Source organism: Streptomyces sp. NPDC054794, assembly GCF_053611585.1.
On the sequence record NZ_JBSHAQ010000032.1, the window covers coordinates 57,672 to 110,897 of the forward strand.

A 53,226-nucleotide genomic window follows, 5' to 3' on the forward strand; every position below is an offset into this window, starting at 1 on the left:
CGGTGACCCCGACAGCCTTGGCGCCGGGCAGCCGGGTGCCGAGCCAGGCGGTGAGGCGGCGGGTGAGGTCCTCGGGATCGCGGGTGGTGGTGCGGGGTCGGGGTGCCGTGGCCATCTGTGCCTCCCTCAGGGTGCGACCGAGTCGAAGCCGGTGAATCCGCTCGGGTCGTGCCGGCCGAACGAGCCGTGCTCGAAGATGCCGTGGCCGACCTGCCCGTCGAGCCGAAAGCGGGCCGCGTGGTCGGTGACCCCGTAGGCGGCGAGGGGGTGAGGGGACGTCAGGTCGTAGGTACGGCGGTCGGTCCACTCCTTGCCGTGCCAGGTCCCGTGCTGCCAGTCGTCGGCGGGCGGGTAGCCGGCGCCGACCGCGAGCGGGGACGAGGCCAGGATCTCGACCTCCAGCTCCAGCGGCTTGCGCGGGTCGCCCAGGTGGACGACGGCGCGTTCGGGGTGGCGGGTGCCCGGACGATAGGTGATCTCCGTCCGGGGCCAGCCGAGTTGGCTGTCGCGCCGACCCGGGACGACCAGGGTCGCGTCGCTCAGGGTGCGGTAGCCGTCGGCGTCCTCCTGGGTGATGACCATCAGGAAGCGGTCGGCGAAGCGGACCGGGCACCAGATCCAGTGGAAGCCCTCGGGCCGGTGCTCCTCGGCGAGACGTCCGCCCTCCTCCCCCGGGACGGGCCGCACGCCCCAGCTGCGGTCGCGGGTGCCGGTCCAGCCCTCGGCCGTGACCCGGAACTCCTCGTCCCCGGCGCGGATCAGCCCCCGCGCTCGGCCCGCCTGCACGAAGCGGCGCCCCTCCAGCGTCAGCCGGTCGCCCCGGCGCTGGAGGTGATGGGGCTCCCACAGGGCCGGGAAGTCCGCGCTCCAGGTGAGGTCGTACGACAGCAGGTCGTCGTCGCACACGAGGCGCAGTCGCCGCAGTGGCTCCACGACCTCGATCCGCAGCGGACCGACGACGAGCCGCGTCCGGTCGTCGCCGAGCGCGTCCGAGGCGCGTACGGCGTGCAGGGTGTCGCCGGTGCGCAGGGTCGCGTAGGCGTCGATCACCCCGAGGTTGGGGTAGACGCCGAGCCCGAGGATGAGCAGGGCGCGTCCCTCGTGGTCGAGGAAGTGGAAGATGCAGCGGTCGTAGGCGTTGCGGTCCCCGGTGGCCACATGCTTCATGGACAGCGGGACCTGGTGCACGGGGTACTCGTCGAGCGGTACGGGGCGGTCGTCGGCCACGGCACACCTCCCTGGCGGCAGTTCGGCTGACGGTACGTCAGCCGACCTGCGGAGGCCAGACCCTGAGCGGTACGTCCGCGAACGCACGGCCGATTCCCGGGACCGGTGACCTGTCCGCCGTGGCGGGCGTTGCCCTGGTATGGCCCCTAGACAAACGGCAACCGGGCGTCGGTACCGCGTCTTCGTCCCCCGGGCGGCAGAATCGGTTCCGCCGCCACCGCAGCCGCAGGACCCGCCGATCTACCGCGATCTCCTGCGCACCTGGGAGGACGGGGGCCGCACCCTGCCGGGCCGCCACGACCCGGAGTGGGTCAGGCTGGCGGCCCCGACGGTGCTCCCGGGCCACTTCAGCGAGCCGGTGGACCGCTGAGCGTGCGCCCCGGCGCGGGTCAGCGGGTCTCGGGGCCCGCGAGGTGGCGGGCGATGACCATCCGCTGGATCTGGTTGGTGCCCTCGACGATCTGCAGGACCTTGGCCTCGCGCATGTAGCGCTCGACGGGGAAGTCCGCGGTGTAGCCGTATCCGCCGAGTATCTGCACGGCGTCGGTCGTCACCTTCATCGCCGTGTCGGTGCAGTGCAGCTTGGCCATGGCCGCCTGCTTGGCGAACGGCCGGCCCGCGTCCCGCAGCCGCGCCGCCGACAGGTACAGCGCCCGGCCCGCCTCGATCTGGGTGGCCATGTCGGCGAGCATGAATCTGAGGCCCTGGAAGTCGGAGATCGAGCGCCCGAACTGGCGCCGCCCGCCGGCATAGGCGAGCGCCTCGTCCAGCGCCGCCTGGGCCAGGCCTATCGCGCAGGCCGCGATGCCGAGTCGCCCGGAGTCGAGCGCGGACAGGGCGATGGCGAAGCCCTGGCCCTCATCGCCCATGCGCCGCTCATCGCAGACGCGTACGCCGTCCAGGTGAACCTGGGCGGTGGGCGAGCCCTTCATGCCCATCTTCTTCTCCGGCGCCGCGCCGCTGAGCCCCTCGGCGTCACCGGGCACCAGGAACGCGGTGATCCCGCGCGGCCCGTCCTCGCCCGTGCGGGCCATGACGGTGTAGAAGTCGGCGATGCCGCCGTGCGTGATCCAGGCCTTGGTGCCGGTGATGACCCAGTCGTCGCCGTCCCGCACCGCCTTCGTGCGCAGGGAGGCGGCATCCGAACCGGAGGACGGCTCGGACAGGCAGTACGCGCCGAGCAGACCGCCGCCGAGCATCGCGGGCAGGTGCTCGACCTGCTGCTGCTTGGTGCCGTAGGCGGCGAGCGCGTAGGAGGCGAGGGTGTGGACGCTGACGCCGAGGCCGACGGTCAGGCGGGCCATGGCGAGCTCTTCGAGGACCTGGAGGTAGACCTCGTACGGCTGGTCGCCGCCGCCGTACTCCGAGTCGTACGGCAGACCGAGCAGTCCTGATTCCGAGAGCAGGGTGAAGACCTCGCGCGGGAAGCGTCCGGCGTCCTCCTCCTCGGCCGCCCGCGGGGCGATCTCGCGCTGCGCGATCTCACGGACGAGCGCGATCAGGTCCCTGGCCTCGTCCGTGGGCAGATGACGCTCCACGGAGTGCGGGGCGCGGTCGGACATGGCGACGGTCTCCTCCCTGTTGGGGCACATCGGCGGACGTGCGCCGTGGGTGGGCGGCGCCGCCTGGTCTTCGTAAGTCCGGCCGATGCATGCGCTCCCGGGTCTCGGGAGCGGCTGACCAGCGGCTTGCGCTGTGAGTATGCCCGATCGGCGACCTCCAGTCACCAGTTAACGACCGCTCACTCCCAGAATTCCACCCCCGTTCCCACCCTCCCGAGATTGGTCCGAACCATTGACCAAGTGGTCTAGTCCTCCTACTCTTTAGGACCAACGCTCGACCGCGTTCATGCCAATCGGCGCACGTTCCCCTCCCCCCACGAGGAGACACCCGATGCACACTGCCCACCGCCCGCGCGCCCGGTTCCGGGCGCTCGTCTCCGCAGCCTGTTGCGCCGTCCTCGGCGCCGGACTGCTGGCCGGAGCGGGCACGGCCACCGCCACCCCCGCCGCCGCACCCGCGGCCGCACCCGCCGCCAAGGCGGCCGCCGGCTCGAAGGTCGTCGGCTATTTCACGGAATGGGGCACCTACGACCGCAAGTACTTCGTGAAGAACGTCGAGACCTCCGGTTCGGCGGCCAGGCTCACCCACATCAATTACGCCTTCGGCAACGTGACCGGCGGCAAGTGCGCGATGGGCGACTCCTACGCGGCGACCGACCGGGCCTACACCGCCGCCGAGTCCGTCGACGGGGTCGCCGACACCTGGGACCAGCCGCTGCGCGGCAACTTCAACCAGCTCCTGAAGCTGAAGAAGAAGCACCCGGGCCTGAAGATCCTGTGGTCGTTCGGCGGCTGGACCTGGTCCAGCGGCTTCGGCGAGGCCGCGCGGAACCCGGCCGCCTTCGCCCAGTCCTGCTACGACCTGGTGAAGAACTCCAAGTGGGCGGGTGTCTTCGACGGCATCGACATCGACTGGGAGTACCCCAACGCCTGCGGCAACAGCTGCGACACCAGCGGCCGCGCGGCCTTCAGGAACCTGATGGCGGCGCTGCGGGCGAAGTTCGGCGGCGGCGCGCTGGTCACCGCGGCGATCACGGCCGACGCCACCAGCGGCGGCAAGATCGACGCGGCGGACTACGCGGGGGCCGCACAGTACGTCAACTGGTACAACCCGATGACGTACGACTACTTCGGCGCCTGGGACGCGGCGGGCCCGACCGCCCCTCACTCGCCGCTGAACTCCTACTCAGGCATCCCGAAAGCCGGCTTCCACACCTCCGCGACCGTCGCGAAACTGAAGGGCCTCGGCATACCGGCCTCGAAGCTGCTGCTCGGCATCGGCTTCTACGGACGCGGCTGGACCGGCGTCACCCAGGCGGCTCCCGGCGGCACGGCGACCGGCCCGGCCGCGGGAACGTACGAGCAGGGCATCGACGACTACAAGGTGCTCAAGGCCAAGTGCCCGGCGACCGGCACGGTGGGCGGCACGGCCTACGCCAAGTGCGGGAACAACTGGTGGAGTTACGACACCCCCGCGACCATCGCGACGAAGACGACGTACAAGAACCAGCAGGGTCTGGGCGGCACGTTCTTCTGGGAGCTGAGCGGGGACACCGCGAACGGTGAGCTGATCAAGGCGATCAAGTAGGGACGTCCCGGCAGGCCCGGACACGGGCGCCGGTGACTCGGGGGGCGGGGGCGGCGGCCTCCGCCCCCTGGTGTCAGGCGTCGCGGCGGGCCGGCTGCGGGGCCGGGTAGGCCGGGTCCAGCTCCTCGATGGCGCGCAGCACTCCACCGAGCGCCTTCACCAGGAGTTCGCGCATGGTCTCGCGGGACAGTTCGGAGTGGTCGATCCAGTCCAGGGTGGCGCCCTCGACGCTGCACACCCAGGAGAGCAGGCCCATGCGGGCCAGCGGCGCGATGTCGCTGCGGCCGTAGGCACCCTCGGCGATGGTCGCGACGATCGCCTCGCGCACGCCGTCCCGGATGGCGTGCACCTCGGCGTCGAAGCCGACACCGCCGCTGACGATGGTGCGGTAGGCGGCCTGGTGGTGCTCGGCGAAGCGCAGGTAGCTGTCGACGGTGCGGTGGACGCGGTCCACGGCGGGCAGTTCGAGGCCGCTCGCGGCGAAGGTGACCAGGTCGGTGACGGAGTCCTGGATGATCGCCAGGTAGTAGCCGCGCTTGGACTGGAAGTAGTAGTAGATCAGCCCCTTGGCGACATGCGCCTGCCGGGCGATGTCGTCCATGGAGAGCGCGTCGTAGGACGTGTCGGCGAACAACTTTCGCCCGATGGCGATGAGTTCGGCGCGACGCGCCACGGAGCGCTCGGTACCGCGCGCCCGGGGGCGGACGACGGCGGGCTGTTGACTAATATTCAATTTCGACCCTGGTCTCAACGGGCGGCCGGACACCCGCAGTATGTCAGGTCGGTTATGCGTCAGGTCACAGCAGTCCGAGCCGGGTGACGAGCATGGCGACCACCATGACCAGGACCCATCCCATGGCGTGCTCGAAGATCTTCGGACCGTCGTCCTTGGGGCCGCCGGTGCGGGCGCGGGTGGCGGTGGCTGAGTGTGCCGTCATGCTGTCTCACTGAGGTCGGACGTTACGGGGCGAAATGCCCCATCGATCCCTCCACCTTGCCACCCGCGACGCCCTTTGCGGCGGAGACGTTGGTCACAGGGTCAGCGCACGCCCACCGCCGCGAGCGCCTTGCGCTGGCGCGGGCTCGGATGCGCCGGGAAGTAGAGGTAGCAGACGCCGCCCGTACCCGAGACCACCTTGCCACTGGCGTTGTACCGCTTGGTCCGCAGCCAGATGTTCTCCCACTCCCGCCGCAGATAGATGCGCCGCACCGCCTCGTCGCTCGGCGAGGCCGGGTCGTTGGCGATCACGTCGCCGTCCGCGGTGAAGCCGACCACCGTCATCAGATGGCCGGAGGTGCCGTAACCGGCGCCGGTCAGCTCGGTCTTGAGGAAGGACTGGGACGTTATGGCCGGGATCCCGGCCGCGATCAGCGTCTCCAGGTCGGTGAGCGAGCCCAGTCGCGTTATCACGCCCTGCAGGCCGTGGAAGGTGGCCGCGTAGGCGGCGTTGAACGGCCAGTTCCCGCAGCCCGCGTACTGGTAGTCGTAGGTGTACCGGGCGGCGTGGCACACCTGCGGGTCGGCGAAGGACGGATCGACCCAGGCGAGCTGCTCCGGGGTGAGCCGGCCGCCCCAGTACTCGATGATCATTTGCGAGGAGGTGGGGCTGCACCAGGCCTCGCCGCCGTTGTCGTACTGCGGGTACTGGCCCTTGTGGATCTCCTGCGAGTAGCGCGGGACGCCCAGTTCCTGGGCGAGGCCGGGGGTGGAGGCCGCGACGGTGAAGCGGTCGGGGATGTCGGAGCCCATGGCGCCGAGCCGCCAGACCGTGGGGGTGATCCTGGTGCCGGGCCTGCGGTAGAGGGTCAGCCGCAGCCGGTACGACACCAGGCGCAGCCCCGTGGCCGGGTCGTCGATGGCGAAGGTGTCCGTCCAGATGGTGCTCTTGCCGTCGGTCTGGTCGTCCACCGAGGTCCGCTTGATGTCCTGGTCGCCGGCCGCCCAGCGGCCCATCACGTACCAGGGAGTCTCCGTGCCGTCGGAGTACGTGCCGTTCAGCTCGACCTGGATCCAGGTGCCGGCCGGGGTGTGCGCGTTCCAGGAGGCGATGACCTCGGTGGCGGGGACGGTGAGCCGGTGGACCGGGGAGGTCCAGGTGGCGTACTCCCAGGGGGCGGTGGTGCCGGTGTGCGGGTCGGTGTAGTCGGTGGTGCCGGCCGGGACGGCGATCACCACACCGGGGCGCGCGCCGGAGACGGCCCGCACGCCCTGGGCGCCACCGCAGCGCCAGTCCGCGTACGTGGTCCAGGCACGGTTGTCGACCGGGCGGGCGGTGCCCAAGTCGCGGGCGCCGCGATCGGGCGGGGCCGCGGTCGCGGCGGCCGGGGCCGTGCCCGAGGCCACCGCGGCGGCGACGGCCGCGGCCAGGACGGTTCTGCGGGACGGCTGTTCGGCTCTGCTCATGGGTGGAAGACCCCCAGGTGTCCGAGTGGTCCAATGCAGGTGTGCGCCAACTATGGACGCAAGCGGCATGCCCCTGCCAGCACTTCGACCCATGCCACGCCACGAATATTGGTCTTGTCCTCTGGTACCGCCCGGGAGGCGCGCCGCGGGCCCCCGCCGTACCCCTGGAGGGCAGGACGGGGGCCCACGGCGAGTGGGTCAGATGAGGTCCATCGCGGCGACCTCGTCCGGGCGGCCGTAGCTGACCGGTCCCTGGAAGCGCCGACGGGCGGTGGCGAACCACCACACCGTGGCCACGGCCAGGACGGCGGCCAGGGCGATCGGCGCGTAGTTGAAGGAGTCGACGGTGATCGGTGAGGCCTGCGGCAGCATGAACAGGATGCTGCTGAGCAGGATCCAGGTCACCGCCAGCCAGCCGATCGGCTTGCTCCAGCGGCCCAGGTGCCAGGGCCCGGGCTGGAACTCGTCGCCCAGCCGCAGCCGAAGGAAGATCGGCACGGCATAGGCCAGGAAGAGCCCGACGACGTTGACGCTGACGATGGCGGTGAACGCGGTGTGCGACCACCAGCCCGGCACCACGAGGGCCAGCGAGCAGGCCACGGCCAGCCATACGGCCTTGACGGGCGTGCGGGTGCGCGGCGAGACCGAGTGCCACAGGCGGGAGCCGGGCATGGCGCCGTCCCGGGAGAAGGCGAAGATCTGGCGGGTGTTGCTGGTGAGGTTGGCCAGGCCGCAGAAGAGCATGGCGCCGATGACGATCAGCAGCAGCGCCTTGGCCCAGCCCATGCCGAGCCCGTCGATGAGAATCTGGACGGGCGGTGCGGAGGAGCCCGCGACCTTGTCGTAGTCGCTAATGCTGTAGACCAGTGCCAGCATCAGGATCAGGCCGGTGATCGCCGAATAGCCGATCGCCCGGGTGATCCCCTTGGGCGCGTTGAGCGTCGCCCGCACCGTTTCCTCGGACATGTGGAAGCTGCCGTCGAACCCGGTGAAGGTCCAGCTCGTCACCAGCAGGCCGAGCATGCCGCCGTAAAGCCCGTTCGTGAAGCCGGTGTTGTTCACGAAATGCGTCGCGAAGGACGCCGACTGATGGTGGTCGGGCATGACGATGAGTGCGGTCACGATCACCACGAGTCCGATCAGCAGCCACCACACGGATATCCGGTTCAGTAGGGCGACGAGCTGGACGGTGTAGGTGTTGGCGAGCCCCTGCAGCACGATGATCAAGGCCGTGATCAGGACCGTCTGGTGGACGGTCGGCTCGTACGAGGTCCACTGCAGGGCGACGAAGGCCTGGATGAAGGTGGCGGCCGCGTATCCGGTCGCGGCGGTGCCACCGATCTGGCCGACGAAGTTCAGCCAGCCCGTGTACCAGGACCAGGCACCCTTGTGACGTTTGGCGAGTTTACCGGCGGAGAAATACAGCGCCCCGCTCGTCGGATAGGCCGACGCGACCTCCGCCATGGCGGCGCCGATGAACAGCACCATGACGGAAACACCGATCCAGCCGAACACGAGAATGCGGGGACCGCCCGCGTTCATGCCGAAACCGAAGGACGAGAAAATACCCGAGAGGATATTGATGATGGTGAAGGAGATCGCGAAATTGTCGAACGCCTGGAATCGGCGGGTGAGTTTCCGCGGATACCCCATCGCGTGCAGGGTCGCATCGTCGTCGAGCACGATCGGGTCTTCTCCCCCGCGGGTCCGGGCCCGTGGAGTCGATGTCCGTTCTGACACAGATCGACCTTTCTCTCAGTAGGGGACGAGCAGGGTCAGGCGGTCCCGGGCACGGGCAGACCGCAGGCACGCCGGGCCCGGGAGAGCTGCTCCGCGGGGTCACCGAAGACGCTCCAGGGCATGCGCGAGGCGTACGGCCCCATCGCCGTGAAGACCGCCCGGGCCTCGAACTCGCGCTGGGCCATGACCAGCGCGTGCGCGAGGTAAGCCAGGTCGAGCACCGGGGTGAAGCGGGAACCGGCCGCCACGGGCAACCAGTTGTGGTAGATCGCCAGGGCGGTGGAACGCCACTGGGGCTGCTCCCAGACGCGGTCGGCGAGCAGCTGCGTCGGGTTGTAGCTCTCCACGAGGGCGACCAGCGGAAGCAGCCGGAGCGGGGAGTCGCCCGGCGCCCGCTGACTGAGGAAGGCGGCCACGTCCCAGGCGGCGTTGACCGAGCCGCCGTGGCGCGTGAAGAAGAACGACAGGAAGCGGTGGTGGGCCTCGCGGTGCCAGGGGTCGAGGTTCAGGATGTGCGCGAACAGCCGCCAGGGGCCGGGCGGGGAGGTGAGCAGTCCGTTGGGGGCGGGGTCGCGCAGCCGGTGCAGCCGGGCCATGGCCAGCTTGGCGGCCCAGGGCGTGGGATCGGCCGGGGCCATGGTGGCGGCCCGGTCGCAGGCGGCCAGCGCTATGCGTTCCAGGGCCTCGGCCCGCTCGTCGCGGGCGTCGGCGGCCCGTACGGCGCGGGCGACGGCCACCCGGGCCCACATCAGCGCGGCCTCGGGGGTCGGTTCCTCGGCCAGCCAGCGTTCGACGAGGTCGGTGCCGGCCGCCTCGGAGGCCAGGACCAGGGAGCGATGGGCGCGCAGGCCGAAGTCGTCGCGCGTCTCGGCCAGGGCTTCGCGGGCGCTCAGATAACGCCCGGCGCGCACGTCGACGCATACGCTCGCGAGGACACGGTCGTCGGCCGCCGGATGCCACACATAGTGCCCCTCGAATAACTCCGCGGCCATCTTCCCCTGTCCGTCCCCGTTACGACGTATCGCAGTTGCGCACGAGGCACCTTACTCAGCACGGGCCACACCTGGAACGCCGAATTCGACATATCGGTCAGCCGTTTCGGAACATTAATGAGACGATTGGCGAACGACCCGCGAGTAGTTCAAGGTGATACGTTTCTATCGGCGAGCGGAGCCCGCCGCTCCGTCCGCCATGGGCCGCTACTAGAATGTTTCCGGAAAATAGCCCCCACCCGGCCCACACCGCACCACACCTCAGGAATCACCATTCGCGACCTCGCCTCCCTGCTGAGCGGGCTCCCGCCCTCCCTGGGCCCGGTCCGGCTGATCGGTGTCGACGGGCACGCCGGGTCCGGCAAGTCCACCTTCGCCGAGCGGCTCGCCTCCGCCCTGGGCGGGGCGCCGGTGCTGCGCCTCGACGACATCGCCGGCCACGACGAACTCTTCGAGTGGACCGGCCGGCTGCTCGGCCAGGTGATCGAGCCGCTCGGCCGCGGCGAGCCCGCCGCGTACCCGCCCTACGACTGGAGCGCCCGGCGCTTCGGCCCGCCCCGACCGCTGGAGCCCGCGCCGGTGATCCTCGTCGAGGGCGTCGGCGCCGGCCGCCGCGCACTGCGCCCGTACCTGGCGCGGCTGCTGTGGATGGAGCTGGGGCGCGAGGAGTCCTGGGCGCGCGGGCGGCTGCGGGACGGGGTGGAACAGCGGGAGTTCTGGGCCGGATGGGTCGAGGCGGAACGCCGACACTTCGCCGCGGACCCCTCCCGGCCCTACGCCGACCTTCTGGTACGGCAGTCACCACAGGGGTACGAGGTACTGCCGGGGCCCGCCGATACTGCTGGACCGGACCATCCGGTCACCCACCGTGACTGACCGTCCGCAGTGTGCTGAACTTGTGAAGACCCCTGCGAGGGAACTTGTTCGAGTGCTCCAACTCGGCTTGACCGGGGGGCCGTACAGGACTTACGTTCTCAATGTGCGGCCATTAGGAGCCGCCCATGAACGCGAAGCCCCCGGTTGTTCCCCCGTGATCGGGGGCTTCGTTCTGCCCAGGGTCCGTTTTCCGGACGCCGCGTGCGCTGATTCGCTCACCCTCGGTCACCGGACCGTCTGCGCCCCGTCTGCTCCCACCACGTCAAACGGCATGTGCGCCACCCTTCGGCGGGCGCCCGGCCCGCAGGTACGATGCCCTCGGTGCGACCTTCGGACGGCTGCTTCGCGCACCTTCAACTCCGGTCCGCGGCACAGCGGTTCGACCAAGGCAGCCGTCGGGCGCCTGCCCGGTGGTGAACCAACGGGGGCACGGTTTGTGGGGGACGTGATGGACTTCGGCACGCAGGGCCCCGATGCCCCGGCCGACCTCGCCTGGGTGCGAGGCGTGGACGCCTACACGATGGGCGCCTATCCACAGGCGGAGGAGGAGTTCCGGGCCGCGGTACGGATGGATCCCGGGATGACCGACGCCTGGCTCGGGCTGCACGCGCTGCGCGTCGACACGACGACCGCGCTGCTCAGGATGTTCCGGCACCGGGACCGCTTCGGGGAGCAGCGCGCCCGGCACCGGCGCCCGCTGAACTCCTGGTACTGGCTGGGCTGGTGGGTGCAGCCGGTGCTTGAGAGCCCGCGCGACCTGCTGCTCGCGCACGCCTCGCACTGGCTGGACGGCCGGCACGTCCCGGAGCTGGACCGGGCGCTCGCCGGGTTGCCGCCCGTGGACACCGACCCGCAGGTCCGCTTTCTGCACGCCTGCCGGGCCTACCTGGTCAAGGACTGGGAGCAGCTCGTCCGGCACACCGACCCGCTGCTCGACGACGCCCTGCTCGGCATCGAGGCGGGCCTGTTCGGCGGCATGGCACGGGTCCGACTGGAGATGTACGGGCAGGCCGAGCCCCTGCTGGCGGCGGCCCTGATGCGCTGCCGCAGCGAGCAGCCGCAGCGCAAGGAGCTGCGGTACTGGCTGGCCCGGGCGCACGAGGGCACGGGCCGGTCGGCGGCCGCCCTCCCGCTCTACCGGGCCGTGCACCGCGTCGACCCCGCCTTCATGGACACCTCGGCCCGGCTCGCCGCCATCGCCGAGGGCGACGGGTACGACGACGCGGCCGACTTCGTGGCGATCACGCTGACCGGTGCCGGCCAGGACGTCGTGGACGGGCCCGACGGATTCGACCCGCTGTTCGGCACCGAGGGCCGTGACCTGCGATTCCCCGAGGCGGATCTGCCGCCCGCCGGTCCGCTCGCGTCCGTGGCCGACCCGGCGGTGCGGGAGAAGACCGGCCTGCCGGGGCAGCCGCTGCCCTCCGGCCCCACCGACCCGGTCCTCCTTGAGGAGGCGCTCGCGGAACTGGAGCGCATGGTCGGTCTGGAACCCGTCAAACGCCAGGTCAAGGCGCTCTCCGCACAGTTGAACATGGCCCGGCTGCGGGCCGGGCAGGGGCTGCCCGTGCAGCCGCCGAAGCGCCACTTCGTCTTCTCCGGCCCCTCCGGCACCGGCAAGACCACCGTCGCCCGCATCCTCGGCCGCGTCTTCTACGCCCTCGGCCTGCTCGGCGGCGACCACCTCGTGGAGGCCCAGCGGGCCGACCTGGTCGGCGAGTACCTGGGCCAGACCGCCGTGAAGGCCAATGAACTGATCGACTCCGCGATCGGCGGGGTGCTGTTCGTGGACGAGGCGTACTCGCTGTCCAACTCGGGCTACGGCAAGGGCGACGCCTACGGCGACGAGGCCCTGCAGGTGCTGCTCAAGCGGGCCGAGGACAACCGGGACCACCTGGTGGTGATCCTGGCCGGCTACCCCGAGGGCATGGACCGGCTGCTGGCCGCCAACCCCGGGCTGTCGTCCCGCTTCACGACCCGCGTCGACTTCCCCTCGTACCGCCCCCTCGAACTCACTTCCATCGGCGAGGTGCTCGCCGCGGAGAACGGTGACGTGTGGGACGAGGAGGCCTTGGACGAGCTGCGGTCCATCGCCGGGCACGTCGTCGACCAGGGATGGATCGACGAGCTGGGCAACGGGCGGTTCCTGCGGACGCTGTACGAGAAGAGCTGCGCGTACCGGGATCTGCGGCTGTCGGCCTACCCCGGGGCGCTGTCCCGGGACGATCTGGCCACGCTGCGGCTGCCGGACCTGATGCAGGCCTACGGAGAGGTGCTGTCGGGGCGGGGACCGCAGGATCCGTCGGCCATGTGACCGACGGACCCCGCGCCCCACGGGCGGTTCAGCCCGCCAGCACGCCTTCCGGCTCCCCGCTGACCCGGGGCTCGGTGACCTTCGTCCCCGGGATGTGCCGGTGCGCCGGGTCCCGTACCTCGCCGACCAGCAGCTCCAGTACGTCCTCCAGCGCGACCAGGCCGAGCACCTTCCCGGACGCGTCGGCGACCTGGGCCAGGTGTGTCGCGGCACGGCGCATCACGGTGAGCGCGTCGTCCAGCGGCAGCTCGGCCCGCAGGGTCGTCATGGGCCGCCAGATGTGCTGCGGCACGGCCCGCTCGGACTCCTCCAGGTCGAGTACGTCCTTCACGTGCAGGTAGCCCATGAAGGCGCCGTTCTCCGCGGCGACCGGGAAGCGGGAGTAGCCGGTGCGGGCGGTGAGCCCGACGATCCGGCCCGGCGTGACCGACGGCGGCACCGTCACCAGTGACTCGCGCGGCAGCAGCACGTCCGTCACCGGGCGCGAGCCCAGTTCCAGCGCGTCCTCCAGGCGCTCCCGCTCCTCGGGGCCGAGGAGGCCCGCCTGGCCGGAGTCCTCCAGCAGGCGGTTGAGCTGCTCGCTGGTGACGACGGCCTCGACCTCGTCCTTGGGCTCGACGCGGAAGAGCCGCAGGATGCCCTGGGCGACGGTGCCGAGCGCCACCGTGATGGGCCGGCACACACGCGCGAACGCGACCAGGCCGGGGCTGAGCCACAACGCGGCCTTCTCCGGCGCCGCCATCGCGAGGTTCTTCGGGACCATCTCGCCGATGACGAGGTGGAAGAAGACCACGGCGGCGAGGGCGATGACGTACCCGAGCGGGTGAATCACGCCCTGCGGCAGGTGGATCCACTCGAACACCGGCTCCAGCAGGTGCGCCACCGTCGGTTCGGCGACCGCGCCCAGGGTCAGCGAGCAGACGGTGATGCCGAACTGGGCGGCGGCCATCATCTGGGGCAGCCGCTCCAGGCCGTACAGGACCTGGCGGGCCCGGGCGGTGCCGAGCGGTTCGATCTGGCTGCGGCGGACCGACACGAGCGCGAACTCGGCGCCGACGAAGAAGCCGTTGGCGAGCACGAGCAGTCCGGCGAAGATCAGTTGGAGGACGCTCATCGGACGGCCTCCATCGCCGGGGCCACGGGGGCGGTGCGGACCAGACGGACCCGCTCCGCGCGGTAGTGACCGACCTGGCGGACGGAAAGGCGCCAGCCGGGCAGTTCGGCCCGGTCACCGGGGGCCGGGATGCGGCCGAGCAGGTCGGCGACCAGGCCGGCGACGGTCTCGTACGGGCCCTCGGGCACGTCGAGGCCTATGCGCTGCAGGATGTCGACGCGGCAGCTGCCGTCCACGTCCCAGGCGGGTCGGCCGTCCTCCGGCGGGACGGCGGCGAGTTCGGGCATGTCCAGCCCGTCGTGCTCGTCGCGGACCTCGCCGACGAGTTCCTCGACGATGTCCTCCAGGGTGACCACGCCCGCCGTGCCGCCGTACTCGTCGACGACGACCGCGATGGGCTGCTCACTGCGCAGCCGCGCGAGGAGCGGCTGCACCGGCAGCGTCTCGGGGACCAGCAGCGCCTTGCGGGCGATACGGCCGACCGGGGTACGCAGCCGGTCGCGCGGGGGGATCGCCAGGGCGTCCTTGAGATGGACCATGCCGACGATCTCGTCGATCTTCTCGCGGTAGACCGGGAACCGGGACAGGCCGGTGGCGCGAGTGAGGTTGACCACGTCCTCGGCGGTGGCCGAGTCCTGGAGCGCGCTGACCCTCACACGCGGGGTCATGACGTGCTGCGCGGTCAGCTCGCCGAGCGACAGCGTGCGGACGAACAGGTCCGCGGTGTCCTGTTCCAGGGCACCCGCCCGGGCGGAGTGCCGCGCCAGGGAGACGAGTTCGCCGGGGGTGCGGGCGGAGGCCAGCTCCTCTGCGGGCTCGACCCCGAGCATGCTCACGAGCCGGTTGGCGACCGTGTTGAGCGCCGAGATCACCGGGCGCAGCAGCCGGGAGAAGTGGTACTGCGGGCCGGCGACGAAGCGCGCGACCTGCAGGGGCTTGGACACCGCCCAGTTCTTGGGCACGAGTTCGCCGATCACCATCTGGATCGCGGAGGCCAGCAGCATGCCGACGACCACGGCGACACCGGAGACGGCGCCCTTGGGGATGCCGATCGCGGCGAACGGGCCGTGCAGCAGCGCGGCGAGCGCGGGCTCGGCGAGCATGCCGACGACGAGGGAGGTGATGGTGATGCCGAGCTGGGTGCCGGAGAGCTGGAAGGACAGCTCCTTCAGCGCCTCGACGACCGTACGGGCCCGTCGGTCGCCCTCGGCGGCGGCCTTCTCGGCCTCGGGGCGCTCGACCGTCACCAGGCCGAACTCGGCGGCGACGAAGAAGCCGTTGGCGAGGATCAGCAGGAACGCGGCTCCGAGGAGCAGCAGGGGGGTGGTCATGATGCCGCCGCCTCCGCGCAATGTCGGTAGGGGGCGGCGCAGGTACTACAGGACGATCCGTCCATCGCCGGAGAGGGTCACTCCTCGGGTAGCAGGAGCCCCTGTGCACCGGGCGGAGCGGCAGGGGCGGAGGCGCAACGAAAACGCCTCCGCCAACAGATTAATCAAGACACGGCCCGGTGCGGCAGGGCGGACGTCCCCGAGTCAGCCCTGATCTTGCTTCGGACGTGCCGCCGTGCGGGCCTCGGTGAGCGCCCGCAGCGTGCGCGCGTCCTGTATGGCACGCCGCTTGGCGACGCCCGGCTGGATGCCGAGCGCGGGCAGGCTGGTGCCGTCGCTGAGGTCGAGGAACACCCAGGGATCGCCCGGACGGAGGTTCACCTGGAGGATCTCCGCCCAGTCAAGACGCCGCCTGCTGGCGATGTTGACGACGGTGACGCCGGATTCCTCGGCGACGACCTTCACCCGGGCGAGCAGGGCCAGCACCCAGAAGATGAGGGCGCCGGTGATGATGAAGCTGAGCCGCTCCCCCGGACCCAGTTGGTCCAGCAGCATCGCTACGCCGGATATGACCACGAAGATCGCCACCCCGGCTGTGAGAAGGATCGCACGGGTGCGTCCCGGCCGGAAGGTGACGGGGAGGTCGGGAAGGGGCGTCGGTTCCTCGGACATGGGTGTGCGGCTTCCTCGCCGTCAGAGGCGACAGGCGTGGATGGCGGTCGTCAGGATGGCCCGCGCGCCGATGGCGTACAGGTCGTCCATGATCCGCTGGGCGTCCTTGGCCGGGACCATGGCGCGGACGGCGACCCAGCCCTCGTTGTGCAGCGGCGAGATGGTCGGGCCTTCGAGGCCCGGGGTGATGGCGACGGCCGCCTCCAGGTGCTCGGCGCGGCAGTCGTAGTCCATCATCACGTAGGTCCGGGCCACCAGGACGCCCTGCAGGCGGCGCAGGAACTGCTGGACCTTGGACTCGGCAGCCTCCTCGACGCCCGCGCCGGTGCGCCGGATGACGACGGCCTCGGACTTCATGATCGGCTCGCCGAAGACCTCCAGGCCCGCGTTGCGCAGCGAGGTGCCGGTCTCGACGACGTCCGCGATGACCTCGGCGACTCCGAGCTCGATGGCGGTCTCGACGGCGCCGTCGAGGTGGACGACGGAGGCGTCGATGCCGTTGTCGGCGAGGTGCTTGGCGACGATGCCCTCGTAGGAGGTGGCGACCGTCCTGCCGTTCAGGTCCTCGACGCCGCCCGCGGTGCCGGGCTTGGTGGCGTAGCGGAAGGTGGAGCGGGCGAAGCCGAGCGGGAGGATCTCCTCGGCGCTCGCCCCGGAGTCGATGAGCAGGTCGCGTCCGGTGATGCCGATGTCGAGGCGGCCGGAGGAGACGTAGATCGCGATGTCGCGGGGGCGGAGGTAGAAGAACTCCACCTCGTTGACCGGGTCGACGATCCGCAGTTCCTTGGACTCCCGGCGCTGCCGGTAGCCGGCCTCATGCAGCATCTCCGCCGCAGGGCCTGACAGGGAACCCTTGTTGGGGACGGCGATGCGCAGCATGAGGTCGGCTTCCTTTGCGTGAGAAGGGGGTTGGAACGGCGAGGGCTTACAGGTGGGCGTAGACGTCGTCCAGGGAGATCCCGCGGGCGACCATCATCACCTGGACGTGGTACAGCAGCTGCGAGATCTCCTCGGCGGCCGCCTCCTTGCCCTCGTACTCGGCGGCCATCCAGACCTCGGCGGCCTCTTCGACGACCTTCTTGCCGATGGCATGGACGCCCTTCCCGACCAGCTCTGCGGTGCGGGACGTGGCGGGATCGCCGTGGGCGGCCTTCTGCTGGAGCTCGGTGAAGAGCTCCTCGAACGTCTTCTTGGACATGATGTCCTCACCCTACGCGCTGGGGGCGGTGCCTCAGTGCCAGGGTTCAGATACTGAGCGGAGCGTGCACGCGGTCGCCACCGCCGCCGTCACCGCCTCGTGCCCCTTGTCCTCGTTCGAGCCCTCCAGACCGGCCCGGTCCAGGGCCTGCTCCTCGGTGTCACAGGTGAGCACGCCGAAGCCGACCGGGACGCCGGTCTCGATGGAGACCTGGGTGAGGCCCTGGGTGACGCCCTGGCACACGTAGTCGAAGTGGGGGGTGCCGCCGCGGATGACGACGCCGAGGGCGACGACCGCGTCGTAGCCGCGGCCCGCGAGGACCTTGGCGGCGACCGGGAGCTCGAAGCTGCCCGGGACGCGGATCAGCGTGGGCTCGTCGATCCCCAGCTCGTGCAGGGCGCGCAGGGCGCCGTCGACCAGACCGTCCATCACCTTGTCGTGCCACTGTGCCGCGATGACGGCGACCCTGAGGTCGCTCGCGCCCCGTACGGACAGTTCCGGTGCACCCTTGCCGCTCACGTCTCTCCTTGTGTGCTGTGTTACTGGTTGCCGCAGGTGGCCGCGGACGCGGCGGAGGCCGCCACGCCCGAGGTGTCCAGCCAGGGCAGGTCGTGACCCATCCGGTCCCGCTTGGTGCGCAGGTAGCGGAGGTTGTGCTCGCCCGCCTGTACGGGCATCGGTTCCCGGCCGGTGACCTTGAGCCCGTGGCGCAGCAGGGCGTCGGTCTTGTCGGGGTTGTTGGTCATCAGGCGCACGCTGCGGACCCCGAGGTCCTGCAGGATCCGCGCGCCGGCGCCGTAGTCGCGGGCGTCGGCGGGCAGGCCGAGTTCGAGGTTGGCGTCGAGGGTGTCGTGGCCCTGTTCCTGCAGCTCGTAGGCGCGCAGCTTGGACAGCAGTCCGATGCCGCGGCCCTCGTGCCCGCGCAGGTAGACCACCACGCCCCGGCCCTCGGCCTGGATGCGCTCCAGCGAGGCGTCCAGCTGGGGGCCGCAGTCGCAGCGCGCGGAGCCGAAGACGTCGCCGGTGAGGCATTCGGAGTGGACGCGGACGAGGACGTCCTCGCCGTCGCCGATCTCGCCGTGCACCAGAGCGACATGCTCGACGCCGTCGGCGCTGGCGCGGTAGCCGTACGCCGTGAAGTCGCCGTGCCGGGTGGGGAGGTTGACCTCGGCCTCGCGCCGGACGGTGGGCTCACAGGAACGGCGGTAGGCGATCAGGTCCTCGATGGAGATGATCGTCAGGCCGTGCTTGCGGGCGAACGGGACCAGTTCGGGCAGGCGCAGCATGCGGCCGTCCTCGCCGGCGATCTCGACGATCGCGCCGGCCGGGCGCAGGCCCGCGAGGCGGGCGAGGTCGACGGCGGCCTCGGTGTGGCCGTCGCGGACCAGGACGCCGCCGGACCGGGCGCGCAGCGGGAAGATGTGGCCGGGGCGGACGAAGTCGGTGTGCTCGGCCGTGCCGCTCGCCAGCAGTTGGAGCGTGGTCGCACGGTCGGCGGCGGAGATGCCGGTGGTCACGCCGTGGGCGGCGGACGCGTCCACGGAGATGGTGAACGCGGTCTTCATGGACTCGGTGTTGTCCTCGACCATCTGCGGCAGCCGCAGCCGTTCCAGCTCCGGTCCCTCCATGGGGGCGCAGATCAGGCCGCGGCACTCGCTCATCATGAAGGCGACGATTTCGGGGGTCGCCTTCTCGGCGGCGATGACGAGGTCGCCCTCGTTCTCCCGGTCCTCGTCGTCGACGACCACGACCGGACGCCCGGCGGCGATGTCGGCGATGGCCTGCTCGACGGGGTCGAGCGTGAGGTCCTCGATGGTGTCCGTGCTGTACAGCAGGGGGGCCGCGGTCATGCCGGCGCTCCTTCCAGGACGGGCCGCGCGTCCCTGCGGGAGCGCAGCCACCAGTCGCGCATGCCCCACAGGACGAGTGCGCCGTAGATGACGTAGACGAAGCCTGAGAAGGCGTAGCCGTTGGCGAAGTTGAGCGGCACGCCGACCAGGTCGACGAGCAGCCAGGCGAACCAGAACTCGACCATGCCGCGCGCCTGGGCGTACATGGCGACGATCGTGCCGACGAAGATGTAGGCGTCCGGCCAAGGGTCCCAGGACAGGTTCGGGTATGCCTCGAAGAGCAGGGCAACCGCGACCGTGCCGACGGCGGCGCCGGCGAGCATCACCGCGCGCTCGCGCCAGGTGGCGAACCGGACGCTGATGTGGCCGTCCTCGCCCTGGCCCTTGCCGCGGCTCCACTGCCACCAGCCGTAGCCGGCGACCGCCATCACGACGACCTGCTTGCCCGCGCTGCCGGTCAGGTGGTTCACGAAGGCGGCGAAGAGGACGAGGCCGGACAGGAACTGCACCGGCCAGCTCCACAGGGAGCGCCGCCAGCCGAGGGCGAGGGCGATCAGGCCGAGGATGTTGCCGATCATGTCCGACCACTTGATGTGTTGGCCGAACAGGACGAAGGCCTCGGAGTTGAGCCAGTTCACCGGCCGGCCCCCTGACCGGACGCGAGCAGCCGCTCGACGTACTTGGCGATGATGTCGACCTCCAGGTTGACCGGGTCGCCGGGCTGCTTGAGGCCGAGCGTGGTCAGGGCGAGGGTGGTCGGGATGAGGCTCACGGTGAAGTAGTCCGGGCCGGCCTCGACGACGGTGAGGCTGATGCCGTCGACGGTGATCGAGCCCTTCTCGACGACGTAGCGGGCGAGGTCCGCGGGCAGCGAGACCTTCACGATCTCCCAGTTCTCGGAGGGCGTGCGGGCCAGCACCGCACCGGTGCCGTCGACGTGGCCCTGCACGATGTGCCCGCCCAGACGCGCGCCCACGGCGGTGGGGCGCTCCAGGTTGACGCGGGAGCCCACGGTCAGGACGCCCAGGCTGGAGCGGTCGAGGGTCTCGGCCATCACGTCGGCGGTGAACTCGTCGCCCTCGTGCTCGACGACGGTGAGACAGACCCCGTTCACGGCGATGGAGTCGCCGTGCTGCGCGCCCTCGGTCACGACGGGGCCTCGCAGTCGGAAGCGGGAGGCGTCGCCGAGATTCTCGACGGCGGTGACCTCACCCAGCTCTTCGACGATTCCGGTGAACACTTCCCGGGTCCTCCTGCCTCATGGGGCACGGACTCCGGGGCCTGTCGATGACGACAGCAGGTACGGGCGAGAACACCGGGAACGACGCCGGACGGACTCGTCCGTTCGGACGAGCCCAGAGACGGCGGCGCGCACGCATGCCCGCCCGCCGCGCACTGCCTCCCATCCGGACTTTAACCGTCGGTCCAGGAATTTCACCTGGTCAACCGGCCGCTGGAAGCGACCGGGTCGCGGACTGTAACCGCCGGTTCGGACTTTCACCGACCCCGGAGTGCGCTGCTTCTGGTACATGGCCAGTCTGCCACGCTCGATCGCGGTCCATACAGGTGAACCATGTGTGGTGCCTCACAGGGCACTTCGCTGGACTTCTCCGGGCTGCTGACGCGCCATCGGCTCCATCGGCGGGATGTTCCGCGACCATTGACCTGAATGGTCTAGTCCTTTTAGGGTTCGGGCGGGCCCGGTGGCGGTGACGACGGCCCTTGCCCGCCGCCGGGTCTCCCGGCCGTCCGGCAGGCGGCCTTCCGGCAGGCCTCTGGCAGGGTGGGCGCCATGACGACGCCGATCGCCGACGAGTTCGAGAGCCACCGCCCGCGGATGTTCGGCCTGGCCTACCGGATGCTGGGCTCCGCGGAGGAGGCCGAGGACACGGTCCAGGACGCGTTCCTGCGCTTCGCGGGCGCCGACCGCGCGGACATCGAGCACCCGGCCGCCTGGCTCGCCAGGACGGTCACCAACCTCTGCCTCAACCGGCTGACCTCGGCCCGCGCCCGCCGCGAGCGGTACGTCGGGGCCTGGCTGCCGGAACCGGTGCTCACCTCGGACGGCACGCTCGGGCCCCTGGAGTCGGCGGAGCAGCGGGACGCGGTGTCGATGGCGCTGCTGGTCCTGCTGGAGCGGCTGACCCCGACCGAGCGCGCGGTGTACGTGCTGCGGGAGGCGTTCGGGTACGGGCACCGCGAGATCGCGGACGTGCTGGACCTCGGCGAGGCCAACTGCCGCCAGCTGTACCGCCGGGCCGCGCTGCGGGTGGCCGAGCCGGAGAGCCGCTTCGAACCCGCTCCCGAGCGTCGGCGGGAGCTCGTCACCTCGTTCCTGACGGCGGCCCGGGACGGTGATCTTGCCGGCCTGGAGAAGGTGCTCGCGGCCGACGCGACCTGGTGGAGCGACGGCGGCGGCAAGGTCTCGGCGGCCCGCAGGCCGATCGAGGGCCGGGACAAGATCGTCCGCTTCCTGGCCGGCCTGGCCCGGCGCTCCGAGGGGGGCTTCGCCCTGGCGACGGCCGAGGTCAACGGCGCGAGCGCGCTGGTCGCGTGGGCCGGGGACGTCCTGGTCGCGGTGGTCTCCTTCGAGCTGCGGGACGGGCTGATCGCCGAGGCGCGGGCCGTGATGAACCCGGACAAGCTGCGCTTCGTACGACGTCAGCTGGGCCGCCCCTGAGAAATGTGCCGCGCGGTTGTCACATCCGCCGCCGCTGTTCGGTCCCAGCTGACGAAGGGCGCTCCGTCCCGGGGCGCCCCGGCGTCCGGAGGGACTGAACAGCATGACCACGATCCTGGTGACCGGCGGGACCGGAACGCTCGGGCGGCTCGTCACGGAGCGGCTGCGCACGGACGGCCACGAGGTGCGGGTGCTCAGCCGGCACAGTCGGCCGTACGCCGTCGATCTGCGGGAGGGTGGTGCCGGGCTCGACGAGACCGTCGCGGGGGTGCGGACGGTCGTGCACTGCGCGAGCTCGCCGAAGGGCGGTGACGAACGGGCGGCGGAGAACCTGATCGCCGCGGCACGCCGGGCCGGGGTGGAGCACCTGGTGTACATCTCGATCGTGGGCGTCGACCGGGTGCCGTTCGGCTACTACCGGTCCAAGCTCGCCGTGGAGAAGCTGGTGCAGGAGTCGGGCCTCGGGTGGACCGTGCTGCGGGCGACGCAGTTCCACGATCTGCTGGTGCAGTTGTTCGGGGCGCTGGCCAAGTCGCCGGTCCTGCTGCTGCCCGCCGGTGTGTCGGACCAGCCCGTCGAGGTGGCCGAAGTCGCGGACCGGCTGGCCGAGTTGGCGTCGGGCGGGCCGGCCGGGCGGGTCGCGGACATGGGCGGACCGGAGGTGCGGACGTTCGAGTCGCTGGCCCGCACGTACCTGAAGGCGACCGGCCGCCGCCGCGCGGTCCTGAACACACCGCTCTTCGGCGGGACGTACCGCGCCTTCCGCGAGGGCGGACACCTCGCACCGGAGCACGCGGTGGGCAAGGGGACCTTCGCGGAGTACCTGGAGCGCCGGTTCGGGGGCGGGGCCGATCGATGACGGGGTCGGTGTCGGGCCGGAGTTCGGGCCGCTCCCCCGCCCCGGGGGCTAGCGCGTGGGCGGTGTGAACAGGTCGTCCTGGGCCCGTTCGCGGGCGGTCAGGAGGGCGCCGCGCAGGACGGCCGTGCCGCCCAGGGTGCTCGCGCGGACCTCGGTGAGCAGCGGGGACATCCGGCGGATGCGCTCCTCGACCCGGGCGGCGAGCACCGCGCCGCCCGCCTGCCCGGCCTCGCCGCCCAGGACCACACACCCCGGGTCCAGGACGGCGACGACGGACGCCACACCGACGGCGATGCGATCGGCCAGGGCGTCCAGGAAGCGGGCGGCGGCGCCCGAGCCCACGGCGACCGCATCCCGGACCACCGCCGCAGCGGTCGGCGCGTCCACGGCCGACGGGTTCACGGCTGACGGATCCACGGTCGACGGGTCCGCCTCCGCCCCGCCCACGCGCGGCTCCGTCCCGAGCCCGTACCGTCCCGCCAGTTCCGTCACCGCCGCCGCGCCGACCAGGGAGTGGTAGCCGCCCGCGCAGTCCGTGGCCGACGGGAGGGCTGCCGTGCCCGGTACCGGGAGGAAGCCGATCTCGCCCGTGCCGCCGGAGGCCCCGCGGCGCAGGGTGCCGTCCAGGACCACGGCCGCACCCGGGCTGTGGCCGAGCCACAGGAGCACGAAGGTCTCCCGGTCCCGGGCGGCGCCCTCCCGCTGCTCGGCCAGGGCGGCGAGGTTGGTCTCGTTCTCGACGCTGACCCGGGCCTCGGGCAGACGCTCCTGGAGCGCGGCCACCAGGCGCCGGTGCCAGGCGGGCAGGCTCGCCGAGTCGCGGAGTTCGCCCGTCGCGGGGTCGATCAAGCCCGGCGCGCCGATGCCGACGGTGTGCAGCCGGTCGGCCCCGGCCTCCTTCGCCGCCCGCTCCACCAGCGCCACCGCCTGCTCCACCGCGGGCCCCGTCCCTGCGTCCCCGCCGATCGGCGCGGCGGCCTCGGCCAGCACCCGGCCGAGCAGGTCGGAGACGAGCACGGAGACGCTCTCGGTCCGCACGTCGAGCGCGGCCAGGTGCGCCCGGTCCGCGACGATGCCGTACAGCCGCGCGTTCGGGCCGCGACGCTGCTCGCCGGACTCCCCGACCACGGTGATCAGACCGGACGCCGTGAGGCGTTCGACGAGGTCGGCGACCGTCGGCCGGGACAGTCCGGTCAGCTGCTTCAGCTGCCCCGCCGTCAGCGGGCCCTCCTGCTGCAACAGCCGCAGGGCGAGCCGGTCGTTGATGGCCCGGGCGGTGCTCGGTGATGCGGGCATGACGGGCATCCTCCCAGATCGGCGCTCCCCGGACCGGCCCGTGACTCTCTATCTATCAGGCAGGGTCCCTGATAGTTTACGGCGGGCCGATGAGGCGTACTGGCGTACGACGGATCACACTCACCCGGGGAGGGGCTGGAAGATGAGTGACGTGTTCGACGAACGAGACCCGCGGCACGACGTGCGGCGCGCCCGGTACGCCGTGGCGGCCGTGTTCGCCGTGCACGGCGCCGTCACCGGCTCGTTCGCCACCCGCGTGCCGTGGATCCAGGAGCACGCCGGGCTCGGCGCGGGGCAGCTCGGCATCGCGCTGGCCCTCACGGCGTTCGGCGCCTCCTGCTCGATGCCGCTGGCCGGCCGGATCAGCCACCGCTTCGGCAGCCGTACGGCCCTGCAAGGGCTGATGGCGCTGTGGACCCTGTCCCTGGTGCTGCCGTCCTACGCGCCGAACCTGTACACCCTGTGCCTGGCGATGTTCGCCTACGGCGCGAGCGCGGGCATGGCCGACGTGGCGATGAACGCGCTGGGCGTGGAGGTCGAGCGGCTGCTCGGCCGGTCGATCATGTCGGGGCTGCACGGCATGTGGAGCGCGGGCGCCCTGATCGGCTCGGCCGCCGGCACGCTCGCCGCCCATCTCGGCTCGGACGCCCGCCTGCACTTCGCGCTGGCGGCCGCCGTCCTCACCGTGCTCGGGGTGCTGGCCGCGGGCCAGGTGCTGGACCTGCAGCCGGCCGAGGACGAGGAGCCCCCGCCGCGGTTCGCGCTGCCGCCGAGGTCGGCACTGCTGATCGGCGCGGTCGGCTTCTGCGCGGTGTTCGCCGAGGGCGCGAGCCTCGACTGGTCGGCGGTGTTCCTGCGCGACCGGCTGGACAGCTCCGCGGGGCTGGCGGCGGCGTCGACGACCGGTTTCATGCTGACCATGGCGGTGGCCCGGATCGCAGGGGACGCGGTGGTGAACCGCTTCGGCGCGGTGCGCACGGTCCGGGCGGGCGGGGTGCTGTCCGCCTTCGGCGGGCTGCTGATCGTGGTCGCCGGCCATCCGGCGGTGGCCATGACCGGGTTCGCGCTGCTGGGACTCGGTATCGCGGTGGTCGTACCGCTGTGCTTCGCGGCGGCCGGGCGCAGTGGCCCGAACCCCAGTCAGGCCATAGCGGGCGTCGCGACGATCACCTACACCTCGGGGCTGGTGGCGCCCAGCCTGATCGGCGGGGTGGCCCAGGCGACGAACCTGGTGGTGTCGTTCGGGCTGGTCACCGTGCTGGCGTTCGGGCTCGCGGTGCTGGCGGGCGTGCTGCGCACCGGCGACCCGGGCGGCCGCCGCGAGGTCAGTCGGCGGGCCGCAGCAGTTCCCGACCCGCGGCCCTGAAGGCCTCGGTCCACGGCGTGGGACGCAGGGTCGTCGCGTCCAGCCGGACCAGCACCCGGGTGCCGTGCGCGTAGGTCACCGCGCCGTCCGCCGAGCAGAACCGGAAGCCGTACGTCAGGCCGGTGGTGCCGAGCCGTTCGAGCCACAGGTGGACGGCGTAGGCGCCCGGCCGGGTCACCGGGGCCTCGTAGCCGATGCGCAGTTCCTTGACCGCGTTGCAGGCGTCGCCGGCGGCCACCCAGTCGCCCTCGAAGCGGAACCCGTGGGCGTGCCACAGGTCGGTCCAGGCGCGCTCGACCATCAGCGGGTACCGGGCGTTGTGCAGCAGGCCGAGCGCGTCGAGGTCGTCGAAGTGGACGGTGACGGGGATCAGCCGGCCGTAGGAGACGGCTGGCGCCATGGGGGCTTCGGCGGTCACGGGCAGGGCTCCTGGGCGGTGCGGTGGGGCGGCTGGGCGGCCCCTGGGGGAGGGTGGGGACGCCCCTGGGGAGGGCGGGACGACCCCATCCTAAGCGAGCGCTCAGGAACCCAGGCCGGGAAGGTCCCTGGTCAGCCCGCTATCGAGTCCAGCTGCTCGGCGGCGGGCCGCAGTGCCCACACATCACCGCCGGGCGGCGCCTGAAGCTTCGGGACGGCCTGCCGCGCCGCCGCGTCCCCGGCGTCCGCCGCCGCGTGCACGACGTCGCTCGCCGCGTACCGGTAGAACTCCAGCTCGGGATGCGGCCAGGCGGCGGCGCCGGTCGCGGCGGGCAACAGATAGTCCACCGCCTTGAACATGCTCTGCCCTTCCGGCCCCCGATACGCCCACAGGTCCACGCCGACGTGCCGGCCGATGGCCGCGAGCCGGGTGTAGGCGACCAGGTCGAAGGTCGAGTAGTGCCAGCTCCTGGTGCGCGCGAGCTCCTGCGGCTGGCTGCCGTCGCCGGCGATCTGTGGGTCGATGCGCCGGGCCCGCGCGTCCAGGACCGTGCGCCGGGCGAGGTCCTTGTCGCCGACGGCGTACGCGAGGGCGGCGAGCTGCATGTCGTAGAAGGTGCCGTGGTTGTTGCCGGCCGCGCCCTCCTGGCGGCCGAAGTCGCTGCCGCGCAACCAGCCGAGGAAGTCGGCGTTCCAGCGTGCCATGCCCGAGCGGTCGGCGGACGTCCAGCCCGGGGCGCCGGTGGCGAGGACGGCGGCGGCGTCGACGACGCTGGTGTACGACTGCGAGAAGTCGATGATGCCGATGGCCCGACCGTCGTACTTGCACGGGATGAACTGGGCGTGGTTCAGGTTCGGGTTCATCTTGGTGGCCGGGTCGAGGAACCAGGTGCGCAGGATCTGCCCGGCCTTGCGCGCGTACTGCGCCTTCCCCGTGTAGTACCAGGCGAGCGAGAGGTCGTACGTCGAGTCGAAGACCTTCTCCACGTCCTGGCGGTCGGTGCCGCTGTCGACCTCGGGATTGCGCTGCCCGTCGCGCTGGACGTACGGGCAGCCCCAGGGGTTGTCGGCGGTCGGGGCCGTGGTGGGCCACCAGTAGGGGGCCTGGCTCAGGTAGTCGTGGACGTCGCCGCCGGGGGCCGGCTTGGGCTTGTCGACGACCGTCCAGGGGCCCCGGTCCAGCCAGGTGTCGGCGCGGGCGGTCAAGTCGCGCAGGGCGCGGCGCAGTTGAGGGTCTCCCTGGTCGAGGCGGACCTTCGTCCGCTGCAGCGCCGCGCCGTCGAGGACGGCCGTCTTCGGCACCTTGGGGGCCGCCTGCGCCGAGGGGACGAGGACGGCACCGAAGGCCAGCACCGCCGCCAGCAGGACGGCCGCTCGGGATCTTCCACTCATCCAGCACTCCGATCATGAATGTGAACGCAGTTCATGAGTAGGACCGTGCGAGCGTAGAACCGCCAGGTACCCCTGACAATGGTGCGGACCATCTTCACGTACAGAGAAAGCGAAGCCCCACCATGGATCTCGGCGTGCGCTGGAAGCTGCACGGCGACGGGCGCACGCCCGCGCCCGGCGCGGTGGTACGCCCGAACGAGCGGCTCTCCTGGCCCCGCACGGTGGGACTGGGCGCCCAGCACGTGGTGGCCATGTTCGGGGCCTCCTTCGTGGCCCCCGTCCTGATGGGTCTCGACCCGAACCTCGCGATCATGATGTCGGGCGTGGCCACCGTGATCTTCCTGCTCGCGACCCGTGGCCGGGTGCCGAGCTATCTGGGCTGCTCGCTCTCCTTCGTCGGCGTGGCCGCGGTGATCCGGGCGCAGGGCGGCACCAGTGCCACCGTGACCGGCGCGGTCTTCGTGGTCGGCGTCGCGCTGTTCCTGGTGGGTCTCGCGGTGCGGCGCTTCGGGGCGCACATCATCCACGCGACGATGCCGCCGATCGTCACCGGCGCGGTGGTCATGCTGATCGGCTTCAACCTGGCTCCGGTGACCGCGTCCACGTACTGGCCGCAGGACCAGTGGACGGCCCTGCTGGTGATGCTGTTCACCGGTCTGGCGGTCGTCTGTCTGCGTGGTTTCTGGTCCCGCGTGGCGATCTTCCTGGGTCTGGTCTTCGGGTACGCCATCTCCTGGGCCTTCGACCTGATCTTCGGGAAGATCCACTCGGCGGACGCGAGCGGCAAGGTCACCGACCACTGGCGGCTCGACCTCTCCGGCGTCGGCAAGGCCGACTGGATCGGGCTGCCGTCCTTCCACGGCCCGTCCTTCCAGTGGTCGGCGATCCTCGTCGCGCTCCCGGTCGTGATCGCCCTGGTGGCCGAGAACGCCGGACACGTCAAGGCGGTCGGCGAGATGACCGGTGACCGGCTCGACGACCAGCTCGGCACGGCGATCTCGGCCGACGGCGTGGCGTCGATGGTGTCCACCGCGGTGGGCGGCCCGCCCAACACCACGTACTCCGAGAACATCGGCGTGATGGCCGCGACCCGCGTCTACTCGACCGCCGCCTACTGGGCCGCCGCCGGCTTCGCGCTGCTCTTCGGCGTCTGCCCCAAGTTCGGCGCCGTCGTCGCCGCGATCCCGGGCGGCGTCCTCGGCGGCATCACCGTCATCCTGTACGGCATGATCGGCCTGCTCGGCGCGCAGATCTGGACCAACGCCCGGGTCGACCTGCGCAACCCGCTGAACCTCGTGCCGGCCGCCGCGGGCATCATCATCGGCATCGGCAACGTCACCATGAAGTTCGGCGCCGACTTCTCGCTCAGCGGCATCGCCCTGGGCACCCTGGTCGTCATCACCGGCTACCACACCCTGCGCGCCCTGGCCCCCGCCCACCTCAAGATCCAGGAGGAACCCCTCCTGGACGAGGGGACGTCGTCGTACGACGAGGAGGCCGAGGGCGCCGGATCCTAGGCAAGCGGCAAGCGGCAGGCGGCCGTCAGCGGGCGAGTTCGTAGGCGTACGACGGGGTGAACGTGCCGGGGGCGCCCTTGCAGCCGTCCGACTCGCCCGGGAGCTTCACCCACAGGTAGGCGTCGATGCGGGCCTCGCCGGTGTGGAGGGTCGGGGCGCGGCCGATCCTGCGGCCGGCCGGGTCGCACCACTGGCCGTCGGGCGGGGCGCCGTTGCCGTTGCGGCTGGTGTCGATCACCGCGCCGAGGCCCGGCGGGCCGCCGAGCGCGTCGAGGACCTCGCGGTCGTAGGCGATCTCGTCGGACGTGGTGCGGAAGTTGGAGACGTTGCTGAAGACGCCGTCGGAGGAGTCCGGCGAGGCGGCGCCCGCCTCGCGCAGCAGGGCCGCCTGCTGGGCGGCGGGGTTCCAGCCGGAGTGGCCCGCGTCGTAGTAGACCCGCGCCCTGGGGTCGGCGGCCTTCAGGACCCGGCCCGCGCGGGCCAGCGAGGCGAACCGCGCGGCGCGATCGGCGGCCGGGAGGCAGTCCGACTGGGCTATCGAGTCCGGCTCCAGGACGACGACGACCTCCCCGGAGCCCAGCCCCTGGGCGAAGGCGTCGATCCACGCGTCGTACGCGGCGAGATCGGGCGCGCCGCCCTGCGAGGCGCCGCCGCAGTCGCGGTCCGGGATCGCGTACGCGACCAGCACCGGCACCCGGCCCTGCGCGGCCGCCCCCGAGGTCACCGCGCGCACCCGCGCGGCGATGGTGTCCGGGGTGTGGTCGGCGAACCAGACCGCCGCCGGCCGGTCGGCGATGCGGGACCCGATGAGCGCGGCGCGCGGGTCGTCGGGGTGCGAGCGGACCCAGTCGAGGACCTGGGAGTCGGGATGGCGGTACAGGAGCGTGGTCACGGGGGCGGTCCGCTGCTTCCTCTCGGTGCGGGTCGGGGCGGCGGCGGGGCTCCGCGTCCGTACCGGTGAGGGCGCCGGGGTCGCGGAGACGGACGCCTTGGTCGTCACCGGCGCGGACGGTACGGCGGGCAGCGGCACCGGGCTCGGCGAGCGCGTGACCGCCGGCCCGGCCTCGTCGAAGCCGCGTCCGCCGTCGAGGGCCGAGAGCATCCCGGTCGCGGTGCCGACGGCGACCACGACCGAGGCCGCCACGGCCATGGCATGTCGCCGCACGGCGCGCCCACGCTCGGCCCTGCGTGCTGCCAGGCGCCGGGCCCGTAAGCCTGACACGCTGCTGTTCCCCCTCCCGCCCGACGGGGGCGTTCCCCCGTTCCGGGGAAGCGTCGGGCCCGTCGGCACGCCGGTCAGCCTAGGGCTGGGACCCTTCCCCCATGGCGCAGTTGGAACACTTCTCCCCGTCTGTCGACACGGTCGTCGCCCGGATGCGCGCCCTCGACGAGGCCCTGCCCGCGGGGGACGGGGTCGCGGTGTTCAACCGCGTCTACCTGGCCGTCACCGAGGAGGTGGAACGGCGGCTGGACGCCGGGCAGTTCACGGACTCCCGGGCCGCGACCGCCCTGGACGTACGGTTCGCGCAGCGGTATCTCGCCGCTGTCGACGCGGTGGCGGACGACCGCCGTCCGCCGGCCTGCTGGCGGCCGCTGTTCCAGCTGCGCCGCCATCCCGGCGTACGTCCGCTGCAGTTCGCGCTCGCGGGCATCAACGCGCACATCGGCCACGACCTGGCGCTCGCCGTCGTGGACGCCTGCCGTACCCTGCGCTGCGAACCCGCCGAGCTGGAGGACGAGTTCGACCGCGTGGGCGAACTCCTCGTGTCGCTGGAGGAGCGCATCCGCGAGGATCTGATGCCCGGTCCCGACCTGTTGCAGATCGCCGACCCGCTCACCCATCTGCTCGGCTCGTGGAGTCTGGAGCGCGCCCGGGACGCCACCTGGTCGGCCGCGCGGGCGCTGTGGGCGCTGCGCCGGTTCGAGGACGTCGCCGAGGAGTTCACCGAGCGCCTGGACGCGGCCGTGGGGTTCGCGGGACGCATGCTTCTCACGCCACTGCCGTGCCGATCCGGCCACCGGGCGCGCCCTGCCCCGTAACTCCCTTGAGATAGCTGTACGTTGAACGACAGGCACCCGACCTCGAAGGAGCACCGGTATGGCCACCAGGCTCGGCCTGAGTCTTCCCCAGATGCGCCAGTACGCCGTCGGCAAGGACGTGCCCGACGTGGCACGCGCCGCCGAGCGGATCGGCTACGACAGTCTGTGGGTCTTCGAACGGGCGCTGTTCCCCGAGCCGGCCACGCAGGGGCTGTACGGCGTCGAGGGACTCCCCTGGCCCGACTCGTACCGCGGCGTGGCCGAGCCGCTGGTCACGTTGACCCTGGCCGCCGCGGTGACCGAGCGGGTCCGGCTGGGTTCGAGCGTGCTGGTGGCTCCGCTGCACCAACCGTTCCAACTGGCCAAGTCCCTGGCCACGCTGGACGCGGCGAGCGGCGGCCGGGTGATCGCCGGCTTCGGTACGGGCTGGTCGCTGGACGAGTACGCGGCCGCGGGCATCCGGCCGATCGCGGAGCGCGGCAAGGTGCTCGACGAGATCATGGAGGTCTGCCGCGCGGTGTGGGGCCCCGACCCGGTGCGCTACGACGGCCGCCTCACCAAGATCGAGTCGGCCGTGGTCGGACCCAAGCCCGCCCGGCCGATCCCCATCCTGCTGGCGGCGAGCAACAAGAAGGCGCTGACCCGGCTCGTCGACCACGCCGACGGCTGGCTTCCGGTGGGCATGGGCGTCGAGCAGATCGCCGCCCAGTGGGCCGCGCTGCAGGACCTGGCCGCCGAACGCGGGCGCAAGGAGCCGATCCAGTCGGTCCTGCGGGTCAACGCCACGTACTCGGCCAAGCGGTACGAGGGCGACGGCCGCCGGCCGTTCCAGGGCGACGCGGACCAGATCGTGGAGGACCTGGTCGCGCACGCGGCCATCGGTCTGGAGGAGATCCTCCTGGATCTCCAGGGCACCCCGCAGGACGCCCAGGAACTCAAGGACGTCGCCGCCGAGGTGTACGAGAAGGCGCGGGCGGCGGGAGTCTGACCCGCCGGCCGCGCCGACGTCGCACGTTCCCGATCAGTCCTCGGGCAGTTCCACCGGCGCGATCTCGTCGTAGACGTCGCCGGGCCCGGGGTTGGTCGCGTCGGTCTCGCCGCCGAAGTGGCGCATGACGCCCCAGACCGCGTTCAGCGCGGTCTGGATCGCGCCCTCGGCCCAGCCGGCCGTCCAGGAGATGTCGTCACCGGCGAGGAAGATGCCCCGCTTGTCCTCGGGCAGCCGGTCCTGCATGAAGTGCGTGAACAGGCGGCGCTGGTAGCGGTAGTGGCCGGGCAGGTTGGCCTTGAACGCGCCCATGAAGTAGGGCTCGTTCTCCCAGGAGACGGTCACCGGGTTGCCGATGATGTGCTTCCGGATGTCGACCTTCGGGTAGATCTCGCCGAGCGACTTCAGCATGACCTCCATCCGCTCGTTCGCCGACAGCGGCAGCCACTTCAGGCTGTCGTCGCACCAGGTGTAGGAGAGGCAGATGACGGCGGGCTTGTCCGGGCCGTCGTCCAGCAGGTAGGTGCCGCGGGTCATGCGGTCGGTGAGCGTCATCGACATGACGTCCCGGCCGGTCGGATTTCCCCTGTCGTCGACGGCCTTGTCCAGCCAGAACGGCCGGTCCACCGGAACGAAGAGCTTGCTGGACTCCATGTAGTGGGTCCGCTCGATGGCCGTCCAGTGGTCGATCGGGAAGAGCGAGTCGTCACAGGCGATCTTGGACAGCAGCATCCAGGACTGGGCGGTGAAGACGGCCGCCTTGAAGGTGCGGATGTCGCCGTTCGCGTCGGTCACCGTGATCTGGTTGCCCGCGGTGCGGTGCAGCCGGGTGACGGCCGGGCGGGGCTCGCCGTTCTCGTGCAGGGACTTCAGGGAGGTCCCGTGGGCCCAGTGCACGATCTTCTGCGGCTCGCGCTCCCACAGGCGCTCCGGCAGCTGCTGGGAGCCGCCGACGATGCCGCGGTGGTGGTCGTCGGCCTCGGTGTAGACGACGCGCAGGATCTCCAGGATGGAGTTCGGGAAGTCGGTGTCCCAGCCGCCGGTGCCGAAGCCGACCTGGCCGAAGATCTCGCGGTGCCGGAAGGACTTGAAGGCCTCGGAGTCGCAGAGGAAGCCGTAGAAGGTCTGGTTGTCGAGCTTCTCGACGAGCTTCGCCCAGATCTCGCGGATGCGCGGCACGTCGCGCTCGCGCATGGCGCGGTTCATGTCGGAGAAGTCGGCGCCCTCGTCCAGGCACTTGTTCCAGGCCTCGGCGACGTCACGGTAGACCTGCGGCAGATCGTCGATCGTCTCGGCGTAGTGCGACTCGCCCTTGAGGTCCACGACGGTGGACGGGGTGGCCTCGGCCAGCGGGTTCGGGAAGGGCCTGGTCTCCAGGCCCACCATGTCGATGTAGTGCTGCAGGGCGGTGGAGGACGGCGGGAAGCGCATCGCGCCCAGCTCGCAGTTGAGCGACTCGTCGCAGCCCTCGAAGCCGACGGTGCGCAGCCGGCCGCCGAGCTGGTCGGCCTCGTAGACGACGGGCTTGAGGCCCATCTTCATCAGCTCGTAGGCGGCCACGATGCCGGACAGACCGCCGCCGATGATCGCGACCTCGGCGCCGTGCTCGGTCGCGGGGATCTGGCCGAGGCCCGCCGGGTGGGCGAGGAAGTCGTCGTACGCGTACGGGAAGTCCGGGCCGAACATGGTGATCGGCGGCTGCTGCTCGTCGGCGTGCTGGACGGCGTTGGGCACCGTGGACGTCATGGGGTACGGACTCCTTGCGCGGGAAGAACTCGGGGGAAGTTCCAGGGGGAGGTTCGGGGGATCGGGAGGTTCAGACGAGCGACCCGTAGAGGCCGGGGCGGCGGTCCTGCAGATACGGGTTCGCCTCGCGGGAGGCGGCCAGGAAGGCGGGGTCGACGTCGGCGAGGACGAGCTCCTCGCCGCGGCCGGCCCGGGTGCGGGCGACTCCGTCGGGACCGGCGAGGACGGACAGGCCGACGAACTCGAACTCGCCCTCCGGACCGACCCGGTTGACGTACGCCACGTACATCTGGTTCTCCCAGGCCCGCACCGGGACGAGGGACTCGGCGACGAACTGGAACGGATGCATCTGGGCCGTCGGGACGACGAGGAGGTCGGTGCCGGCCAGCGCGTGGGCGCGGACGTTCTCCGGGAACTCGACGTCGTAGCAGATCATCAGGCCGACGGTCAGGCCGTTCAGCTCGGCCTGGACGACCGGCTGGTCGCCCGGGGTGAAGTGGTCGCGCTCGAAGCAGCCGAAGAGGTGGGTCTTGCGGTAGTTCGCGAGGCGGGTGCCGTCCGCGGAGATCAGCTGGACGGAGTTGTACACCGCGTCGCCGTCGCGCTCCGGGTAGCCGTAGGCGACGGCCAGGCCGTGCCGGGAGGCGAGCTCGGCGATCGCGTCGGCCGAGTCGCCGTCGGCGGGCTCGGCCAGGCGGCCGATGTCGTCGCCGATCGCGTACCCGGTGAGGAACATCTCCGGCGTGGAGATCAGCGCTGCGCCCGCGGCGGCGGCGCGGCCCGCGGCCTCGTCGAGGACCTTGAGGTTCTCGACGGTCGAGCCGGGGCGGCCGGAGCTCTGGAGCAGGGCGGTGCGCATGCGTGTTCCTCACCGGTACGGAGGGGTTTGGGGGCCAGTTAGAAGGTACGGTCGGCGGCCTCGGCCGGACAAGAAGGAGCCGTTGCGCGCCGGTGAGCGGTTCGTTGCGTGCACCACGGGCCGGACGGCGATTCGTTGCGCGCCCCGCGGCGGATCCCCGGTCATCCCTGAGGCGCAGGTCACAGGCGGTTCGGTCCGCCGGACGGCGGAAGCCGGGTGACGTCCACGGCGCGATGTGCCGGGGGCCGGGCGCCGGGAGAGTGATGACCGTCCAGATCATGCGTCCGACCTGTGGAAAGGACCGTCATGAACAGCCGTACGAAGATCGCCGCCATGGCGTGCGCCCTGCTGATCACCGCCGGCGCGGCGGGATCGGCCGTGGCCTCGGGCCAGGGCGGGCACGCGCAACGGGAGGCCGCGGCGCTCACCGGCACCGCGAAGCTGTACCGCTCGGCCGGGGACGACATCACGTTCTCCTTCGACGCGCACCTCGCCGCCGCGCACCACGACAACCCCCTCAAGGCCACCGGCACCTTCGAGTGGAGCCACTACCTGCACGGCAAGGGGGCGTGGGCCAGGGCCCGGGTGGACTGCCTGGTCACGGGCGGAAAGGTGGCCGTCGTGTCCGGGGTGATCACGGCCTCGGACCTGCCGGGGGCCAAGGGCAAGCGGGTCGGCATCACGGTCCACGACCTCGGCCGGCACGACCGGCTGGGCTACAGCTGGGCCTCGGTCGGCAGCCCGGTGGACACCCCGGACCTGCCCAAGTGCGTGGGGTCGGCACCGTTCGAGAGGGTGAGGCGGGGCACGGGCGACTACACGGTCGTGCCGTGGGAGCCGAAGCTCTAGGGCAGGCCCTACGGCTCCCGAAGCGGCTCACAGCTCGCGCAGCCGCTCCACGATCTCCCGCAGCAGTTGCGGGTCGGCGGACGGGCCGGTGGCCGAGGCGCGGCGGGGCTCGTCGATGCGGACGAGACCGGCCTCGGCCAGGTCGCCGAGCAGCACGCGGACGACCGTGAGCGGGAGGTCGGCGTCGGCGGCCAGCTCGACGACCGGGCGGGCGCCCCGGCGGACCAGGTCGAGGAGGGTGGCGCCGGCGTGGTCGACACCCGGCTGTACCCCGTCGGCCTCCAGGGCGGTGACCCGCGACATCAGGTCGATGGTGTGGCGGTCCGAGGGACGGGTGCGGCCCCGGGTGACGGTGTACGGGCGCACCATCGACCCGGTCTCGTCCTCGTACCAGTGGTCGTCGGACACAGCCGGGTCAGTCGGCCGTGCGGGCGGCGGCGTCCAGGTGGCGGCCGAGGCGGCGGACGAGCAGCGCCATCTCGTGGGCGAGCTGTCCGACGTCGGTCTGCACCTCGCTGAGCACGGCCAGACGGCTGCCGTCGCCCGCCGGGGTGACGAAGAGGTACGCGTCCTCCAGCATCACCATCGTCTGGCGCACCTCCCCCGCGTCGAACCGCTCCCCCGCCGAGCGGGCCAGGCTGTGGAAGCCGGAGCAGACGGCGGCGAGGTGCTCGATGTCCCGCCGGCGCATGCCGTCCGAGCAGCTCAGCGGGAGCCCGTCCGCGGTGAGCAGCACGGCGTGGCGGACGTGGTCGGTCCGGGCCACCAGGTCGTCGAGCAGCCAGCCGAGCCCGGTGCCGGGCGCGTCCGCGGGCGTGGTGCCGGCCGGGGCCGGTGCCTCGTGCTCAGGGGTCTGGTCGTCACCGCGCATCGTCGGCATCCGTCCCTTCGTCGATGTCGGTTCGCTCCTCGGCGCCGGGGCGCCGGCCCTGGGCGGGCAGTCCCTTGCGTCCCCGGTCCAGGCCGCGCTGGAAGGCGCCGAAGATCGCCCGCATCTCCTCGGCGTCGACCTCCCGCTCGGGGGTCGCGTCGCGGGGCGGCGGGTCACCGCGCAGGGGTTCGGCGAGCGAGGCCTGCCGCACCCGGGTGGGCAGCGAGGGAGCGGCCGGGCCGGGGGCGTCCTCGGCGTCGGGGTCGGTGCCCCAGCCACCGTGCTCCACGCCGGTCGGCCGGTCACCGCGCTCCACGCGCTCCGCCCGGCGGCCGAGCTCAGCGTCCTGCGCCCGGTCGGCGAGCTCCACCTCTTGCGCCCGGTCGGCGAACCCGGCGTCCTCCTCCCGGTCGGCGAGCTCCGTGCGCTCCGCCCGGCGGGCGAGCTCCACGACCTCCGCCCGGCCGCCGTGCTCGACGCCGCCCGCCCGGTCCTCGGAAGCCGTCGGGCCCTGGGTGTGCCCTCGCCCCTGAGGGGCGAGGGCGGTCGCGCCGCGGCGTGACGGCAGCGCGCGCAGCGGGGTGCCGGCCCCCGGGACCGGCGCCTGAGGCTCGTGTTCCCGTCGCTCCAGCAGGTCCTCCCGCCGCACCGGCACGTTCTCGCGCCGCTCCGGCTCGCCTTCCCGCCGCTGCGACACGTACTCCCGCGCCTCCGGCTCGCCTTCCCGCCGGCCCCGCTCGTCGTCCCGCCGCACCGGCTCCGCCAGAACCGCCGGGGGCAGCAGTACCACCGCCGTCGTCCCGCCGTACGCCGAATCGCGCAGCGTGACCTTGATGCCGTGCCGGGCGGCGAGGCGGCCGACGACGTACAGGCCGAGGCGTTCGTGGCGGGTGGGGTCGAAGCCGTCGGGGTCGGTGAGGGTGCGTTGGGCCTCTTCGAGCTGCTCGGGGTCGAGGCCGAGACCCCGGTCGTCGATCTCCAGGACGAAGCCGCCCGACACCCGGCCGGTGCGCAGGGTGACCTGGGTGTGCGGCGGCGAGAACACCGTGGCGTTCTCCAGCAGCTCGGCGAACAGGTGCACGACGTCGGCCACCGCGTCCGCGGCGACACCCACCTCGGGCATCGGCGGGACCACGACACGCGCGTAGTCCTCGATCTCGCCGACCGCCGAGGACACGACGTCGGCGACCGGCACCGGGCGGCGCCACCTACGGCCGGGCGCGGAGCCCGAGAGGATGATCAGGCTCTCGGCATGGCGGCGCATGCGGGTGGTCAGATGGTCGATCCGGAACAGCTCGCGCAGGATCTCCGGATCCTCGGTGCGCCGCTCCAGCGTGTCGACGAGCTTCAACTGGCGGTGCACGAGGGCCTGGTTGCGGCGCGCGATGTTGAGCAGCACCGCGAACAGCCCGCGGCGCAGCGTCGCCTGCTTGACGGCGGCCTCGACGGCGGCGAGGCGCGCGCTGTTGAAGGACCGGCCGACCTGCCCGATCTCGTCGGACCGGACCTCGTCGGCGGCCAGCGGCGGCGCCTCGGCGACCGCGTCCACGTCCTCGCCCGCGCTCAACCGCCGCATCACGTCCGGCAGCTGGCGGGTGCTCAGCAGGTCCGCCGAGTCCCGCAGCGTCTCCAGGCGTCGCGAGATGCGCCGGGCGCCGCGCACCGCGAGCCACAGCGACAGTGCGACGGCGGCCAGTCCGACGACGCCGACGACCGATGCCTTGGTCAGCTCCCGGTAGGCGAACGCCCGCCCGCGCGTCGCCGAGTTCTCGGCCGAGCGGGTGCACAGCTGCATGTAGCGCTTGACGGCCCGGTCGGAGGTGGTCCGCCAGGTGTCGGCGGCGACGGCCTCACCGGCACGGCCGGCGCCCGCTCGCAGCAGCGCGTCCTCGCCCCGCTCCAGCGAGCGGTGCAGGTCCCCGCGCTGGAACTCCTCGAACAGGGAGCGGGAGTCGGAGGGCAGGTCCGGCACGTACGTCCGCTCGAAGACCCGCCGGTCCTCGATCGTGGCCGTGAGGGCGTCGTACTGCCGGTCGGTCAGGGTTCCGGCGGCCCGGGCCCCGGCGACCAGGGCGTCCTCGCGGGAGACGAACTCCCGCACCCGGACCAGCTCGACGACGACCTGCGCCTCCCGGGCCAGCTGCCCGGCCTGCAGGGCGGTGAGCGTGGACTGGACGTCGAAGCCCGGTTCGACGAGCTTGCTGTACTCGTCGACGGCCCGGTCCCAGGAGATGCGCCGGGACAGCACCCGCTCGCGCAGCTTCTCCAGCCCGTCGGTGGCGTGGACCGCGCCGTCGAGGACGCTGCGCTGCCGGTCGGTGAGCCGGCTGCGGTCCCCGTCCCGGATCGCGTCGCGCATGGCGCTCACCACCCGGTCGGTGCGGCGCTGCTGGGCCAAGAGGTCGCCCGCGGCGGCCGTGTCCTGGCCGGCGCCCAGGTAGGCGGCCGAGAGCCGCCGTTCGATCTGGATCTGACCGATGGCCGTGTCGACGGGGGTGCCGAAGTCCTCGTACACCCCCTGCAGCCGGATCAGCGCACGGAGTTCGCCGGTGACCGACACCATGGCGAAGCTCCACAGCGCCATCAGGGCGACGGACGGGGCGAGCGCGAGTGCCACGATGCGGGCGCGAACGGTGGTGGGGCGGCCGACGGGCCAGCGCATAAAGTACCTGCCGGGTTACCAGTCAGTAGAGAGCCCGGCACAAGCTACGGGATCACCCGTTCGGCGGCAATGAGTTACCTGAGGTAATTTCTGGTCAGGTGGGCGAGCCGGCCGAGAACCGCCGCAGCAGCGGCGAGAGTACGAGAACGGACTTGGTCCGCTCCACGAACGGCTCGCCCGCGATGCGCTCCAGCACCCGCTCGAAGTGCCGCATGTCGGAGGCGAAGACCTGCACGACCGCGTCCGCCTCACCGGTGACGGTGGAGGCGGCCACGACCTCCTGATAGCGCTCCAGACCCCGCTGGATGGTCTCCGGGGAGGTATTGCGCCGACAGTAGATCTCGACGAACCCCTCGGTCTCCCAGCCGAGCGCCGCCGGGTCCACCCGTACGGTGAAGCCGGTGATGGCTCCGGTGGCGCGCAGCCGGTCCACGCGCCGCTTCACGGCGGGCGCGGACAGACCGACCAGTTGCCCGATGTCCGCGTAGGAGCGGCGGGCGTCCTCGGCGAGGGCGTGCACGATGCGTTCGTCGAGATCGTTCAGCACTGTGGGTTGATCACTTCTCGGATGGTGCGGGTGTTGCGAGTCGGGAACGGCGGTAGCCGTATACGAAGTAGAACACGAGCCCGACCGCCATCCAGACACCGAAGACGACCCAGGTGTCCCTCTTCAGGCTCCCCATCATCCAGATGCAGAAGAGGAAACCGAGCGCGGGCAGCACCGGCGACAGCGGCACCCGGAAGGTGCGCGGCATCTGCGGGCGGGTCCGGCGCAGCACCACGACGGCCACGTTGACCAGCGCGAAGGCGAACAGGGTGCCGATGCTGGTGGCGTCGGCGAGGTCGCCCAGCGGGACGGCGGCGGCCAGGACACCGCAGAACAGCGAGACGATCACGGTGTTGGCGCGGGGCGTGCCGCTCTTCGGGTGGACCTTGGCGAAGACCTTGGGCACCAGGCCGTCGCGAGCCATCGCGAAGAGGATGCGGGTCTGGCCGTAGAGCACGGTCAGGACGACGCTCGCGATGGCGATGACGGCGCAGAAGGCCAGCAGGGTGCCCCAGAAGCTCTGCCCGGTGACCTCCGTCATGATCTGGGCGAGCGCGGCGTGGGCGTCGGAGAACTGCCGCCACGGCTTGGCGCCGACGGCGACGGCCGCGACCAGCACGTACAGGGCCGTCACGATGACGAGGGACAGCATGATGGCGCGCGGCAGGTCCCGCTGGGCGTTCTTCGCCTCCTCGCCCGCGGTGGAGGCGGCGTCGAAGCCGATGTACGAGAAGAACAACGTGGCGCCGGCCGCGCTGACGCCCGCCATGCCGAGCGGCATGAAGTTCTCGTAGTTGCCCGACTTGAAGCCCATGAAGCCGATGGCGCAGAACAGCACGAGCGCGGCGATCTTCACGCACACCATGACGGTGTTGGCCCGCGCGGACTCCTTGGCACCACCGAGCAGGAACACCATCGCCAGCAGGACGACGATCAGGGCGGGCAGGTTGATGATGCCGCCGTCGATCTCGCCGGGCGCGGCGGACAGGGAGGCCGGGATGGTGACGCCGATCGTGCCGTCGAGCAGCTCGTTGAGGTACTCGCCCCAGCCGACGGCCACGGCGGCGACCGACACGCCGTACTCCAGGAGCAGACACCAGCCGCAGACCCAGGCGATCAGTTCGCCCATCGTTGCGTATGCGTACGAGTACGAGGAACCGGAGACCGGGATGGTGCCCGCCAGCTCGGCGTAGGACAGGGCCGAGAACAGCGCGGTGAGACCGGCGATCACGAAGGAGAGGGTGACGGCCGGGCCGGCCTTGGGCACGGCCTGGCCGAGGACGACGAAGATGCCGGTGCCGAGGGTGGCGCCGATGCTGATCATCGTCAGCTGCCAGAGCCCGAGGGACCGCCTGAGCGCGCCCCCCTCACCCTGCCCGCCCTCCGCGACCAGCCGTTCCACGGGCTTGCGGCGCATGAGGCGCGCGCCGACGCCCAGGGACGAGGGGGTGGCGTCTGTGGGGTTGTGCGGGGGTGCGCCTTGATCGAGCACGCGCGGGCTCCTTATCGCTGCCGGTCAGGGTGGCAGGGAACGACGGCGCCCCCTGCGAAGGCAGGAACCCACCGAGCGGGGTCCCCGCCACGCCACGTACAGCGCAGCACCCTATGAGCCAGGGCTTCACTGGCGTAATGCAGCAACCTTGCGCATGCCCGCAAGATCATTGCGTTCATTCGGGTCGCGTGCCCATTCGTTGCGTGCGGGCTTCGAACCGTTGCGCGGGGCCATCCGCGAGGCCCCTCAAAGCAGTTCGGCGAGGCGAGAACACCGACGGCCCCCGCTGCTCCCGGATACCGGGACAACGGGGGCCGTGAGGAAGGGTGTTGACTAGCTCCAGCTGGCGTGCAGGGGCTTGCCCTCGGCGTAGCCGGCGGCGCTCTGGATGCCGACGATGGCCTTCTCGGCGAACTCCTCCAGCGAGCCGGCACCGGCGTAGGTGCAGGAGGAACGGACACCCGCGATGATCGAGTCGATCAGGTCCTCGACGCCCGGACGGGTCGGGTCGAGGAACATGCGGGAGGTGGAGATGCCCTCCTCGAACAGGGCCTTGCGGGCGCGGTCGTAGGCCGACTCGTCGGAGGTGCGGTTGCGCACCGCGCGCGCCGACGCCATGCCGAACGACTCCTTGTAGGCGCGGCCGTCGGCGTCGTGCTGGAGGTCGCCCGGCGACTCGTACGTACCGGCGAACCACGAGCCGACCATCACGTTGGACGCGCCGGCCGCGAGGGCCATCGCCACGTCGCGCGGGTGCCGGACACCGCCATCGGCCCACACGTGCTTGCCGTACTTCTTCGCCTCGGCGGCGCACTCCAGGACCGCCGAGAACTGCGGCCGGCCGACGCCGGTCATCATGCGTGTGGTGCACATGGCGCCCGGCCCGACACCGACCTTGATGATGTCCGCGCCCGCGTCGATCAGGTCCTTGACGCCCTCGGCGGAGACGATGTTGCCGGCGGCGATCGGCACCTGCGGGTCGAGGGCGCGGACCACCTTGATCGCGGCGATCATCGACTCCTGGTGGCCGTGCGCGGTGTCGATGACGAGCGTGTCGACGCCCGCGTCGAGCAGCTGCTTGGCCTTGCCCGCCACGTCGCCGTTGATGCCGACGGCGGCGGCGATGCGCAGCCTGCCGTTGGCGTCGGTGGCCGGGGAGTACAGCGTGGCGCGCAGGGCGCCCTTGCGGGTGAGGATGCCGACGAGCCTGCCCTCGGCGTCCACGGCGGGCGCGTAGCGCCGGTTGGCCGTGTCGAGGGTGTGGAAGGCCTCGCGCGGGTCGATGTCCGCGTCGATGAGCAGCAGGTCGCGGGACATGACCTCGCCGAGCTGCGTGAAGCGGTCGACCCCGGTCAGGTCCCGGTCGGTCACGACGCCGACCGGGCGGCCGTCCTCGTCGACGACCACGCCGGCATTGTGCGCCCGCTTGGGCAGCAGGGCCAGCGCGTCGGCCACGGTCTGGTGCGGGGCCAGCACGATCGGCGTGTCGAGGACCAGGTGGCGGCTCTTCACCCAGGAGATGACGTCGGTGATGACGTCGATCGGGATGTCCTGCGGAATCACCACCAGGCCGCCGCGCCGCGCCACGGTCTCGGCCATCCGCCGGCCCGCGATCGCGGTCATGTTGGCGACGACCAGCGGGATCGTCGTGCCCGTGCCGTCCGGCGAGCTGAGGTCCACGCCCTGACGCGAGCCGACCGCGGAGCGGCTCGGCACCATGAAGACGTCGTCGTACGTCAGGTCGTACGCGGGCTGGATGTCATTGAGGAAACGCACGTGCCGCACATCCCAGTAGTTCAGAGGTGACCCCCGGACAGGTCAGCCGGGGGAAAAGCACGTACTTCATTGTCCCATGACGGTCGGAATGTGATGCCCGGTCGAAACCTCCAGGCACCTGACCTGTGCGTTTGGAGGATCCACCGAAGAGGGGGAGGTCAGCCGAGCGCGAGCGCCACGGTGAGCCGGGCCTCCTTGCGGGACGCCTCGGCGAACACGTCCTGGGCCACGTCCCACTCCTCGGGCCGGGCGCCCGCGTACTGGCGCCAGCCGGTGACGACGACGAGCAGTCCGCGCTCCGCGGCCTCCGGCGGCCATACGGAGGGGTCGGCGAGGCTGTCGGCGAGGGCGTCCCAGTTGCGCCCGAACCAGTCGGGCAGGTCGAGGGCCCGCGCGACGCGGTCCATCAGGGCCGCTTTGTCCACCGCCCCGTCGAGGTCCAGCGTCACCACACGCGGACTCGTCATCTCAGTACCACCCCGAACGACTCGTAGTGATCGAACTCGCGGGGCTCGAACAGGGGACGGCCGCGTCAGCGTGGAGCGCTGTCACGGCCGTCCTCTCGGGTCCCGCTGCCGGGCCGGTCAGGCTCCGTCCGGGTCCGCCCGGTTCAGGGCGGGCCTCGGCGTGGGCCCGGCGGTCATCAGGTAGTCCGCGGCGGACGTGTCCGTCACCAGGCTGGTGACGAGCCCGGAGCGCAGCACCGCGTCGATCGCGGACGCCTTGCGCTGCCCGCCCGCGATCGCGACGACCTCGGGGATACGGCGGAGCTGGTCGGCCTTGACCGTGATGCACCGCTCCCCCAGGTCCCGGCCGACCCGGCGGCCCTCGGAGTCGAAGAGGTGCGCGGACATCTCGGCGGCGACGCCGAGCGAGGCGTAGTGCGCCCGCTCCTCGTCGCTGAGCATGTCGTGCACCGTCGAGATCCCCGGCTCCCAGGAGCCGATGGACACACAGGCGACCGTGACCTTGTCGAAGTACTCGAAGGCCCGCGCGATCCCCGTCTGGTTGCGCAGCGCGGCCGCGGTGGCCGCGTCCGGCAACAGCATCGGCGCGTAGATGGGGTGCGCGTCGCCGCCGGACACCTGCGCGGCGCGGCGGACGGCCTCGACCGAACCGCGCTCGGCGGTCCCGGCGTCGTACACACCCGTCAGCTGCACCACCGTGCAGGGCGGCAGCCGGTCCAGGGCCGCCGCCATGTGGATCGTGGACCGACCCCAGGCCAGGCCCAGGACGTCCCCCTCGTTGACGAGTTCGCCGAGCAGGTCGGCGCCCACTTCGCCGAGGTTCTCGGGGTCGGGCGTCTCCTCGGCCTCGGCCGGGGACTCGACCACGACTGCATGCCTGAGGCCGTAGCGGGCGCGGAGCGCGTCGGAGCGCTCGGCGTCCAGCTCGGCGGGGACGCGGATCTCGATGCGCACGAGATCCCGTTCGAGGGCGGTTTCCAGGACCCGGGCCACCTTGAAGCGGCTGACGCCGAACTCCTCCGCGATCTGGATCTTGGACTTCCCCTCAAGGTAGAAGCGGCGGGCCATGGCCGCCGCCTGCACCAGCTCAGCGGGACCCATCCGCATGGCTGACCGGCCCGCCGACATACCCGACACGGCGATCTCCTCACTGCTGTTCACACTCTGGATTCGCCGTTCATCCTTGCAGATTCGGCGCGCTTGATCTGCCCTGATGGGCGCCGTTCACGTACCTGTGGCTCAGTGGTCGCATGCCCACGACGCCTTGGCGGTGGCCGTTTCCGCCTGGGCGCGCAGCGCGCGTACCGCTTCTGCCGGGTCGTTCGCCCCGTACACCGCCGAGCCGGCGACGAAGACATCCGCCCCGGCGTCCGCGCAGCGCTCGATCGTCGAGGCGGAGACTCCCCCGTCGACCTGCAGCCAGAGCTGCAGTCCGTGCTTGTCGATCAGCTCGCGGGTGCGGCGGATCTTGGGAAGCATGATGTCGAGGAACGCCTGACCGCCGAAGCCCGGCTCGACCGTCATGATCAGCAGCATGTCGAGTTCGGGGAGCAGGTCCTCGTACGGCTCGATCGGCGTCGCTGGCTTGAGCGCCATGGAGGCGCGGGCGCCCTTGGCGCGGATCTCGCGGGCCAGCCGCACGGGCGCGGCAGCCGCCTCGACATGGAAGGTGACGGACGAGGCACCCGCTTCGACATACTGGGGAGCCCAGCGATCGGCGTCCTCGATCATCAGGTGGCAGTCCAGCGGTGTGTCGGTCGCCCGCGCCAGGGACTCCACGATCGGCACGCCGAGCGTCAGGTTCGGGACGAAATGGTTGTCCATCACGTCGACATGGAGCCAGTCGGCTCCTTCGACCGCCTTCGCCTCGTCCGCGAGGCGGGCGAAGTCGGCGGACAGGATGCTGGGGTTGATCTGCACGGCCATGACCCAAGCCTGCCATGTCCGGGCACAGATGTTCGCGCTGGTCCATATCCAGGACGTTCATCGTATGTGACGACCGACGCCGTCGTGCCATGCTGAGCCACCGGCCGGGTACGCCCCAGGGGGGTCGTCATGAGGCAGCTCGACACAGGGAAACGCACCGCGATCCGGCTCGTGTGCGGGCGCCGTTCGAAGTGGCTGGTCGTGCTCCTGTGGCTGGTCGTGCTGGTGATCGCGGCGCCGTTCGGGACGAAACTGAACGACGCGCAGGACAACGACGCCCAGTCCTGGCTGCCCGGCACCGCCGAGTCCACCCAGGTCCTCGACCTCTCCGAGAAGTTCCGCCCCGAGCAGATCCCCGCGGTCGTCGTCTACGCACGCGCGCGTGGCCTCACGGAGGCGGACCGGCGGCAGATCGCCGAGGACGTCCGGCGGCTGTCGTCCCTGCGCGACCACGGCATCCGCGGCGCGGAGATCCGTGGGCCCGTCTTCGACCGGCCGACCGCGCCCCGGGCCGCCCAGATCCAGGTGCCGATCACCATGGACGCCGCGGGCTGGCAGCAGATCGGGCCCGCGGTCGACTCCGTCCGCGCCGAGGTGGGCGAGGGCGGCCACGGCCTCGCCGTGCACATCACCGGACCCGGCGGAACCTCGGCCGACTTCTCCAAGGCCTTCGAGGGCATCGACTCCACGCTGCTGTTCTCCGCGATGGCGGTCGTGGTCGTCATGCTGCTGCTCACCTATCGCAGCCCCACCCTGCTGTTCGTCCCGCTGCTCGGCGTGGTCGTGGCCCTGTTCACCGCGCAGGCGCTGATCTACCTGCTGGCCCGGCACGCGGGCCTGACCGTCAACGGCCAGAGCGCCGGCATCCTGACGGTGCTGGTCTTCGGCGCGGGCACGGACTACGCCCTGCTGCTGGTCGCCCGCTACCGGGAGGAGCTGCGCCGGCACGAGGACCGGCACGAGGCGATGGCGCTGGCCCTGCACCGGGCGGGACCCGCGGTCCTCGCCTCGGGCGCGACCGTCGTCCTGAGCATGCTGGTGCTGCTCGTCGCAGAGATGAACTCGACGCGCGGCCTCGGCCCGGTGGCGGCGATCGGCGTCACCGTCGCGCTCGGGGTCATGCTGACCCTCTTCCCGGCGCTGCTGCTGGTCTTCGGCCGGTGGATCTTCTGGCCGGCGATCCCGCACTTCGGGTCGGCGGACCCGACCGAGCGCGGGGTGTGGGCCCGGCTGGGCCGGCGCATCGCCCGCCGTCCCCGCCTGGTCTGGAGCGTCACGGCGGGGGCGCTCGTGGTGCTGTCCCTCGGACTGTTCCAGCTGCGGGCCGACGGCATCGCCAACGCCGACGCGTTCACCGGCAGGCCGGACTCGATCGTCGGCCAGGAGGTGTCCGCACGCTACTTCCCGGCCGGCACCGGCGACCCCCTGGTGATCGTCGCCGACCGGGCCCGCGGCGCACAGGTGGGCCGGGTGGTCGCCGCGGACCGGGGCGTCGTCCCGACCGGCATCGGGGTACCGGCCGGGACCGCGCCCGAGTACCGGGGCAGGGTGCTGTTCGAGGCGACGATGCGCGATCCGGCCGACAGCGCCGCCGCGAAGGCGACCGTGCGTCGCGTCCGCGCCGCGGTGCACGCCGTGCCGGACGCCGACGCGCGGGTCGGCGGCGGCACGGCGGCGCTGCTGGACATGGAGGACGCCCAGGCGCACGACAACTACCTGGTGATCCCCCTGGTCCTGGCCGTCGTCCTGCTGGTGCTGGGCCTCCTGCTGCGCGCCCTGGTGGCTCCGCTGCTGCTGATCGGGACCGTGATGCTGTCCCTGGCCTGTGCGCTCGGCCTGAGCACCCTCGCCTTCCGGCACCTGTTCGACTACGCGGGCGAGGACGTGGCCTTCCCGCTGTTCGTCTTCGTCTTCCTGGTGGCCCTCGGCATCGACTACAACATCTTCCTGACCACGCGCGTGCGCGAGGAGGCCGCCCGGGAGGGAACCGGCGCCGCAGTGGTGACCGCCCTGGCCGCGACCGGCGCCGTGATCACCTCCGCGGGCCTGGTCCTGGCGGGCACGTTCGCGGCCCTCGGCACGCTCCCCATGGTCGGCTTCGCGGAGATCGGCTTCGCGGTCGCCCTCGGGGTCCTGCTGGACACGTTCGTCGTCCGCTCGGTGCTGGTCACCTCGCTCTTCCTCGACGTGGGAAGGACGGTGTGGTGGCCCAACGGCCTGGCCCGCCGGGACGGCAGCGACCACGGCGGGGCCGCGGCGCCCTCCGGCCCGACGGTCAGCCGGTCCGCCGGATGAGCGCCAGGTACATCGCGTCGGTCCCGTGCAGATGCGGCCACAGCTGTACGTCGGGGCCCTCACCGAGGGCCGGTACGCCGGGCAACAGCGGCCGGGCGTCGAGGAGTTCGGCGTCCGGGTGCTGCTTGAGCACGTCCTCGACGACGGCCCGGGTCTCCGCGAGGTGCGGCGAGCAGGTGGCGTAGCCGACGACACCGCCGACCCGCACGGCGTCGAGGGCGCCGCGCAGCAGGGCGCGCTGGAGCGGCGCGAAGTTCTCCAGGTCCTCGGGGCGGCGGCGCCACCTGGCCTCCGGCCGCCTGCGCAGGGCGCCGAGCCCGGTGCAGGGCACGTCCATCAGCACCCGGTCGAAGGTGCCGGGCCGCCACGGCGGGCGGGTGCCGTCGGCGGCGATGACCTGGTACGGCCCCGGGTTGCCGGCCAGCGCCTTGGCCACCAGACCGGCCCGGTGCGGCTGCTTCTCGGAGGCGAGCAGGAAGGCCCCGCGCTCGGCCGCGAGGGCGCCCAGCAGCGCGGCCTTGCCGCCCGGGCCGGCGCATCCGTCGAGCCACTTCTCGTCCGGCCCCTCCAGGGGCGCGGACGCGAGCGCGAGCGCGACCAGTTGGCTGCCCTCGTCCTGCACCCCGGCCCGGCCGTCCCGCACGGCCTCGACGGCACCGGGCTCCCCGCCCTCGGTGAGCCGCACGGCGTACGGCGACCAGCGCCCCGGCACGGCGGCGTCCTCGCGCAGCAGCTCGTCGGTCGTGGACCGCCCGGGGCGGGCGACGAGAGTGACCTCCGGCCGCTCGTTGTCCGCTTCGAGCAGGTCCTCGATGCCGGCCCGCCCACCGCCGAGGGAGTCCCACAGCGCGGAGACGACCCAGCGGGGGTGCGAGTGCACGACGGCGAGGTGGTCCTCGGGGTCCTCGTCGTAGGGCGGCGCCACCTGCTCCAGCCAGCCGTCGAGATCGTGCTGCGCGACCTTCCGCAGCACGGCGTTGACGAACTTGGCGCGGCCGTCGCCGAGGACCACCCGGGCGAGTTCCACGGAGGCGGACACCGCGGCGTGCGTCGGGATGCGGGTGCCGAGCAGCTGGTGCGCGCCGAGGCTGAGCACGTCGAGCACCGGCGGGTCGACCTCCCGCAGCGGGCGGTCGACACAGGCGGCGATGACGGCGTCGTACGTCCCCTGGCGGCGCAGCGTCCCGTACACCAGCTCGGTGGCGAGGGCGGCGTCCCGGGCGTCGAACTTCTCGGGGCCCTCCTTCTCCCGTGCCCTGCGCAGCAGCGGCGGCAGGACGAGGTTGGCGTACGCGTCCCGCTCGTCCACGGCACGCAGCGCCTCGAAGGCGAGGATGCGGACGGGGTCCTTCTGCGGACGACGGTAGGGCTTGGCGGGCCTGCGCGGCCGCCGGGACTGCTCACTCACGAAAAAGGTGCTCCGGGTATGGGAGGGGTGCGAATCCCAGCGTACGTCGGCAGACCGCGACCGAACCCCGGCGGGATACGGCTCCGCCCGCCCACGGGCGCAGTGCGGTCCGGGCGCGCCCCGAGGAGCCTCAGCCGCCGAGCCTCTCGTCCCCGCCGATGCGCACCCCGCGCGCCCAGTCGGCCGCCTTCATCGGCTTCTTGCCCTGGGGCTGCACCCACAGCAGTTCCACGGCGTACGAACCGGTGCCCACGTGGACGCTGTGCTTGCCGACGACGAGCTGCCCGGGGGCGAGGTCCGTCCGCTCCGGCACCGGCGTGACGTGGATGAGCTTGAGCCGCTCGCCGCGGAAGGTCGTCCAGGCGCCGGGGGCGGGGGTGCAGCCGCGCACCACCCGGTCCACGCGCAGCGCGGGCGTGGCCCAGTCGACCTGGGCGTCCTCGACGGTGATCTTCGGCGCGAGGGAGATGCCCTCGGTCGGCTGCGGTACGGCCTTCAGCGTTCCGTCCTGGATGCCGTCCATGGTCGCGGCGAGCAGACCGGCGCCCGCGAAGGCGAGCCGGGTGAGCAGATCGCCGCTGGTGTCGGTCGGCCGGATCTCCTCGGTCACGGTCCCGTACACCGGCCCGGAGTCCAGCCCCTCCTCGATGAGGAAGGTGGCGGCACCCGTGATCTCGTCCCCCGCCATGAGGGAGTGCTGCACGGGCGCTGCGCCGCGCCAGGCGGGCAGCAGCGAGAAATGCAGATTGACCCAGCCGTGGGCGGGGATGTCGAGGGCGACCTTGGGCAGCAGGGCACCGTAGGCGACGACGGGGCAGCAGTCCGGGGCGATCTCCTTGAGACGCTCCAGGAACTCGGGGTCCCTCGGCTTGAGCGGCTTGAGCACCTCGATCCCGGCCTCCTCCGCCCGCTCGGCCACGGGAGACGCGACCAACCTGCGCCCGCGCCCGGCCGGTGCGTCGGGCCGCGTGACGACGGCGGCCACCTCGTGCCGGCCGGAGGCGATGAGAGCGTCCAGAGCGGGAACGGCGACCTCGGGGGTACCGGCGAAGACAAGCTTCATGGGTGGGTTGGGGCCTCTCGGGCGGGGTCGGACGGGCAGCTCACCAGTCTATGACCACCGCGTCGGGAGCGAACCGCCGACCGCGCGCACGCGAAGCCGCTCACTCGGGCGAACGGTACGGGTGGTGCGTGGGTGAGAGGACGGCGTACGCATATGCCCGTACGCCCCCACACCGTGACCAGCGGAGCGCAAACGCGTTGGTCAAGAAAGAGTTGACCACAAAGGGCCGCATTCGGCGGCCCAATTCCTTTTCAACGCCGGTTCGAGAGGCTTGTTCATGGCCGACCACGCAACCCACGACGCCCAGGCCCGGGCCAGCCTGCACTTGCTGGTGCGGGACATCGAGCGGGTCCGCCGCCAGGTGGACGCCTTGCGCACGCTCACCGCCCAGTTGGGCAACGTCTACCGCCCGCGCCGCTCCGGCCCGTCCACGGGCTTCGTCGTCTACGGACGTGCCCCCGCCCCGACTGTGCGTCTCGCCCAGGAGCTCCGGGACAGTGTCGAGACCCTGGTCACGGCCGCCGTGGACTTCGACCGCTCGCTCGGCTTCTCGTGGGACGCGGTGGGCTCCGCGCTCGGGGTCACCAAGCAGGCGGTGCACCGCCGTTACGGCGCCCGCCGCGCCGCGGCCCAGGCGGCCGCCGAGGCCGAGCGCGCGACCGAGCCGTCGGGCACCCGCACGCTCAGCGTGAACACCGGAATGCCCGCGGTGCCGACGGTCCCGGCGGCCCGCTCCATGCCGACCCAGCCCACCGCCGGCAGCCCGACGCTCCGCGACGAGGCCAGGACGACGGCGTTCCCCGGCCCGCGCAACGGCTGACACCCCCTCACTCTGCCCTCCTGGCCAGCGCCCAGGAGGGCATCCGCATGTGCGGCAGCGCGCAGGACCGCGGGTGAGGTCGCGTGCGGGGCCCGAACCCCACCGTCACCCGATGTCCGGCGGATCGATCCGCACGCGCACCGCCTCGCCGCTCCCCCGCGCCATCCGCGCGGCCTGCGCCGCCTTCAGCGCGGACGCGAGCGCGGCGCCGCTGCCGGGTGGTACCCGTACGAGCGCCCGGTCCCAGGGCTCCCCGGGTGGCGGCGCCCCGGTCCGCCGCGGCCGTCCGGGCAGGGTGGCCGGCACCGGTACGGGCCCCAACACCTCCGCGTCCGGCGGTAGTTCGACGGCCCCCAGGAACTCCGCCACGGCCTCGGGTGGCCCCGCCACGGACGCCATCCGCGACACCGGCGGAAATCCCAGCTCGGCCCGCTCCGCCAGCTCCCGCACGGCATGCCCGACGGGGTCCCAGCGCACCAGCGCCTGCACCGGCCGCAGCGTAGGCTCCGCGACGACGACCACGGTCCCGTGCTCCTCCTGCGGCCGCACGAGCGCCGCCGCCCCGATCCACCGGCGCAGCGCGTCCTCGCCGGCCCGCAGGTCGGGGCGGCCGAGCATGGCCCAGCCGTCCAGGAGCAGCGCGGCCGCGTAGCCGCCCTCGGCGACCGGCTCGGCGCCCGGTGTGCTCACGACCAGCGCGGGCGTCCCGGGCACCGTGTCCAGGACGTGCTCGCGCCCGGAGGTCCGTACCGGTACGGAAGGAAAGGCCCGGCCCAGTTCCTCGGCGGTCCGCCGGGCTCCGACGATCTGCGCCCGCAGCCGGAAGCCACCGCACTCCTGACAGTGCCAGGCGCCCTCCTCGCGCCCGCACCAGCCGCACCGCAGCTCCCCGGCGTCCTGCGCCTCCAAGGGCCCGGAGCAGTGCCGGCAGCGCGTGGGGGCCCGGCACTGGGCGCAGGCCAGGCGTGGCGCGTACCCCCGCCGGGGCACCTGGACGAGGACCGGCCCGTGCCGCAGGCCGTCCCGGACCGCCTGCCAGGCGAGCGAGGGCAGCCGGGCGGCCCGTGCGGCCTCGTCGCGTGCGAGGTCGCCGTCGCCCACGGTCCGGACGAGCGGCGCGGTGCGTCGCACCTGCTCCCGGCCCGCGACCAGGGGCCGCGCCCAGCCGCTCTCCACGAGCTGCGCCGCCTCCACGGTGCAGCTCCAACTCCCCAGCAGGAAGGCGCACTTGTCCAGGGCGGCGCGCAGCAGCAGGACGTCCCGGGCATGCGGCTGCGGGGCGTGCTGCTCGCTATGGCTGTCGTCCCCGTCGTCCCAGAGGGCGACGAGTCCGAGGTCGCGCACGGGCGCGAACATGGCGGCCCGCGTCCCGACGACGGCCCGTACGGAACCGCGGCTCACGGCCAGCCACTGCCGGTACCGCTTCTCGGGTCCGGCGTCGGCGGTGAGCAGCGCGTGCCGCCCCTCGCCGAGCAGCGCGGTCAGCGCGGCGTCGACCCGGGCGGCGGCCCGGCCGTCGGGTACGACGACGAGCGCGCCGCGCCCCGAGGCGAGCGTCGCGGCGACGGCCCGCGCGAGTTCCTCGCTCCACCGGGGCCCGGGCAGCGCGTTCCACACGGCGCGCGGCGCGCCGCCCGCGGCGAGCGACTCGATGAAGGCGCCCCCGTGCTCGTACCGGGCCCACGACCCGGCGTCGGGCACGGGCGGCAGCGGCAGGGGCGGCGGCGACGGCCGCTGTTCGGCACGCGCGTTGCGCGGCGGCACGGCCAGTTGCAGCACGTCGGCGAGGCTGCCCGCGTACCGGTCGGCGACGGCTCGGGCGAGGCCGAGCAGTTCCTCGCTCAGTACGGGCTCGGGGGACACCACTTGGGCCAGCGCGGCCAGCGGTCCCGAGTAGTCGGACTCGTCCCGCCGCTCGACGAGGAAGCCGTCGATGAGGCCCCCGCCCTCGCGGCGTCCTTCCCGCACCCGGTGTCGGCCGGCGCCGAACCGCACCCGCACCCGCACCCCGGGCTGTGCCTGTTCGTCCAGTTCCTCGGGGACGGCGTAGTCGAAATACCGGTCGAGATGCAGCACTCCCTTGTCGACGAGGACCCGGGCGACGGGCCGCTCCTTGGCGAGCGCGGCGCCCCGCCAGGTCCGGGGCTTGGCGCGCGGCACCTTGGCCGTGCGCACGCTCTCCCGGATGAGCGCGAGCTGTTCCGGCGGCGCACCCTCCGCGCCGCCGTCCCCCTGCCCGTTCTCGCTGCTCACGCTTGCATTCTTACCAAATGCCACTGACAACGGGCACGGAGACCGACGCACGCCCGAGATCACCCCGGCCACGGCTCGCCCTGGGGCACTTTCTTCTGCCTTTGGCCACTCGGCCACACCCGTCGCTCGGCGACCGGCGGCAGGATTCGAACCTGCGTGGGATCCACCCGGAAGAAGTATCCGCGGCCATCGCACCGGGCGGCGTCGGTGACCTCACCGTACGAACCGACGCACCCCGGCCGCCAATGAATTAGCCGCCTGAATGAGTCGCCGCGACACGCCGAGGCCCGGCCCCCCGAAGGGAGACCGGGCCTCGGCGAAAGCCGTCGGTGCCGCGCGGGACCTACAGACCCGCGGCGTCGCGCAGCGCGTCCACGCGGTCCGTGCGCTCCCACGTGAAGTCGTCGAGCTCACGGCCGAAGTGACCGTACGCGGCGGTCTGGGCGTAGATCGGGCGGAGCAGGTCGAGGTCGCGGATGATGGCGGCCGGACGCAGGTCGAAGACCTCGTCGATCGCCTTCTCGATCTTCTCCGGCTCGACCTTGTGGGTGCCGAAGGTCTCGACGAAGAGACCGACCGGCTCGGCCTTGCCGATGGCGTAGGCGACCTGGACCTCGCAGCGGGAGGCCAGGCCCGCGGCGACGACGTTCTTGGCGACCCAGCGCATCGCGTAGGCGGCGGAGCGGTCGACCTTGGACGGGTCCTTGCCGGAGAAGGCGCCGCCACCGTGGCGGGCCATGCCGCCGTAGGTGTCGATGATGATCTTGCG

General features: G+C 72.2%; 49 protein-coding genes and 1 riboswitch (1 of these 50 cut by a window edge). Of the genes, 13 read left to right on the forward strand and 36 right to left on the reverse strand.

The annotated features are described in order from the left end of the window. Both ACWGKT_RS29810 and ACWGKT_RS29815 read right to left on the reverse strand, forming a co-directional pair. Nucleotides 1-115, reverse strand: the 5' end (the start) of a protein-coding gene (locus tag ACWGKT_RS29810) for a phosphotransferase family protein (protein ID WP_453276122.1). The gene continues 980 nt to the left of window position 1, outside the view; 115 of the gene's 1,095 nt are visible here — the first part of the coding sequence; the start codon lies at nt 113-115; the stop codon falls past the left edge of the window. Between the two features lie 11 nt (nt 116-126). After that, nucleotides 127-1,227 carry a hypothetical protein gene (locus ACWGKT_RS29815; protein WP_453276123.1) on the reverse strand — a complete coding sequence of 367 codons (1,101 nt, stop codon included), beginning with the start codon at nt 1,225-1,227 and terminating at the stop codon, nt 127-129. Nucleotides 1,228-1,366: 139 nt separating this feature from the next. Here ACWGKT_RS29815 and ACWGKT_RS29820 point away from each other — a divergent pair, with 139 nt between their 5' ends. After that, complete coding sequence (locus tag ACWGKT_RS29820) at nt 1,367-1,597, forward strand: hypothetical protein (RefSeq protein ID WP_453276124.1); 231 nt, start codon at nt 1,367-1,369, stop codon at nt 1,595-1,597. Between the two features lie 19 nt (nt 1,598-1,616). Here the strand turns inward: ACWGKT_RS29820 and ACWGKT_RS29825 are convergent, their stop codons facing one another. Further along, the gene (locus tag ACWGKT_RS29825) at nt 1,617-2,789 is read right to left on the reverse strand and encodes an acyl-CoA dehydrogenase family protein (RefSeq protein WP_453276125.1); all 1,173 of its coding nucleotides are present in this window, start codon (nt 2,787-2,789) and stop codon (nt 1,617-1,619) included. A 331-nt stretch (nt 2,790-3,120) separates the two neighbouring features. Between ACWGKT_RS29825 and ACWGKT_RS29830 the strand changes: the two genes are divergently transcribed. Beyond that, the gene (locus tag ACWGKT_RS29830; RefSeq protein ID WP_356144917.1) at nt 3,121-4,377 is read left to right on the forward strand and encodes a glycoside hydrolase family 18 protein; all 1,257 of its coding nucleotides are present in this window, start codon (nt 3,121-3,123) and stop codon (nt 4,375-4,377) included. 73 nt (nt 4,378-4,450) lie between these two features. On the opposite strand, the gene ACWGKT_RS29835 is transcribed toward ACWGKT_RS29830, so the two are convergent. The 5 genes from ACWGKT_RS29835 to ACWGKT_RS29855 form a co-directional block, all read right to left on the reverse strand. Next, nucleotides 4,451-5,110, reverse strand: coding sequence for a TetR/AcrR family transcriptional regulator (locus tag ACWGKT_RS29835; protein ID WP_453276126.1), 660 nt, complete (start codon nt 5,108-5,110; stop codon nt 4,451-4,453). Between the two features lie 64 nt (nt 5,111-5,174). Continuing rightward, nucleotides 5,175-5,315, reverse strand: coding sequence for an SCO1431 family membrane protein (locus ACWGKT_RS29840; protein ID WP_453276127.1), 141 nt, complete (start codon nt 5,313-5,315; stop codon nt 5,175-5,177). Nucleotides 5,316-5,416: 101 nt separating this feature from the next. Beyond that, nucleotides 5,417-6,781 carry a peptidase C39 family protein gene (locus ACWGKT_RS29845; protein ID WP_453276128.1) on the reverse strand — a complete coding sequence of 455 codons (1,365 nt, stop codon included), beginning with the start codon at nt 6,779-6,781 and terminating at the stop codon, nt 5,417-5,419. Between the two features lie 198 nt (nt 6,782-6,979). Beyond that, on the reverse strand, nt 6,980-8,521 hold the full coding sequence (locus ACWGKT_RS29850; RefSeq protein WP_356144925.1) for an amino acid permease: 1,542 nt from the start codon (nt 8,519-8,521) through the stop codon (nt 6,980-6,982). Nucleotides 8,522-8,556: 35 nt separating this feature from the next. Further along, nucleotides 8,557-9,513 (reverse strand): hypothetical protein, encoded by a 957-nt coding sequence (locus ACWGKT_RS29855; RefSeq protein WP_235455829.1) that lies wholly within the window; start codon nt 9,511-9,513, stop codon nt 8,557-8,559. Between the two features lie 273 nt (nt 9,514-9,786). Here ACWGKT_RS29855 and ACWGKT_RS29860 point away from each other — a divergent pair, with 273 nt between their 5' ends. Beyond that, complete coding sequence (locus tag ACWGKT_RS29860) at nt 9,787-10,389, forward strand: uridine kinase family protein (protein ID WP_453276156.1); 603 nt, start codon at nt 9,787-9,789, stop codon at nt 10,387-10,389. A 448-nt stretch (nt 10,390-10,837) separates the two neighbouring features. After that, nucleotides 10,838-12,703, forward strand: a complete 1,866-nt coding sequence (locus ACWGKT_RS29865; protein WP_453276129.1) for an AAA family ATPase — start codon at nt 10,838-10,840, stop codon at nt 12,701-12,703. Nucleotides 12,704-12,731: 28 nt separating this feature from the next. Here the strand turns inward: ACWGKT_RS29865 and ACWGKT_RS29870 are convergent, their stop codons facing one another. The 9 genes from ACWGKT_RS29870 to ACWGKT_RS29910 form a co-directional block, all read right to left on the reverse strand. Further along, on the reverse strand, nt 12,732-13,817 hold the full coding sequence (locus ACWGKT_RS29870; protein WP_453276130.1) for a hemolysin family protein: 1,086 nt from the start codon (nt 13,815-13,817) through the stop codon (nt 12,732-12,734). Then, on the reverse strand, nt 13,814-15,148 hold the full coding sequence (locus tag ACWGKT_RS29875) for a hemolysin family protein (protein ID WP_453276131.1): 1,335 nt from the start codon (nt 15,146-15,148) through the stop codon (nt 13,814-13,816). The genes ACWGKT_RS29870 and ACWGKT_RS29875 overlap by 4 nt, the downstream gene beginning before the upstream one ends. A 204-nt stretch (nt 15,149-15,352) precedes the next feature. After that, nucleotides 15,353-15,820, reverse strand: a complete 468-nt coding sequence (locus ACWGKT_RS29880; RefSeq protein ID WP_453276132.1) for a PH domain-containing protein — start codon at nt 15,818-15,820, stop codon at nt 15,353-15,355. Nucleotides 15,821-15,841: 21 nt separating this feature from the next. Further along, nucleotides 15,842-16,699, reverse strand: coding sequence for an ATP phosphoribosyltransferase (gene hisG / locus ACWGKT_RS29885; RefSeq protein WP_356144935.1), 858 nt, complete (start codon nt 16,697-16,699; stop codon nt 15,842-15,844). A gap of 46 nt (nt 16,700-16,745) precedes the next feature. Beyond that, nucleotides 16,746-17,018, reverse strand: coding sequence for a phosphoribosyl-ATP diphosphatase (locus ACWGKT_RS29890; RefSeq protein ID WP_023552153.1), 273 nt, complete (start codon nt 17,016-17,018; stop codon nt 16,746-16,748). Nucleotides 17,019-17,051: 33 nt separating this feature from the next. Continuing rightward, nucleotides 17,052-17,537, reverse strand: a complete 486-nt coding sequence (gene ribH / locus ACWGKT_RS29895; protein WP_356144937.1) for a 6,7-dimethyl-8-ribityllumazine synthase — start codon at nt 17,535-17,537, stop codon at nt 17,052-17,054. Between the two features lie 20 nt (nt 17,538-17,557). Beyond that, nucleotides 17,558-18,868 carry a bifunctional 3,4-dihydroxy-2-butanone-4-phosphate synthase/GTP cyclohydrolase II gene (locus ACWGKT_RS29900; protein ID WP_356144939.1) on the reverse strand — a complete coding sequence of 437 codons (1,311 nt, stop codon included), beginning with the start codon at nt 18,866-18,868 and terminating at the stop codon, nt 17,558-17,560. After that, a complete protein-coding gene (gene pnuC / locus ACWGKT_RS29905) occupies nt 18,865-19,506 on the reverse strand; it encodes a nicotinamide riboside transporter PnuC (protein ID WP_356144941.1) in 642 nt (213 codons plus the stop codon). Before pnuC ends, ACWGKT_RS29900 begins: the two co-directional genes overlap by 4 nt. Continuing rightward, a complete protein-coding gene (locus tag ACWGKT_RS29910) occupies nt 19,503-20,108 on the reverse strand; it encodes a riboflavin synthase (RefSeq protein WP_235455841.1) in 606 nt (201 codons plus the stop codon). The genes pnuC and ACWGKT_RS29910 overlap by 4 nt, the downstream gene beginning before the upstream one ends. A 148-nt stretch (nt 20,109-20,256) precedes the next feature. Further along, nucleotides 20,257-20,387: riboswitch (FMN riboswitch) on the reverse strand. 273 nt (nt 20,388-20,660) lie between these two features. Between ACWGKT_RS29910 and ACWGKT_RS29915 the strand changes: the two genes are divergently transcribed. Both ACWGKT_RS29915 and ACWGKT_RS29920 read left to right on the forward strand, forming a co-directional pair. Next, nucleotides 20,661-21,548, forward strand: a complete 888-nt coding sequence (locus tag ACWGKT_RS29915; protein ID WP_453276133.1) for an RNA polymerase sigma-70 factor — start codon at nt 20,661-20,663, stop codon at nt 21,546-21,548. 103 nt (nt 21,549-21,651) lie between these two features. Continuing rightward, nucleotides 21,652-22,407 (forward strand): SDR family oxidoreductase, encoded by a 756-nt coding sequence (locus ACWGKT_RS29920; RefSeq protein ID WP_453276134.1) that lies wholly within the window; start codon nt 21,652-21,654, stop codon nt 22,405-22,407. A gap of 48 nt (nt 22,408-22,455) precedes the next feature. On the opposite strand, the gene ACWGKT_RS29925 is transcribed toward ACWGKT_RS29920, so the two are convergent. Continuing rightward, entirely contained in the window at nt 22,456-23,703 is a 1,248-nt protein-coding gene (locus ACWGKT_RS29925) for an ROK family transcriptional regulator (RefSeq protein WP_453276135.1), read from the reverse strand. A gap of 142 nt (nt 23,704-23,845) precedes the next feature. Between ACWGKT_RS29925 and ACWGKT_RS29930 the strand changes: the two genes are divergently transcribed. Continuing rightward, a complete protein-coding gene (locus ACWGKT_RS29930; protein WP_453276136.1) occupies nt 23,846-25,069 on the forward strand; it encodes an MFS transporter in 1,224 nt (407 codons plus the stop codon). Here the strand turns inward: ACWGKT_RS29930 and ACWGKT_RS29935 are convergent. Both ACWGKT_RS29935 and ACWGKT_RS29940 read right to left on the reverse strand, forming a co-directional pair. After that, nucleotides 25,029-25,487 (reverse strand): acyl-CoA thioesterase, encoded by a 459-nt coding sequence (locus ACWGKT_RS29935; protein ID WP_453276137.1) that lies wholly within the window; start codon nt 25,485-25,487, stop codon nt 25,029-25,031. The two genes, ACWGKT_RS29930 and ACWGKT_RS29935, sit on opposite strands and share 41 nt — an antisense overlap. 131 nt (nt 25,488-25,618) lie before the next feature. Continuing rightward, nucleotides 25,619-26,878 (reverse strand): alginate lyase family protein, encoded by a 1,260-nt coding sequence (locus tag ACWGKT_RS29940; RefSeq protein ID WP_453276138.1) that lies wholly within the window; start codon nt 26,876-26,878, stop codon nt 25,619-25,621. Between the two features lie 122 nt (nt 26,879-27,000). On the opposite strand from ACWGKT_RS29940, the gene ACWGKT_RS29945 reads away from it, so the two are divergent. Then, nucleotides 27,001-28,395: a uracil-xanthine permease family protein gene (locus ACWGKT_RS29945; protein ID WP_453276139.1), complete on the forward strand. Its 1,395-nt coding sequence runs from the start codon at nt 27,001-27,003 to the stop codon at nt 28,393-28,395. Nucleotides 28,396-28,420: 25 nt separating this feature from the next. Here the strand turns inward: ACWGKT_RS29945 and ACWGKT_RS29950 are convergent, their stop codons facing one another. After that, nucleotides 28,421-29,545, reverse strand: coding sequence for a glycoside hydrolase family 6 protein (locus ACWGKT_RS29950; protein WP_453276140.1), 1,125 nt, complete (start codon nt 29,543-29,545; stop codon nt 28,421-28,423). Nucleotides 29,546-29,718: 173 nt separating this feature from the next. Here ACWGKT_RS29950 and ACWGKT_RS29955 point away from each other — a divergent pair, with 173 nt between their 5' ends. Together ACWGKT_RS29955 and ACWGKT_RS29960 are read left to right on the forward strand one after the other, a co-directional pair. Next, nucleotides 29,719-30,435 carry a DUF5995 family protein gene (locus tag ACWGKT_RS29955; protein WP_453276141.1) on the forward strand — a complete coding sequence of 239 codons (717 nt, stop codon included), beginning with the start codon at nt 29,719-29,721 and terminating at the stop codon, nt 30,433-30,435. Between the two features lie 58 nt (nt 30,436-30,493). After that, nucleotides 30,494-31,423: an LLM class F420-dependent oxidoreductase gene (locus tag ACWGKT_RS29960; RefSeq protein ID WP_356144958.1), complete on the forward strand. Its 930-nt coding sequence runs from the start codon at nt 30,494-30,496 to the stop codon at nt 31,421-31,423. A gap of 33 nt (nt 31,424-31,456) precedes the next feature. On the opposite strand, the gene ACWGKT_RS29965 is transcribed toward ACWGKT_RS29960, so the two are convergent. Both ACWGKT_RS29965 and ACWGKT_RS29970 read right to left on the reverse strand, forming a co-directional pair. Next, nucleotides 31,457-33,169 carry a flavin monoamine oxidase family protein gene (locus ACWGKT_RS29965; protein WP_453276142.1) on the reverse strand — a complete coding sequence of 571 codons (1,713 nt, stop codon included), beginning with the start codon at nt 33,167-33,169 and terminating at the stop codon, nt 31,457-31,459. 70 nt (nt 33,170-33,239) lie between these two features. Next, complete coding sequence (locus tag ACWGKT_RS29970) at nt 33,240-34,028, reverse strand: carbon-nitrogen hydrolase family protein (protein WP_453276143.1); 789 nt, start codon at nt 34,026-34,028, stop codon at nt 33,240-33,242. Nucleotides 34,029-34,334: 306 nt separating this feature from the next. Between ACWGKT_RS29970 and ACWGKT_RS29975 the strand changes: the two genes are divergently transcribed. Next, nucleotides 34,335-34,877 (forward strand): Repetin, encoded by a 543-nt coding sequence (locus tag ACWGKT_RS29975; protein WP_453276144.1) that lies wholly within the window; start codon nt 34,335-34,337, stop codon nt 34,875-34,877. Nucleotides 34,878-34,904: 27 nt separating this feature from the next. Here the strand turns inward: ACWGKT_RS29975 and ACWGKT_RS29980 are convergent, their stop codons facing one another. From ACWGKT_RS29980 to rpe, 9 genes are all read right to left on the reverse strand, one after another. Then, nucleotides 34,905-35,285 (reverse strand): DUF742 domain-containing protein, encoded by a 381-nt coding sequence (locus ACWGKT_RS29980; protein ID WP_453276145.1) that lies wholly within the window; start codon nt 35,283-35,285, stop codon nt 34,905-34,907. Between the two features lie 7 nt (nt 35,286-35,292). After that, on the reverse strand, nt 35,293-35,748 hold the full coding sequence (locus ACWGKT_RS29985) for a roadblock/LC7 domain-containing protein (RefSeq protein ID WP_235458633.1): 456 nt from the start codon (nt 35,746-35,748) through the stop codon (nt 35,293-35,295). Beyond that, nucleotides 35,738-38,410, reverse strand: coding sequence for a nitrate- and nitrite sensing domain-containing protein (locus ACWGKT_RS29990; RefSeq protein WP_453276146.1), 2,673 nt, complete (start codon nt 38,408-38,410; stop codon nt 35,738-35,740). The genes ACWGKT_RS29985 and ACWGKT_RS29990 overlap by 11 nt, the downstream gene beginning before the upstream one ends. Nucleotides 38,411-38,504: 94 nt before the next feature. Continuing rightward, on the reverse strand, nt 38,505-38,957 hold the full coding sequence (locus tag ACWGKT_RS29995) for an Lrp/AsnC family transcriptional regulator (protein ID WP_067366089.1): 453 nt from the start codon (nt 38,955-38,957) through the stop codon (nt 38,505-38,507). Nucleotides 38,958-38,967: 10 nt separating this feature from the next. Beyond that, a complete protein-coding gene (locus ACWGKT_RS30000; RefSeq protein ID WP_453276147.1) occupies nt 38,968-40,449 on the reverse strand; it encodes an amino acid permease in 1,482 nt (493 codons plus the stop codon). 333 nt (nt 40,450-40,782) lie between these two features. Further along, nucleotides 40,783-42,225, reverse strand: coding sequence for a GuaB1 family IMP dehydrogenase-related protein (locus ACWGKT_RS30005; RefSeq protein ID WP_356144971.1), 1,443 nt, complete (start codon nt 42,223-42,225; stop codon nt 40,783-40,785). Nucleotides 42,226-42,383: 158 nt separating this feature from the next. After that, nucleotides 42,384-42,692, reverse strand: coding sequence for a barstar family protein (locus tag ACWGKT_RS30010; protein ID WP_235458618.1), 309 nt, complete (start codon nt 42,690-42,692; stop codon nt 42,384-42,386). Between the two features lie 117 nt (nt 42,693-42,809). Continuing rightward, nucleotides 42,810-43,853: a sugar-binding transcriptional regulator gene (locus ACWGKT_RS30015; RefSeq protein ID WP_453276148.1), complete on the reverse strand. Its 1,044-nt coding sequence runs from the start codon at nt 43,851-43,853 to the stop codon at nt 42,810-42,812. A gap of 78 nt (nt 43,854-43,931) precedes the next feature. Beyond that, the gene (gene rpe / locus ACWGKT_RS30020; protein ID WP_235458616.1) at nt 43,932-44,618 is read right to left on the reverse strand and encodes a ribulose-phosphate 3-epimerase; all 687 of its coding nucleotides are present in this window, start codon (nt 44,616-44,618) and stop codon (nt 43,932-43,934) included. Nucleotides 44,619-44,747: 129 nt separating this feature from the next. Here rpe and ACWGKT_RS30025 point away from each other — a divergent pair, with 129 nt between their 5' ends. Continuing rightward, complete coding sequence (locus tag ACWGKT_RS30025; protein WP_453276149.1) at nt 44,748-46,913, forward strand: MMPL family transporter; 2,166 nt, start codon at nt 44,748-44,750, stop codon at nt 46,911-46,913. Here ACWGKT_RS30025 and ACWGKT_RS30030 read toward each other — a convergent pair. Further along, nucleotides 46,894-48,321: an RsmB/NOP family class I SAM-dependent RNA methyltransferase gene (locus ACWGKT_RS30030; RefSeq protein WP_453276150.1), complete on the reverse strand. Its 1,428-nt coding sequence runs from the start codon at nt 48,319-48,321 to the stop codon at nt 46,894-46,896. The two genes, ACWGKT_RS30025 and ACWGKT_RS30030, sit on opposite strands and share 20 nt — an antisense overlap. Nucleotides 48,322-48,451: 130 nt before the next feature. Then, nucleotides 48,452-49,384, reverse strand: a complete 933-nt coding sequence (gene fmt / locus ACWGKT_RS30035; RefSeq protein WP_453276151.1) for a methionyl-tRNA formyltransferase — start codon at nt 49,382-49,384, stop codon at nt 48,452-48,454. Nucleotides 49,385-49,661: 277 nt separating this feature from the next. Between fmt and ACWGKT_RS30040 the strand changes: the two genes are divergently transcribed. Next, complete coding sequence (locus ACWGKT_RS30040) at nt 49,662-50,204, forward strand: hypothetical protein (protein WP_235458612.1); 543 nt, start codon at nt 49,662-49,664, stop codon at nt 50,202-50,204. 105 nt (nt 50,205-50,309) lie between these two features. Here the strand turns inward: ACWGKT_RS30040 and ACWGKT_RS30045 are convergent, their stop codons facing one another. Then, nucleotides 50,310-52,457 (reverse strand): primosomal protein N', encoded by a 2,148-nt coding sequence (locus ACWGKT_RS30045; protein ID WP_453276152.1) that lies wholly within the window; start codon nt 52,455-52,457, stop codon nt 50,310-50,312. A gap of 343 nt (nt 52,458-52,800) precedes the next feature. After that, the coding region (locus ACWGKT_RS30050) for a methionine adenosyltransferase domain-containing protein (protein ID WP_453276153.1) at nt 52,801-53,226 on the reverse strand (426 nt) is incomplete at its 5' end.

What these genes read in the sequence shown, in the direction of transcription:
- ACWGKT_RS29950 (WP_453276140.1), bottom strand. Translation starts at nt 29,545, where the DNA reads ATGGCCGTGGCGGCCTCGGTCGTGGTCGCCGTCGGCACCGCGACCGGG.
- ACWGKT_RS29830 (WP_356144917.1), top strand. Translation starts at nt 3,121, where the DNA reads ATGCACACTGCCCACCGCCCGCGCGCCCGGTTCCGGGCGCTCGTCTCC.
- ACWGKT_RS29875 (WP_453276131.1), bottom strand. Translation starts at nt 15,148, where the DNA reads ATGACCACCCCCCTGCTGCTCCTCGGAGCCGCGTTCCTGCTGATCCTC.
- ACWGKT_RS29890 (WP_023552153.1), bottom strand. Translation starts at nt 17,018, where the DNA reads ATGTCCAAGAAGACGTTCGAGGAGCTCTTCACCGAGCTCCAGCAGAAG.
- ACWGKT_RS29855 (WP_235455829.1), bottom strand. Translation starts at nt 9,513, where the DNA reads ATGGCCGCGGAGTTATTCGAGGGGCACTATGTGTGGCATCCGGCGGCC.
- ACWGKT_RS29970 (WP_453276143.1), bottom strand. Translation starts at nt 34,028, where the DNA reads ATGCGCACCGCCCTGCTCCAGAGCTCCGGCCGCCCCGGCTCGACCGTC.
- ACWGKT_RS29975 (WP_453276144.1), top strand. Translation starts at nt 34,335, where the DNA reads ATGAACAGCCGTACGAAGATCGCCGCCATGGCGTGCGCCCTGCTGATC.
- ACWGKT_RS29840 (WP_453276127.1), bottom strand. Translation starts at nt 5,315, where the DNA reads ATGACGGCACACTCAGCCACCGCCACCCGCGCCCGCACCGGCGGCCCC.
- ACWGKT_RS29960 (WP_356144958.1), top strand. Translation starts at nt 30,494, where the DNA reads ATGGCCACCAGGCTCGGCCTGAGTCTTCCCCAGATGCGCCAGTACGCC.
- ACWGKT_RS29940 (WP_453276138.1), bottom strand. Translation starts at nt 26,878, where the DNA reads ATGAGTGGAAGATCCCGAGCGGCCGTCCTGCTGGCGGCGGTGCTGGCC.
- ACWGKT_RS29930 (WP_453276136.1), top strand. Translation starts at nt 23,846, where the DNA reads ATGAGTGACGTGTTCGACGAACGAGACCCGCGGCACGACGTGCGGCGC.
- ACWGKT_RS29920 (WP_453276134.1), top strand. Translation starts at nt 21,652, where the DNA reads ATGACCACGATCCTGGTGACCGGCGGGACCGGAACGCTCGGGCGGCTC.
- ACWGKT_RS30025 (WP_453276149.1), top strand. Translation starts at nt 44,748, where the DNA reads ATGAGGCAGCTCGACACAGGGAAACGCACCGCGATCCGGCTCGTGTGC.
- fmt (WP_453276151.1), bottom strand. Translation starts at nt 49,384, where the DNA reads ATGAAGCTTGTCTTCGCCGGTACCCCCGAGGTCGCCGTTCCCGCTCTG.
- ACWGKT_RS30010 (WP_235458618.1), bottom strand. Translation starts at nt 42,692, where the DNA reads ATGACGAGTCCGCGTGTGGTGACGCTGGACCTCGACGGGGCGGTGGAC.
- hisG (WP_356144935.1), bottom strand. Translation starts at nt 16,699, where the DNA reads ATGCTGCGCATCGCCGTCCCCAACAAGGGTTCCCTGTCAGGCCCTGCG.
- ACWGKT_RS29845 (WP_453276128.1), bottom strand. Translation starts at nt 6,781, where the DNA reads ATGAGCAGAGCCGAACAGCCGTCCCGCAGAACCGTCCTGGCCGCGGCC.
- ACWGKT_RS29880 (WP_453276132.1), bottom strand. Translation starts at nt 15,820, where the DNA reads ATGTCCGAGGAACCGACGCCCCTTCCCGACCTCCCCGTCACCTTCCGG.
- ACWGKT_RS29915 (WP_453276133.1), top strand. Translation starts at nt 20,661, where the DNA reads ATGACGACGCCGATCGCCGACGAGTTCGAGAGCCACCGCCCGCGGATG.
- rpe (WP_235458616.1), bottom strand. Translation starts at nt 44,618, where the DNA reads ATGGCCGTGCAGATCAACCCCAGCATCCTGTCCGCCGACTTCGCCCGC.
- ACWGKT_RS29945 (WP_453276139.1), top strand. Translation starts at nt 27,001, where the DNA reads ATGGATCTCGGCGTGCGCTGGAAGCTGCACGGCGACGGGCGCACGCCC.
- ACWGKT_RS29865 (WP_453276129.1), top strand. Translation starts at nt 10,838, where the DNA reads ATGGACTTCGGCACGCAGGGCCCCGATGCCCCGGCCGACCTCGCCTGG.
- ACWGKT_RS29965 (WP_453276142.1), bottom strand. Translation starts at nt 33,169, where the DNA reads ATGACGTCCACGGTGCCCAACGCCGTCCAGCACGCCGACGAGCAGCAG.
- ACWGKT_RS29925 (WP_453276135.1), bottom strand. Translation starts at nt 23,703, where the DNA reads ATGCCCGCATCACCGAGCACCGCCCGGGCCATCAACGACCGGCTCGCC.
- ACWGKT_RS29955 (WP_453276141.1), top strand. Translation starts at nt 29,719, where the DNA reads ATGGCGCAGTTGGAACACTTCTCCCCGTCTGTCGACACGGTCGTCGCC.
- ACWGKT_RS29820 (WP_453276124.1), top strand. Translation starts at nt 1,367, where the DNA reads ATGGCCCCTAGACAAACGGCAACCGGGCGTCGGTACCGCGTCTTCGTC.
- ACWGKT_RS29825 (WP_453276125.1), bottom strand. Translation starts at nt 2,789, where the DNA reads ATGTCCGACCGCGCCCCGCACTCCGTGGAGCGTCATCTGCCCACGGAC.
- ACWGKT_RS29870 (WP_453276130.1), bottom strand. Translation starts at nt 13,817, where the DNA reads ATGAGCGTCCTCCAACTGATCTTCGCCGGACTGCTCGTGCTCGCCAAC.
- ACWGKT_RS29990 (WP_453276146.1), bottom strand. Translation starts at nt 38,410, where the DNA reads ATGCGCTGGCCCGTCGGCCGCCCCACCACCGTTCGCGCCCGCATCGTG.
- ACWGKT_RS29985 (WP_235458633.1), bottom strand. Translation starts at nt 35,748, where the DNA reads ATGCGCGGTGACGACCAGACCCCTGAGCACGAGGCACCGGCCCCGGCC.
- ACWGKT_RS29900 (WP_356144939.1), bottom strand. Translation starts at nt 18,868, where the DNA reads ATGACCGCGGCCCCCCTGCTGTACAGCACGGACACCATCGAGGACCTC.
- ACWGKT_RS30040 (WP_235458612.1), top strand. Translation starts at nt 49,662, where the DNA reads ATGGCCGACCACGCAACCCACGACGCCCAGGCCCGGGCCAGCCTGCAC.